Origin of the sequence: Phaeobacter piscinae (genome assembly GCF_002407245.1) — a bacterium.
GTDB lineage: Bacteria > Pseudomonadota > Alphaproteobacteria > Rhodobacterales > Rhodobacteraceae > Phaeobacter > Phaeobacter piscinae.
The window spans coordinates 1-57,169 of sequence record NZ_CP010682.1; the positions used below are offsets into that span (position 1 = coordinate 1).

The window sequence follows — 57,169 nt, forward strand, 5'->3', positions numbered from 1 at the left end:
CTAGGATAGGATCGTCAGCTGATCCACATCTGCATCGATATCATGACAGGCGGCCAGCAGCCGCTCTTGCAGATGTGCGGTGACATAGTTGCCGTGAAACCGGCTTGGTGCGCGCAGGATCAGCCGACCCCCTGCCCTGCTCTCCCTGCTGAGTGCTTGTATCCATGCCGAATAGGTGGCCGGGTCTTCCTGATGCAAAACCGCCTTCGCCAGGCTCCACTCACTGCCATCGCTGATATCTGGCGCGGGTGCCGCTGTTCCTGTCATCAAAGGCACGACGTTTTTCTCAGGCGCGTCGCTGCCACGCATCCGGTGATCAAAATCGGGGCCAACTGCCGCCCAGCACCCGCGAGTGTCCGTCAGGATACACTCCAGATCAAACCCATATTCGGTGACCCGCCCGCGCGCCCCCTGCCGTTTGACCACCAGCCAGCCAAGGGCGCGTAACTTGGCCATCTCCCGCTTCACTGTGCGTTCATCGACGGACCACATCCGGGCAATCTCGCGTTGCCCGACCGCTAGTTCATTGCGTTGCCAATTATAGCGTGCAGTCATCAGGGTCATGAAACGCAGAACCAGACGCTGGGGCCCCTTCTCCAGCGAGAGGGCATAGGTCCCCAACGCAGTGAGGATATCATATTTTAACGCCGCGGCCTGTCGCCCGACGGGTTTACTGGCAAGCATGGCTGCCCTCTTGTCTCCATCCGTTCTTGGATGGCTGCCTCTGTCGTCTCATGTTTGCCATGAGATCCTGTTGATTGTGATCGGGGCCACGTGGTGCTGCTAGCAGCGATTATCAGTGAAGCCTGACCCGAACTCAACGTTTTTAAGTTGGTGTACCCGATTTGCGTCCAGAGATGCGATTCTGTCAAGAGCGCTGTTGTTTGCCTCTCGATCCCAATCCCATTTTTGACTCAAAAATTGGTATTCATGGTATTGGGTGACAACTTGGACGTCCCCTATTAGGGCAAAAATGTCCCCCTATATGCAGCGGTGCTCAATATCACGTCCCCCTATATCGGCGAAGGAAACGCCATTTATCGTCCATGCGCGGCACCCACTACCGAATCGCATGCGCCCTGAAAAACAAGGGGTTTGCCTATCTTTCATCGCAGGCGGTCCCCGCGGGGACAGGACGCTCATTCGGACAATAATAGCTTTTGCGTTTTTTGCAAATTCGGCGTAAACCGATTTTCAGGTAGGAAAAGCGTCCGCTAGATCAAAAAGGGCGCACTACAGAGATCGAGGAGCAGAGATGTTTACCCATCAAGACCTGGCAGACATGCAGGCACAATCGCTGAAAATGCAGAGTTGGATCCGACAGCAGACCTTCTCTCCCAAGATGGAAAAGACGCTGCGGCGGTTCTCCAGCTGGGAGGTGGCCGAGCTGATCTTTAAGGTGAACCAGTCCACCTTGCGCGGCCGTCTAGCAGCAGACCCCAGTCTGCCGCAGGGCCATGTCGAGGAAGACGGCCGCCAGCGCTGGTATTCGCTGGAGGAGATCAATGAGCTGCGCCGCCGCTTGAAGGTGAACCGCAAGTCGTTGATGCCCGAACGTCCCGCCGGAAAGCGGGCGCTGCGGGTGGCGATCTCCAACTTCAAAGGGGGCGCCGGCAAATCCACCGTAGCGCTGCATTTCGCCCATGCCGCCGCCTTGGACGGGTACCGTGTGCTCTGTGTTGATTTCGATCCGCAGGCCACGCTCTCCCATTCCATGGGGCTGAGTGATGTGACGGAGGATTATACTGTCTGGGGCATCATGGCGCGCGATCTGGTGCGTGAGACTGAGCGCATGAACGCCAGCACCCGTGGTGCGGAGTCCGGGGCTGCCCTGCCCGAACGCCGACTGCCGGAGGCCATCACCGGCATGGGGCTTCAGGATCTGCGGATCAGCGACTTTGTCAAACCCACCAGCTGGCCCACGATTGATGTGATCCCCAGCTGTGCCAATGCCGCCTTTGTGGAATTTGCCTCTGCCCAGTACCGGCACCTCAATCCTGAGTGGTCGTTTTTTGCTGCGGTGTCGCGCTACCTCGATCAGCTGCCGTCAGAAGATTATGACATGATGATCTTCGATTGCCCGCCCGCGATTGGCTACCAGTCAATGAATGCGGTTTTTGCGGCAGACATGCTCTATATCCCGTCGGGTCCTGGTTACTGGGAATATGACTCCACGACCTCCTTCATCGGTCAGCTCTCCGAGGCGCTGGAGGATCTCTCTGCGTTCAATGGCGTTGTCCCCGCGGGGACGTTCAGCCTGCCGAAGGTGTTTCAGGAGGTGCGCTTCCTGCTGACCCGCTATGAATCCGGTAATGATCTGCACCGGGCAATGCGCGACGCATTTGTAAAGGTGTTTGGCGACAGGATGACGGAGCACCCGATCGAGATGACCCGCGCGGTGGAGCAATCGGGACGCTTCCTGAGCTCAATCTATGAGATCGACTATCGGGATATGACGCGGGAAACCTGGCGGCGCGCGCGCGCCTCGTTTGATCAGGCTTACATGGAATTCAAGGATAATGCCCTGACCGCATGGGCCCAGTTGGAGGATGAGGCATGAGCAAACGCAGAATGTTCGACATCGATTTTCCGTCGGAGCCCCCAGTCGCAAAACCAGAGGCCCCCTCCCCTGCCGCATCGGCCCCACAACCAGCAACCGGTGCGCCGGAGACGAAATCCGCCTTCCGCTCAGGCGAGGCCCGGCGCGGGCCGATGGCTACAGCGATCAGCGAAAACGCCGATGCGTTGCGGACGCGGGCTGAGGTGGAGCAGAATATCCGCGCCGAGAATGACCGGCTGGCGCATGAGTTTGTGCGGCTCAAGACGCTTGGCCTTGTGGTCGACCGGATCCCACTGGAGCAGATTTCCACCAGCAAGCTGATCCGCGACCGCGCGGTCAATCGGGATCCTGATCTGCAAGAGTTGAAAGAGTCTATTCGCGATCTCGGCCTTTCCAATCCGATCCGGGTTGAGGAAGACGGCGATGGGTATCAGCTGGTTCAGGGGTTTCGCCGCCTGTCAGCCTATCGCGCGCTCTATGAGGAAACCGGGGATGAGCAGTTCAGGTTGATCCCGGCAGGCCTAGTTGCACGGGGAGAGACACTGCAAGGTCTCTACCGCCGGATGGTGGATGAAAACCTCGTGCGGCGGGATATCTCTTTTGCCGAGATGGCACAGTTGGCGCTGTCTTATGCGCAGGATCCTGAGACCGGTTCAGACTCTGTAGAAGAGTCTGTTGCGCTGCTTTATGCCTCGGCAGGGAGACAGAAGCGGAGCTATATTCGTCACTTCGCTGAGCTGCTGGAGTTGATTGGAGCAGAGCTGTCTTTTGCCGAAGCCATCCCGCGGGCGCTGGGGCTGGATCTGAAAAAACACCTCGTGGAAACCCCATCCGCCTTGCCTGCGCTCAAACAGCGCCTGCGCGAGCGGAGCTTCTCAAGTGCCGAGGAAGAACTGTCGCTGCTGCGCCAAGCGTTGAAGACACCGGCCTCCGACGTAACGGAAGCCACCACCAGCCAGCGGGCTGGCATGGCCAAAACGACGCTGCGCTGCACTGTCCCTGCGGGGACAGTGCGCTGTCTTGCGCGGGATGGCCGCATCGAAATGGCGATGGAGCGTGATTTCTCAGCGGTTGATCAGCGCCGCTTAGAGACTGCGATCAGTGCGTTTTTCGACGCTTTGGATGGTGAGAATAGTTAGGCCCACTTATTGGTAGAAGCTGCGCCCAGATAAGCGCGGAACAGAGGCTGTCCCAGTGGGGCAGCCTTTTTTCTTTTCAAGCCGTTAAGATATGAATACACATTAACCTTACCCGTTTCGCTGCCGATACGGGTCAATCATGTTGAGTGTCCCCACGGGGACAGAGAGGTCGCGATACGGGTGCCGCCGGACTATCACCGGTGGTGCATCGGGGGATGCGCTGTGTCGGGACTACCGGGCTGTCTATTGGGCGGTCCCGCTGCGCTGTGCAATTCGACTAAAAAGCAACCCTCTAAAACTGTTCTTGAGTTTGCGTTAAACTGTATGAATGGGGCATTAATGCGCGATAATTAAGGCACAATCCTGCCATCGTTCGCCCCGAGAACCAAACCCAAGGCAACGCCGCCACACGCGGCACGAAGGTTTGGAGTGATCGATATGGCATCAACCGATAGCGCGCAGGCAGACGTGACCCCAACGGTGGATCTGCGGGTTCCGGGTCAGGTCCGCGATGACGACGACTGGCTGGTGTCGACCTGGAACGCAGGACAATCACGGGACACCAAGTGGTCGCAGGACAATGTGCAGATCAATGCTGAGGGCGCGGTTGAGCTGCATCTGACATCTGAGAATGGCGCGGATGAGCGGACCTTCACCGGTGGGGAGATGCAATCCGAGGCCGCCCATGAGACCGGCACCTGGAGCTGGACAGCGCAGGCGCCGCAGATGCAGGACGGTACGGTTTTTGGCATGTTCCTCTATCAGGAGGACTATCGCAATGACCGTTGGCTGGAGTTCGATTTCGAATTTGTCGGCGCTAACACCCGTCAGGCGCAACTGAGCATTCATATGGAAGCAGAGGATGGCAGCCGCGTGCGTCTCGCGGACGCCCCTGCGGGGCCACTGGTTGTCGACCTTGGGTTTGACGCGGCGGCGGGGCTGCACACCTACGAGATTGAGCTGACAGGTACAGGCGCGATTTTCCGGGTGGATGGCAAGGTTCTTGCCGATCTGAGCGGTGCCGATATGCCGGGGGGGCTGTGGTATTCCGGCGCGGTCAAGAGCTTTGCGGACCTCTGGGCTGTGTCGGAAAATCAGGCGGCATGGGCTGGGACTCCAGACCCGGACGCGCCGCCCTTGGTTGCCGTGATTACCGATGTGTCCCTGCCGGGACAGGAACGGGACGGTTCGCCCAACTTCGCAACCGAGCAGGAGGGGACCGATCAGGCAGAGGATCTGTTTGGCGGCGATGGCGCCGACCTGATCCACGGCGGCGCCGGAGCGGATCAACTGGTCGGCAACAGTGGCGCAGATCATCTCTACGGGGATAAAGGCCGTGATATTCTACGCGGCAAAGGGGGCGATGATTTCCTATTTGGGGGGCGCGGCAAGGATCGTTTGGCCGGTGGCGGTGGAGAGGATGTTCTGGATGGCGGTATCGGTCGCGATCAGCTGCGGGGCGGGGGTGGTGCTGATACTTTTATCTTCAGCCAGGGCGGCCCTGCCGATCGGGTCAATGATTTCACCCTGTCCCACGGGGACGCTCTGGATCTGACCCGGTTCAACCTTGATGGCGCAGAACAACTGCGCTGGCTGGATGGGGAACGCGGCCGTGGGACACGCGACCTTTTGCAAGTCGAAGGGGAAGATGGCTGGATCAATGTTGCGGTGATTGATGACAGGGGAGAGGCGCTAACGCTGGATCTGCTTATCTCGCAGGACGCTATTCTGTTCTGATCAAGACGTAATGGACAGGTGTGTACATTGTTCTTTAGCGTTGCAAGGCATGCCAGCTCTCCCAGGGCAGGCTGTCACGTTTCAGCAGCGCTGGGAGCTGACGCAGGTCATCTGCGAAATAGGTCCGCAGCGTGGCGATGTCGCTGTCCCGGAGGGGCGGCACCACTTCGCGCATATTCTGGCTGTTGGCGCGCAGCAGAGCCGACACCGGGCCGGTGGATTTCAGCCGTGCCAGACCATCCTCAAGCCCCGCCTTGCGCAGTTGATCCCCCCCCGCACGAAGCGCGCGGCGCAGGGTCGGCAGGCGGGGGCGGTCACTCTCGTTCCGGCGTTCGTGCAACACCGGTGAGACATGGCTGTCGTCCAGCCCGGCAAAGCGATAGACCTTCTGCGCGGCGGCAACCGGGTCCGCGCTGATCTCCTCTGCCAGCATCACCAAGACACGGTCGCGGCCAAGGGCGGCTAGCCAGCGGCCTAGATGACGGCTGTAGAGACCCTGTTCCAGATAGGCCGGATTGTTTGCCAGCCCCTCATGAAAGGGGAGGGGAGGGATGTGGCCCTTGATCACCTCATGCAGGTGATTGGAATAGGCACGGGCCACCGGGTCACGCAGCAGGCAGACAATCTTGATCTCGGGATCGAAAGCGTTCAGCCGGTCGGGGCAGCGCGGGTCGTAGAAATAGGAGGGAGAGGCCTCGAACCTGACGGGCTTGTCGGCGCCATGGGTGAAATGGCTGCGATACCATTGATAGCCACGATCAAAATAGGCGCTGAAGAAATCCAGTTCCTTCGGGTCAGACACGGCGGCGTCCGGATGGGCGCCAAGGGCGGCATGGATGAAGGTGGAGGCACATTTCTGCGCGCCAATCCCAACCAAGGTTGGACCGATCCGCGAAACTCCCGCATTTGTCTGGTGGTCGCCCTGTGGCGCTGCGGGTGTGGCGGTCATGGCGGGTCTTTCCGAAGGGGCGGCAGTTGCGCTTTGGCGTCTCTTGGCCGTCAGTCTTAGCAGTTTGAGGACACCGTGCCACGGGAAATGCCCGCCGAACCATGATCCGGGCAGGTCTGCCTTCGGATCTGGTCTCGTTGCGGCGCGGCGTGTTAGACATGTTCGGGGCAGAATGGGCAGGCTAATGCAGGAACCGGCGGGGCAGGGGCGGTTGATTTCGATCATCATGGCCAATCATCAGGGCGCGCGCTACCTGCGCGCTGCGCTGGCGTCTGTGCTGGCGCAAACGCACGATGACTGGGAGTTGATCGTGGCGGATGATGGCTCCAGCGATGGATCGGTTGAAATCCTGCAAGACGCCGCTGCGCAGGACGCCCGCGTGCGGGTGCTGCTGTGGGAGACCTCAAGCGGCCCGGCCGCTGCGCGTAATCGGGCACTGGCTGCTGCGCGCGGGGCATGGGTGGCCATCTGCGATTCCGACGACATCATGCACCCGGACCGGCTGCGGCGCCTTCTGTTGGCGGCTGAGAGGCTGGGCGCCGATGCGGTGGCCGATGATATGATCCATTTTGCAACCGAGCCGATGGCGGCGCCGCGCAGCGTTTTCGGACCGGAGCCGCAGGACCTGCCGCGCCAGATCAGCCCGGCGGATATGCTGCGGGTGCCCGAGCCGGGGGAGGCTGGCGCGCAGCTGGGCTATATCAAGCCGTTGATCCGACGCGAGACGCTGGGGACGCTGCGCTATGATGAAACGCTGACGATTGGTGAGGATCAGGATCTCTATCTGCGGCTGTTGCTGCAGGGGCGACGTCTGTGGTTGCTGCCAGAGGCGCTATATCTCTATCGGCGGCATCCGCAGTCCTTGTCTCATCGCTCCAGTCGGGCTCATGTTGAGGCGTCGCTTGCGGCGTTGGAGGGTTTGAGTGATCGATTGCAGTTCGATCAACACACTGAAATAACAAGTATTTTAAACCACCGGCGGCGGGCTTTACAGCGGCGGTTGTCCTTTGAAACGCTGGCAGAGGACCTGAGGCAACGTCGGTTGGCATCTGCTGCGGCACAGTTGTTGCGGGATCCGTCTTTGGTCTCGCAATTGGCGCGGGTGGCCTTGGCCAAGGCACGCGGTCGCAAGTCCGGCCGAAAGGTTGAGGGGGCATCTGACGCATCAGCGGAGGTGGTGCATCTGATCGGACCTGATGGGGCTGACACTACGCTGATGGGGGAGGGTGCGGGCACGCGGATCGCGGTCCCGATGCCGGAGGAACATGGCAGCCACAGCGTGCTTTGGGCTGATTTGTGCCATCGCGCATCACGGGGCGCGTTGACACTGACCTATGGCGACGCTGCGGGAGTGTCGGCGGCCTGGCGGGTTCCCGCGGCGGTGCATATCCGGGCGCGCTGTCCTGTGGTGTCTGATCTCCCGCCACCCAAGGGTCAGTGTGATGGCTGACCGGCGGCCGCAGGTTTCGGTGATCATGGCCAGCCGCAATGCTGTGGGGCATCTGCCCTTGGCCATTGGGGCGGTGTTGGCGCAGACGCTGACAGATCTGGAGCTGATTATTGTCGATGACGCCTCGGAGGATGACAGCTGGGCGCTGATCTGCGCGGCAGCGGCCACCGATCCGCGGATCCGGGCGCAGCGGCGGTCACATAGTGGCGGCCCGGCCATCGCCCGCAATGATGCGCTGGCGCTGGCGCGCGGAGACTGGGTTGCTGTTTGCGACAGCGACGACAGCCAGCACCCGCGACGGCTGGAAATGATGCTAAACGCGGCGCAGGATCTGGCGGCGGATGTGGTCGCTGACGATATGATCCTGTTTTCTGAGCAGCCTATGGCGCGGGGCGCGACGATATTGGGTCAGCACGCCCCGAAAGTGGCCCGGATGCTCAATCTGAAAGATCTGGTGTTGAGTGGCGTAGATCCTGAAGGTATCAGCCATATCGGGTATCTCAAGCCCTTGATCAGGCGCCGTTTTCTGAGCGGCCTGCGTTATGATCCACGGCTACGGATTGGAGAGGATCACGACCTCTACCTGCGGCTGTTGCTGGCGGGCGCGAAGATGTGGGTGCTGCCAATGGCGGCCTATCTCTATCGTCGCCATGCGGCCTCAACCTCCTATCGCAATGTGCCGGGGGATCTGGCGGCGCAGATTGATGTGCTGGACGATCTGGCGGCGCAGGCGGGCAACGAGGATCTGGCGACATTGGCGGATATCCGTCGGCGCGCCCTGTTGCGGCGCCATGCGCAGTTGGAGCTGGCATGGGATGTGCGGGCCGGTCACCTGATGCGGGCGCTGAGGCGTGTTGTGATGCGCCCTGATCACCTGCCTTGGCTGGCATCGGTAGTGCGCAATCGGGTGGAGCTGAAAATGCAGGCTGCTGCCTCGCGCCTGTGGCGACGCCCACAGTACTGGCGCCTTGGGCGCAGCAGCAATGGAGCAGGGGATCTGACATTGCCCATTGATGCGGACGGCGCACTGGATCTCAGCACCGCTGCGGCACCGGTTTGGGCGCGGATGTGTTGTGAGGCCTCCCGCAGGCCGGTGGAGGCCGAGGCGACGGATGCGCTGAGACAATCGGCGCTCTGGATGGTGCCAACTGTCCGGGCACTGGCAGCAGAGGCATCCGATGTTGCCAATGGGACGCGGGCGCAGGGCTCGGCATGTGCTATGGCTGGATTGGCAGACCGGGAGCGGGTAGCGGTGGAAAGCAGCGGACATCAACAGCACAGCGCAGGACCAGATGACACTGACGGTTGAGCCTCATCAGGACCCCCAGCGGCAGTCCGGGCCGGTGTCGGCATCTGTGCTGCGGCGCGGGGCAGGGCGCTGGTGGCTGACGCGGGGCCATCTGCATATGGCCTATCTGATCCTTGCGGCCATGTCTGGCACCGGGGTGGTCTATCGGCTGGGGTTTCAGTCGCCGGGCTGGATGGCGCTCTATGCGCTGACGATCCTGTGGTACCTGCGCGACTGGCGGCAGAGTGCTGCGATCCTGTGGCAGGCCTGGCCGGTGCTGATGCCCTGTGTCATCGCCATGGCTTCCACCCTGTGGAGCGTCAACCCGCCGGTCACGGCCTATCGCAGTTTTCAGCTGACGATGACCACACTGATCGCTGTGCGCATTGCCTCCGCCATCCCAGCCCATCACACGATGATTGTGGTCAGCCTGACCTCTGCGATTGGGGTGGCCTTGTCCTATCTGAATTCCATCGTGACGTTTCTGTCGCCAGCGTTTCATCCCAATGGGGCGTTGAAGGGCATTTATATGCACAAAAATTCCCTCGCCAAGGCGACGGTGAATGCGGCGCATGGGCTGGTGACGCTGGGGTTCTATTGGCGGCTGTCTATATTGGGCATGCTGGCGGCGGCCCTGATGATCCCGGTGCTGGGCATGGCACAATCCGCTGGCGCTTATGTGACCTTTGCCATTCTGGCGATCTATGTGCCGGTTTTGTGGATCCGCCGTTGGGGCGGGACCGTGCGGCGGGTTGCGCTGCTGTTTTCGCTGATGGTGCTGTTTCTGGTGCCGCTCGCGATCTATATCTCAGGCATTGATGCGCTGGGGCTGCTGCTGGAGCGGTTGGGCAAGGACAGCACCCTGACCGGGCGCACGGTGATCTGGGCCTTTGGGCTGGAGGAAATCGCCAAAGCGCCGATTGGGGGCGTTGGGTTTGGGGCTTTCTGGTCGGTGCCGTCTTATGCGCGGCTTTATATTGAGGCCTATGTCGATGAGGGGCTTTACTGGTTCCACAACAGCTATATTGAGCTGATGGTCGGCAATGGCCTGTTGGGGGCGGTGACCTTCTTCGGTTTGTTGATCGCGGTCGTGATCCGCTGTTTCCGCTGGTACCTGCAGGACGGTAGCGTGACCTCCGGGTATTACCTGTTTTACGTGCTGATCAATCTGGTCGCGGCGCTGTCGGACAATGTGATTTATAACGAACATTCGATCCGGCATATGCTGATCGCCATGGCTTGGATCTATGCCGGGCGGGCGCTGGGGCGCTGGCGGGATGTACCGCCGCGGATCTGATCAGGGGCGGGTGGCGTTGCCAGTTGGGGCGATGCTGGGTGCCTCATCAAGCGGCAGGCCCATCGCCGCCTCAAGTGCCGGATCAAGCTGAGCCCTGATCCAGGCGCGGTCATCCGGTGTGATCAGGTGGCCCGGTGTTTTTGGTTTCACATCGCGATTGGACCACGACCAGCCATAATGCCCCTGCGGGACCTCCAGCCGCGTGTTACGGGGCACCGGGCTTTCAGTAGCGATACCGGAAATGATCTCGTCTGGGTTTTGGCTGATGGCCGCATGGGTGGTGTAGAGCACGCGCGCGCCGCGCTGTGGCAGGGACAGGAGTGCCTCGGCCTTGGCCCGCCGCAAGGCCAGCAGATTGGGAAAAGGCGCGCCGGTGATCGGATGCAGATCCTGATTGAGTGGCTGGCCCTTGCAGGGGCTGGTCTTTGGTAGATCGAACCATGCAGGCACGTCGACTTCGCTGCGCCATTCGGCGCGGATGAACTCCGAGAAGGCGAGATCGCGCAGCTCAGGCACGCTGTGCCAGGGCTTGCCGTACATGCTTTCGAGCCATTGGAACGGATCACGGAAGATCACCACATAGAGCACATCGGCAGGCAGCGCGATGAGGTTGGGGAACGCGTGTTTCCACATGTCATAGCGTGGGCGGGCTGCTGCGAAATTCTGCTGGATCAGTTGGTCAAGGAAATTGGTGCCGGAGCAGCGTTCGCCCAGAACCTGATAGTTCAGGACCGGTTGGCCAAGGCCGCGGCGACTGGCGATGCGGGCCTTGCGCAGGAGGGAGGTGAGCTGCATCCAGTCCTTACCCGTGATAATAGCGGTCGCGGGACCGTTTGGTCGCCCCGTAGAGCGGTTTTGCGGCGGCTTTCACCTTGGTCAGTACAATGCCGTCGGGGCTACGTCCGCCCTGTTCCAGCGCGCGCAGCGCATCGATAAAGACTGCCTGCCGGGTGGTGTTCCACTGCGCCAGAAGGATCAACAGATCCGCGTGCTGGCCGATGATCCGCGCATCCGGCACCACAGAAATCGGCGGGGTGTCGAAGATGATGATATCCCAGTGGCTGCGGGCGACTGACAGCAGCTCGGTCAGGCCGCCTTGGCTGAGCAGATCTGCCGCACTGCCGGAGACGCTGCCGGCAGGCAGGATATCAGCCTGTCCCAGCACACCCGGCAACACGGCTTCTGCCAAGTCACAGCGCCCGGACAGCACGTCAAACAAGCCCGGTTTGCTGTTGCCATCCGCCAATGGGTCCGAGAGGTAATGACGGCGCAGGTCGCCGTCGACCAGCAGCACGGATTTGCCGATCTGCGCCATATTATGCGCCATCGCAGCAGACAACGTGGATTTGCCGTCGCCGCTCTCGGCAGAGGTGAAGACAACCACTTGCGGCGGGACATCGCCCCGCGCCATCAGCAGCGTGGTGCGCAGATTGCGGATGGCCTCGCCATCGCGGGTCTGAGGGCCAAGCGCGCTGGCTTGTTCGGGGCGGATTTTCTGTGAAAACTGATCCAGCACGGCGATCACTGGCACCGATGTAAGCCCTGCGATCTGCGCTGCGGAATACAAGCGCGCGCGGGAGAGTTGCAGGACCACCACCAGCACTGTGCCGAGAAACCCGCCGAGAAAGACTGACAAAATCAGAATTTGGCCCTTGTTCGGCAGGGCGGGGCGGTCGGGGGGGAACGCGCGGGAGATCACCCGGCTGTCGGCCCGCTGCAGGCCGATTTGCATTGAGGTTTCGCGCAGCCGGTTCTGAAAATTCTCAAACAAGAGGCGGCTTGCTTCGGCGTCGCGTTCGGCCTGCACGACCTCAGTCAGCGCATCACTCTGGGTGGCGATTGTGATTTCCAGATCGGCCATGGACCGGCGGATCGCCTGCTCCTTGGCTTCTGCCTCGCGCAGGTCACGGGTGAGTTGTGCCAGAACGCTCCGCCAGCCGTCCTGCGGATTATCCGCCCGCGCCAGAATGGCACCATAGCCATTGCGCCGGGCCGCCAAACGCTGGTCCTCCACTGTCTGCAAAGTGGTGAATTCGGTCTGTCGGGCCTGTTGCTCTGCTACCTCTGCGGCCCGTTCAGCGAGGGCGCTGCGGAGCGATATCAGGCGGTTTTCCAGACCGATCAGCTGCGCCGGGCTGGTGACGTCGGCCTGCGCACGAATATCGGCGACCCGGCGCTCGTTCGCCTCCAGCTGGCTGCGCAGTTCCGTCACCCGCTCCGCCAGCCAACCTGTAGCCTGTTCGGTGACATTCAGTTTCACCGCCACCTGATTTTCGACATAGGTATCGGCAAAGGCATTGGCGATATCCGCCGCCTTGAAGGGGTTCTCGCTCAGCACCCAGATTGAAAAGATATAGGTGTCCGGGATGTTGACGACCCGCGTATTGGCCAGAAGTGTCTGGATGACTTTCTCACGGACGAAGGCAGGATCGGGGGTAAGCGTGGTATCATAGACCTGCATCCCGAGGATGCGTTTGATCATGTCCTTGAGCGCTTGCACCGGATTGAAGCCGGGATCGCGCAGCATCATGTTGAATTCCGGGTCAGAGATCAGATTGAGCCGATCAACAACCTGTCCGGCCAGCTCACGCCCGCCAAGGATATGGACTTCGGTACGGATCACCTCATCCGTGGCGGAGAGGCTGCTCACCACGCTTTCGATATCCACCACTTTCTCATCGCGGGTGTCGAGCACCAGCTGCACCTCAGCCCCATACAGAGGTGTGGCGGCGATATAGGCGCGCCAGATGCCAATGATCAGACCGATCAGCACACAGGCTGCGATTACCCAGCGTCCGCGCCAGATGATTGCAAAAATGGCACCGAGATCGAGCACCTCCTGACCGTCATCAGCGGCAAAGGACGTCTTAGGCGTGGACACGTTGGTTGACCCCATCGTTATTGGTTTGCCCACGGCCGTCCCTGCGCTGCGCGACGCCGCAGAGGTGGCAAGTAGGTGGCAGGTCCAAGTTCATTAGACTGCGCGCAAAAATCAATCTGTCGCAGCATAATCAGATCCGCTAGACAGGTCCATAACACGGAATGGAACAAACACCATGGGCAGCAGCGGGCAGAACGGCAAAGAGGGCGCCATGAGCACCAGCACTGTGTCTGCGCCGGAAGATGCGCGTATTCTGGTTGTGATCCCAACCCTGAACGAAGCAAGGGCCATTCTGCCCTGTTTTGAAAGCCTGCTGCGTGACCCACTGCTGTGCGATCCTGCACGCGCCACTTTGGTGGTGGCGGATGGCGGCAGTACCGATGGGACACAGGACATCGTTCGGCGCTACGCTGAGACCAGCCCGATCAGGATACATCTGCTGCATAATCCCGACCGGATCCAATCGGCGGGGATCAATAGCGCGGTGGCAGAGCATGGCGATGGCGTTGACCTGCTGCTGCGGTGTGATGCCCATGCGATCTACCCGGCGGATTACGCGACCGCTTTGCTTGCGGCATTTCGGTCTGCGGAGGATGCGGTGTCGGTTGTGGTCGCAATGGATTCCCAAGGGACCAGCAGCTTTGGCAGGGCGGCGGCCTGGGTGGTGGATACGCCGCTCGGGTCCGGCGGGGCAGCCCATCGTGGTGGGCGGGCCTCAGCCTATGTTGACCATGGTCATCACGCGCTGATGGATTTGACCTGGTTTCGCAAGGTGGGCGGGTATGATGCCGCCTTCAGCCACAATGAGGATGCGGAGCTGGACTGGCGATTGCGCGCTGCAGGCGGTCGGATCTGGCTGGCGGGTGATGTGCGGCTTGGCTATGTGATGCGCAGCACGCCCGCAGCCCTGTGGCGTCAATATCAGAATTACGGTGCCGGCCGCGCGGCGACGCTGATCAAGCATGGGATGCGACCACGGTTGCGGCAGATGGTGCCGGTGCTGAACCTCATTCTTTGCGCCATGGCGTTGGCGATCGCCCCTGTCTGGCCAGTCGCGCTGCTATGGCCCTTGGTCTATTTGGCAGCGGTTCTGGCGGTGACTGCGGTGGCCTGTCTTCGACTGGGGGCCATCGGGGTTTGGTCCGGGGTGGCCCTCGTGGTGATGCATATGGCCTGGGCGCTTGGGCTGTTGCGGAGGATGATTGGGTTTGGCCTTCGAACTGCCTTTGGTCGGATGCGCCGGATGCAGCGGGATGGAGGATGAGCGAATGACCAAGCGGATCTCAGTCCTGCTGTGTACATATCGGCGCCGCAGCGTTGTGGCGACGCTGGAGAGCCTGGCCGCGCTGCGCGCTCCGACGGGATACACGATTGGTATAATCGTTGCCGATAATGACGAGGCCCCCTCCTCGGAACATTGGGTGCGGGGGACGACTTCCTCCTGGCCGGTCAGTTATCTCCATGCGCCTGCGCGCAATATCTCGGTTGCGCGCAACGCATGTCTGGCGGCGGCGCGCAAACGGCAATCTGAGTGGATTGCCTTTGTCGATGACGATGAGGTGGTACCTGCCGATTGGATCGAACAGCTGATGCGCCGGGCGGCGGACACCGGTGCAGATGTGATCTCAGGCCCGGCAATCGCGCGCTACCCTGAGGATGCGCCGGATTGGATGGTGGATCAGGACTGGCACAGCAATTGGCCAGAGCTGCGCAGCCCCAAGCAGACCGGAGCAGAGCAACCGCAGACCGCCCATAGCTGCAATGCGCTGATGCGATTTGCAGGTCAGCCCTGGGAGGGGCAGGTGTTCGATCTGGATCGCGGGACAAGCGGCGGCGAAGATACAGCCTATTTCTTTGCGTTGTCGCATATGGGCGCCCGGTTTGCGGTCTGCGCTGAGGCCCCGGTTTTTGAAGAGGTGGCACCAGAGCGGTTGCGTCTGGGGTGGCTGACCAAACGGCGGTTTCGCATGGGGCAGAGCTATGCGAGCGTCGCGCCCGGATCACTGGCGCGGATACGGCTGGCAGGTGTTGCGCTGGCGAAGGTGGTCTATTGCACCGGTGCCGCGTTGCCAGCCTTGCCATCTGAAGCACGCCGCAATTTCTGGCTGTTGCGCGGATTGCTGCATCTGGGGGTGCTTGCGGGATGCCTGGCCCTGCCACAACCCAAGATCTACGGCGCCCGCGCGGATCATGATGCTGCGTCCGAGCGGGTGCAGGGCTGAGCCATGGCACGACTGGTCTGCTTTGCCTCTGATTTGACCGATGTGGCCCAGCTGCGGCGGCTGGCGTCATTTCAGGCGCTGGGGCATGAGGTGATCTCGGTCGCGTCGCGCAAGGGACCCTTGCCGGAGGTGAATTGGCAAAATATTGATCTGGGCGAAATTGGCCAGCATGGGCTGTTGCGACGCGGACGGCTGGCGCTGTCCACGGCACTGCGCGATCCACGGCTGTCACCACTGGTGCGGCAGGCCGATCTGCTGGTGGCGCGCAATGTCGATATGCTGGCGCTGGCCGCCGCCCTGCGGCTGCGCAGCGGCGCTACCGCACCCATCGCCTATGAGGTGCTGGATATCCATTCGCTGTTTGAGGGCGCGCGCCTCAAATCCCGAGTAGCTCGCTGGGGCGAGCGGCGCCTGTTGGCAGGGGCGGAGGTTCTGTGGCTGTCATCGCCCGGATTTCACACCGGGTATTTTGCGCCTGTTCAGGGCTATGCGGGCCCCTGGCATCTGGTCGAAAACAAAGTGGTTGTGCCCGACGACATGCCGCGCCCTGTGCCAACCAACCGGGTGCGCAGCGGTGAGGCGCTGCGGTTGGGCTGGATCGGTGCCATCCGCTGTCGCCCGAGTTTTGAGCTGCTGCTGCGCGTGGCAAAACAGATGGGTCCTGCAATTGAGGTGCATATTCACGGCAAGATCCACGACCATGTGCTTCCGGATTTTCACGCCCGGATCGCTGGCCTTGGCAATGTGATGTTCCACGGGGCCTATGCCTACCCCCATGGTCTCGCCGCCTGTTATGACACTTGTGATGTCGTCTGGGCGCAAGATCTCTGGCAGATGGGCGACCCCTCGCGGAGCGGCAATTCCGATTTGCTGCTGCCCAACCGGATCTATGAGGCGGGCTGGCATGGTTGCCCGGTCATCGCGGTTTCGGGGACAGAAACTGGCCGCAAGATTGAGGAGAGTGGGCAGGGCTGGACTCTGCGGACCGCGAATGCACAGGCGCTGATCGGGCTGTTACAGGATCTGACCCCGCCGAAGATTGCCGCCGTTCGCCAACGGATTGGGGAGCTGCCGGAGAAAGTGTTCCGTCAAACCCCGGCAGATGTGGTGGCGCTTTTGGCCTCGGCGGGGGTAGAGCCATGCAGCGCCGGTGCGCCGCCGTCGAAAAGCGGCGCATAAAGCGACATGAACCGCTCGCCGCCGCAGCGCAGGGACAGGGTGTCGAGCACATAGTCGCGGGGCCGGTAGTCTGGCAGAGCGGTCCAGAAACGGTCGAATTGTTCTTCGATATTGTTGATCTGAAACCGCCGCCCGCAGCGGTCGTCGAAATAGGGCACCGAACTTGGGGTCACATCACCCTGTACGAGCGCGCGCTGAGATGGATCGACCAGCTCCCCCTGATCCCAGGCAAAAACCGGCAGATTGGCCGACATAGCCTCCTGATAGGCCAACCCCTGTGTCTCATGCTCGGTGCAAAACAATAGCGCACGGCTGCGACTGACCAGGTCACGGTATTGCGCGGGGGTGTGGTTTCCGTAGTCCAGCTCCCGCCAGCTGAGGCCGCGGGTGCTTAGAATATCGCGCAATGGCTGGATCAGGTCGGTTTCACGAGCCGTTTTCCGGTGCCAGCGCACCTTGTTGTAAAACAGCACATCAATGGATTTGGTCGCGCCGGACATATCGGGCCAGGCATCTGTATCGATCCCGACGAACATCGGCGCAAACTGGGCGCGGGTCTCTATCGGATTGAGCTGGATGGGCCAGCTTGATGGATAGGTCACCACCTTCAGGTTCAGCTGGCTGCGAATCGCGGCAAGCTCCTTTGGGTCGGGAACACGCCCGGGGCCGTAAATAGCGGGGTTTTGTAGTCCAAATCGAGCCAGTGGCGGCAGGTAGCCGCTCAACCCTATCGGGTGATCCGGGTGCCTGCGCGCAAAGCCAAAGTCATTTATGACCACGTCGTGGCCCAGCATTTGCAAGCTTTTGACGAGGTTCGTGAAGGCAACATAAAACCCTGTGCGGGGCTGCGCGCCCTTCATCAGGCGATAACCATAGCGCAGACGTTCGCGCAGCTGCGACAGGTTCTGCCCGCCCGGAAAATCATAGGCCTTGAGGTCATAGCCATCAAAAAACAAAGGAATTTTCACGATGGCGGGTCCTGCGTTCTAACCGAGAGTAAAGCGCAATCAAACTAGCAGCGGTCTCAGGCGACGTCGATGGTTTATGCGCGCGGCGAGGGGGCCGCTGCTTCTGAGAGATCGTTAAAATGCGCGGCGTATTGTCTTGGGCTTTCTTCTGGCGGCGGGACGCTTTGTTAACGGCTTGGCGACAGGCTGCTGCGATGTATTGGAAGGTGGAGTAAACGATGTTGCTAAGAAAACTAACAACCGCGGCTGTTCTGGCTCTGGCGGTCCCGACGCTTGGACTGGCTGAGCAGGGTGTCTCTTCGACCGAGGTGCGCTTTGCGCAGGTTGCCGCGCTTGATGGGCCGGCTGCAGCACTGGGCCAGGGAATGCAGCTGGGGCTGAAGGCGGCTTTTGCCGAAGCAAATGCCGCAGGCGGTATCCACGGGCGCAGCATCGTTTTGGAGAGCATGGACGACAGCTACGAACCGGACAAATCTGTGGCGCTGGTCAAACAGGTGATTGAGGGTGATCAGCATATCGGCCTGATTGGCGCTGTCGGCACGCCGACCGCTTCGGCGACACAGCCGATTGCGACCGAGGCGGGACTGCCCTTCATCGGACCCTTCACTGGTGCTGGGTTCCTACGCGATGCCAGCCATGGAAATATCCTCAATGTGCGGGCCACATATGCGGCGGAAACCGAGGCTTGGATTGCCCATCTTGTTGATGAGCGGAACATGAAATCAATCGCGCTCCTGTATCAGGATGATGGGTTTGGCCGTGTTGGTCTGGCGGGTGTGACCGCCGCCCTGGAAAAGCGCGGCATGGCGCTGGTGGCCGAGGGGACCTATACGCGCAACACCACCGCCGTGAAAAAGGCGCTGCTGACCATTCGTAAGGCGAAACCCGATGCGGTGGTGATGGTCGGAGCCTACAAACCGGTTGCTGAGTTCATCAAGCTGTCACGCAAGCTGAAGTTCAACCCGACCTTTGTGAACATTTCTTTCGTCGGTTCCGATGCTTTGGCAAAGGAATTGGGGGACGCGGGCGAGGGTGTCATCATCAGCCAGGTCGTGCCGTTCCCATGGGATCAGTCGCTGCCTGTTGTGGCGCAATACCAGGCAGCGCTGAAAACGGTCGATGCTGACGCAGAGCCGGGGTTTGTGACGCTGGAGGGGTATCTGACCGGCCGTCTGGCGATCCGTGCTTTGGAGGACGCCGGGGCGGATCTGACCCGTGGCAGTTATCTCGCAGCCATGGCGGGACTGCGCGATGTGGATTTTGGCGGTGTTACCATGCGCTTTGGCCCGGATGACAATCAGGGCATGGACGATGTGTTCCTGACCCATATCACCAAAGAGGGTGGGTTTCAGCCCGTCGTCGCGGGTGGTGAATCCTAACGCAGCAATTGGTCGAGGCACACTTGGTGTCTCGACTGCCCGGCACCTGTCCGATTTCTCGGACAGAGCCTAGTAGTTTTAATGACTTACGGAATTAATCATGACAACGCAGACACGTAAACGCGCGACACGACGGTGGAACCCGTTGTCTAGTATTCGCGCCAAGATGTTTCTTATCCTGCTGGCTATGGCAGGCACTTCGGCAGCGATTGGATATGCCGTGACACAAGCGTTTGAGCACGTGTCTGCGGATGTTCATGTCCTGACCGAGGACAAGCTGCCGGAACTGGAACTTAGCGGTCAGATGACCGCAGCTGCTGCCCGGACAAAAGACGCAATGGTCGCGGTTATGCTGGCGGACACGCCGGGCGCGCTTGACTTCGCAAAAAGCGATGTTACCGCAGCGGTTCGGGCGCTGGATGGCGTGGTGGAGCAGCTGCCGCAGGTGCTGCGCGATGAATTCAAACCCGATGTGGTCATGGTTGAAGAGGCGCTGGAAGCCTCGATTACGGCGCGCACCGTCGCGTTCAAGAATGCCGCAGCGGTGATCGCTATGATGGAACAGCTTCAGGGCCTAAGCAGCGCCATGCAGGTCACGCTCGCTGAGATGGCGGATGACGCCTATTCGAACCTCTCAAAAGGCGGCGAACAGACGATGTCGGCGGTTGACGCAACATTGGTTGATCTGGTCGAAGTCAAATTCGCCACTCTGCAATCCCTGTTGCAGGCACGGGCAGAGATCAACCTGATCTCCGGGATTGCTCTGGCGATTGGCGAAACCGAGGATCGCGCGATGCAGTCGATCCTGACGGATTTGGCAAAGGCATCGGATGGGCGCCTGAACGATGTCATTGATACGCTGGAGGTGGAGGCGCCCGGTGTGGTGCCGATCTTTGCCATTCGGGATGCCGCCGCTGTATTGCAGAAGGCGGTGTCGCGTGGACGTCTTCAGTCCAATGCCCTCCGCCAGGAGGTGCTGAGCGCGCGCCTGTCCAGTGATACGGAATTGTCGACGGCGGTTGATGATATGGTGTTTGAGGTGACATTGGCAGCTGAAGATGCCAGCGACGACAGCAAGAAGGCTATTCAGGGGTTGCTGACCAATGAAGTTGGCTTCCTCAATACTCTGCTGGAGATCAACACTTGGATCAGTAATTTTCAGGTCGCCGCACTGGATGTGGTGACTGCGCGGAGCATCGCGCAGACCCGGGCGGCAGCGGAACCCATGGAACAAGCGGCGGCGGCTCTGGCCGAGTATAGAACGTTTGACAATGGGCGGCTTGCAACCCAGCTCGACGAGATCATCACGATGGCGGAGCCGGATCAGGGGTTGGCGATTTTCCGTATTGCGTCGCTCACGGCGGATGCGGATGCCACCAAGGAGGCCAATGCAACCGCGAATGCAGTCTTGCAAATTGCGAGCCGTGCGTCCCTTTTGGGGTCAGGCAGCCGGGGCGAGATTGCTTATATGGCGGCGGATATTGCGACCACGGTCGATGAGGCCCGCGCCAATATCGAACGTTTGCTGATAATGGTCGCAGGTTTGTTGGTGATGGCATTGCTGCTGACCCATTGGCTGGTTCAACGCCCCCTGAATGCGATCAGCCGAACCACTGAACGGCTCGCCGATGGTGATCTGAGCCCGATCAATGGATTTGATCGTACCAGTGATGAAATCTTCCGGATTGCACAGGCTCTCACGGTGTTTCGCGATGGTCTGGTTGAAAAAGAGGCGCTGTCCAAAGCCACAGAAGAGGAGCGGGCCGCTCACCAAGCCCAGCAGACCGCTGCCGTCACGGCTATCGGCAACGGTCTGGCGCGGCTGGCGCAGGGCGATCTCTCTGCCCGGATCACCGAAGAGCTGACAGAAGGCTATGCGCAGCTGCAGACGGATTTCAACCTGACGGTCGAAACACTGAGCAGCACTGTGGTGGATATGGTGGATGTGGCTTCGTCCATACGCAACGGTGCGGATGAGATCAGCCAGGCTTCTGACGATCTGTCGCGGCGCACGGAAAGCCAGGCTGCAACGTTGGAAGAAACCGCCGCCGCCTTGGATGAGTTGACCGCCAGCGTGAAATCTGCGGCCGATGGTGCGCGCTCTGTTGAGGCGACCACCCAAGATGCAAAGAGCGAAGCCGTAAAGAACGGCAGCGTCGTCAACAGCGCGGTTTCTGCCATGACAGATATCGAGGAGAGCTCCAAACATATCGCGCAGATCATCGGCGTGATTGACGATATCGCGTTCCAGACCAATCTTCTGGCGCTGAACGCGGGGGTTGAGGCGGCACGTGCCGGCGATGCCGGTCGCGGCTTTGCGGTTGTGGCCTCCGAAGTGCGGGGGCTGTCGCAACGCACCTCCGAGGCGGCGATGGAGATCAAGACGCTGATCAGCGAAAGCTCGAAAAAGGTCGATTATGGTGTCGAATTGGTGGGCAAGGCAGGCACTGCGCTGAGTGATATCGTGTTCCAGGTCGGGCAAATTTCGCAGCAGGTCTCTGAGATTGCCGATGGTGCTGCCTCACAGTCCACCGGTCTGCATGAGATCAATATCGGTATGTCGCAGCTGGATCAGGTGACCCAGCAGAACGCAGCGATGGTTGAGGAATCCACAGCGGCCAGCCATATGCTGCGCGGCGATGCAACCAAGCTGGCGGAACTGGTGTCAAACTTCACCGTGGCAGATGGCAATGCTTCGGCTGCTGCTGTGGAGACTCAGCAGGATGGATGGGATGAGGATCCCGACGCCTGGCAGATGACCGGGTGACGATCTTGATCGTCAGCCTGTTCGGTCTTTTGACACCCGCAGCGGCTGATATCGCTGCGGGTGTTTGCTGTTGAACGGAGGCGGTCCACATCATAACAGCGCAGCGTGGGAGAGGGCCACATAGGCTGTGACGCCTACTATCATGGTCCAGATGACGTTGTTTGTTAGTGCGGCAGTTCCCAGAGCAATGGCCGCCGCGATCCAAGTCTGGGGCGGTTGGTTTGCCAAGGACGTCGCAACCAGCGAGATCACGATCAGACCCGGCAGGCGGCCCAGCAAGGGGGCAAAGCGGGATTGCTGCACCCGATTGCCTGCGACCAGCCCAAGAACCCGGATCCCGAACGCCATCGCTGCGAGGCTCAGGATCAATCCCCATTCATTCAATGTCATTGCGCGGGTACCTTTCTGCGTGGATTAAGGACAAGGACTGAAACGCCGGTCAGCGTACCGAGTAAAATGGCGTAGGCCGTTGGCATCTGTGCGGTGACCAAGGCGAAACTTGCAACGAAGCTTGTTGTCCAAGGCGCGAGATCGCCGGTGCCTTTCCACAGACCTCGGGCCATCGCGATGAAGGCAGCCGTAAAGGCAAAGCCGAGACCAAAGCGCTCCAAATCGCCGAAACTTGACCCGACCAGCGCGCCGAGGGCCGTTGATAGGGTCCAGACCGAAATCATCACGCAGCCGGATCCGATCAGGAAACCGGCGCCGATCTGGGGATCTTTGGCCCTTTCCGTCATTGTCAGCGCCCAGTTTTCATCACCAGTCATGTGGATCGTCAGCAGCTTTGTCCAGAGTGGCAGCCCGTGCAAAAGCGGTATCAGCGAGGCCACGATCCCGATGTAGCGCAGGTTCAGTGCGGCACCGGCCAGCACCGCGCCGAAAAGAGCCGAGCCGCTGGAGAATTGTTCAACCGCAACAATCTGCGAGGAACCGGCATGCACCAGACCACTCATCGTGACGATCCCCCACCACGGAAAACCGATCTGGGCTGCCAAAACGCCAAAGGCAAAGCCATAAAGCGCTGCGCCCAGTGCCAAGGGCAGGATTGCCAGCGCGCCTTGGGCCAGTGCTGCGGTCGGTATGTGCGGTGTGTGATGTGTCATCACATTGTTTTATCAGCGGTGCGTGATGTTCCCTATCGCCCATTTTTGTGAATAGTGATCATGTCTGATCACATTGGCGGGAAATATGATGCAGGAAAGTCAGGTAGATGCCGCGGACCGTATGCTGTTGACGCAGCTGCAGCGGGACGCGCGCACAACGGTGCAGCAGATGGCGGAGAAAAGCGGTCTGTCCACCGCCTCAGTGCAGCGCCGCCTGCGGCGGTTGCGCGAAGCAGGTGTTCTGCAAAAGGAAGTTGCGCTGGTTGATCAGAAAAAGGTGGGGTTAGGCGTTACCGCGATTGTTTCGGTGGAGCTGGAACGGGACCGGCTTGAGCAGATTGACGCGTTTAAGCGAAAGGCGCGGATTGATCCGCAGGTACTGCATTTTTATTGCATCGCGGGTGACGCAGATTTTGTGATGGTTGTGGTGGCCCCGGACATTGCGGGCTACGAATCTTTTACCCACCGGTTTTTCTTTGCCGACAGCAATGTGCGCAAATTCCGCACCTCAATTGTGGTGTCGACTGAGAAAAGCACACAGGAGTTGCCGTTGGATATCTAGGGTCCAGACCCCAGCGCCATCACGTGCGAGGGTGCAGATCGTCAACTACGACTGGGTGCCGGTGGTGCGGCCCATGGCCATAGGCCGCCAGATGTGGGTGGTCGGCGGGCAGGTCGGGGTGATCATGCGTCGCCGCCTCAGTCTGATGGGCGAGACCGGCATCGCCGCGCCAGAGCCGTGCGGCCAGCAGCAACCCGCCGCCAGCAAGGATTCCCAGCAGCAGGAACGTGGCATCGAACCCGGCGCGCGCGCCAATCTGCCCGGCGAGCGGGTAGGTCAGCAGCCAACAGGCGTGGCTAAGCGCAAATTGGGCCGCGAACAGGGCGGGGCGATCTTCGGGCAGGGCGGACCGGCGCAGCAGTCGGCCGGTTGGGGTCTGGGCCAGGCTGAAACCAAAGCCGAGCAGGGCCCAAAGCGCCACAAGAAGGCTGAAGCTGTCGGCCCATGGGCCGATCCACAGACCAATGGTCAACAGCGCGCCGCCTGCCAGCATCGGAGGGCGATCCGGCATATGGTCCAGCACCCGCGGCAGCAGCAGGGCGGCCACCATCGAGCCGCCGCCAAAGGCCGCCAGCGCGATGGCAACTTGGGGTTCATTGAGAGCAAAGTGACCTTTTACCAGCACGACAGTGTTGACGATGACCATCGCGGAGGCCGCTGCGACCACCAGGTTCAATGCCAATAGACCGCGCAGTCTTGGGGTGGCGAAATAGAGCTGGATACCGCGTGTTGTCCGGGTCCAGATGCTGCGTGGTGCGCTGGGTTGCGGCGACGGGATCGGTACGGAGACCACCAGAAGCGCGGAGGCAAGAAACCCGATCACGGTTCCGGCAAACAGCACCTGGAAACTGACGATGGTGAGAAGCGCTGCTGCAAGCATTGGCGACAGCAGGCTTTCCAGATCATAGGCCAGCCGCGACAGCGAGAGCGCCCTGGTATATTCGGCTTCGTCAGGCAGCACATCTGGAATGGTGGCTTGAAAGGTCGGCGTGAACCCGGCCGAGGCCGCCTGCATGAGAAAGATCAGGCTGTAAATTTGCCAGATCTCGGTGACGAAGGGCAGAGCGAGCGCAACAGCCGCGCGGATGAGATCAAGCATGACCAACATGACGCGCCGCGGCAGCTGGTATGCGAGGGCGGAGGCGATAGGCGCCAACCCGACATAGGCCAGCATCTTGATCGCAAGGGCTGTGCCAAGGACGACGCCTGCCTGCTCTCCCGCAATCTGCCAGGCCAGCAGGCCAAGCGCGACTGTTGCCAGCCCGGTTCCCAGCAGCGCGATGATCTGGGCCGCGAGAAGATGGCGGTAGGTTCGATTTGCGAGAACAGAGAGCATGCCGACCCAAGGTGCGTTATTGTCAGGATATGAGTCGGTTTGCCTATCTAGCCCGCTCGTCGCTGACCCTAGCTGCCCGCCGGTGCAGAGGCAATCGCGGCACTGATGCGGGCCTGAGATTGCAGCCAGCCAACAAGTGTTCGGACCTCCGGGCGGTGGCTGTTGCGATCAGATGGCAGGACCAGATGGTGACCATGTTGGGTCGAAAGTTCCGTGAGGCTGGCGCGCAGCAGCGTGCCACGCTCCAGATAGGGGCGGGCAAACACATCAGCGACCAGTGCAACCCCCAGACCCCGATCTGCAAGTTCAAGGGCGATCAGCGACTGATCGACCTTGTAGGCGGGTTCGGGAATTGCGGCCTCCGGGGTGTGGCGCGCAAAGAAATGGCGCCAAGTGTCGACGACACCGGTCATTTCGATCAGCGGTAGCTTGTGCAAATCGGGATAGGGTGCGCTGCCAAGCAGGCTGGGCGCGGCAACCGCGATCACCTTGTTCTGCATCAAGGGTAGGACGCCTCCATCGCGCCAGCTGCCATCACCATAACGAATGTCGATATCGATGGCTTCCCCTTGGGACAATTCGCTCCACGAGGAGGACAGCACCCGCAGCCGACTGTCAGGGTAACGTGTTTTGTAGTCCTCAAGCAGAGGCATCAGCCACAGAAGGTTCAGCGAGGTCAGACAGCGGAGCGTCACCTCCTGCTGGATCCCGTTGCCAAAGAGATTCCAGGTGGTAGCGTCGATATCCGCAAATGCTTTGGCCACGATTGGCAGATAGGCATGTCCCAGACGGGTCAGGTTGAGCAGTTTATGGTCGCGGTGAAACAGCTTGTGCCCCAACTGCGCCTCCAGCCCGCGCACCTGATAGCTGACCGCAGAGGGGGTGAGGCCCAGCTCCTCCGCAGCCTGTGTGAAACTGCCGTGGCGGGCGCTGGCATCAAAGGCGCGAAGCCAGGTCATCGGGGGGAGATCGCGATACATGCGGCCAGAATACCTTTGCTGCGAATTTTTTTAAGGTGCTGACGAATTATTTTTCGTTTCTGAATTTGTCACGTGCTTTGTAACGATCTGACGGCAGGAGATATGCGGGCGATCAGACAAGTGACGGGATTTGATTACATTATTGTTGGTGCGGGATCTGCGGGGTGTGTGCTGGCGGATCGGCTGAGCCGATCCGGGCGGCATAAGGTGCTGATCCTGGAGGCCGGTGGGCGCGGACGTTCCCCCTGGATCGCCCTGCCGCTGGGGTATGGCAAGACGTTCTTCGATCCGGCGGTGAACTGGAAATATGAGAGCGAGCGCGAGGAAGCGCTGGCCGGGCGCGCGGTGTATTGGCCGCGTGGCAAGGGGGTTGGCGGCTCCGGTGCGATCAATGCGCTGGTCTATGCGCGGGGAGTGCCCCAGGATTTTGACGATTGGGAGGCCGCTGGCGCCACAGGCTGGGGCTGGACGTCCGTCCAGCAGAGCTACGAGGCGATGGAAACCCTGGTAGCGCCGGATGGGCAACGTCACGGAACCGGCCCGCTGCATGTGCAGGATGTGTCCGATCAGATCCACCCGGCGAACCGGCATTTCTTTGCGGCGGCGGCTGAACTGGGCCTGCCCAGCACCGATAATATCAATGATGCAAGCGGTGAAGGCGCGACGACCTATCGGATCAATACCAGTGGCGGGCGGCGCATGCATTCCGCGCGGGCGTTTCTGGCCCCCGCGTTGAAGCGCAAAAACGTCACCTTGATGACTGACGCTCTGGTAGAACGGATCACCTTTGACGGGCGCCGCGCTGTTTCGGTGCAAGTGCGCCGGCGGGGGAGGTCCATGTCGATAGCGGCGGGACGGGAGATTATTCTCTCTGCCGGTGCGGTTGCCTCGCCCGGGCTGTTGCAGAGATCCGGCATTGGCCCTGCAGAGTTGTTGCGTCGGCATGGAATTGAGATCGTTGATGACCAGCCGCAGGTCGGTGGCAATCTGCAGGACCATCTGGGGATCAACTACTATTTCCGCGCCACTGAGCCAACATTGAACAATGTCCTGTCACCGCTGACGGGCAAGATCCGCGCGGCGCTGCACTATGCCCTGTGGCGACGTGGGCCGCTGGCGCTGTCGGTGAACCAATGTGGCGGCTATTTCCGCAGTGGGCAATCGCTGACGCGGCCTGATCAGCAACTCTACTTCAACCCGGTGACCTATACGACGACACCGGAGGGCAGGCGCGAGGTGATCCGTCCCGATCCCTTTGCCGGGTTTATTCTCGGCTTCCAGCCAAGCCGTCCCACAAGCCGAGGGCGGATCGATATTTGTAGCGCTGATATTTCCGCAGCACCGCTGATCCGGCCCAATTCGCTCGCAACCGAGGAAGATCGCGCGCAGGTCATTGCCGGTGGGCGGCTCTGTCAACGGCTGGCCACGACCGCGGCGCTGGACGGGCTGATCGAGGCGGCGATGGGGGCGGATCTGCGACAGATGAAGGATGCGGATATCCTGGCTGATTTCCGCGAACGCTGTGGCACGGTGTTTCATCCCATCGGCACCTGCCGCATGGGCACAGATGCCGGCACAAGCGTTGTCTGTCCGAAGCTGAAACTACATGGGTTCGATGGTGTTCGGGTGGTGGACGCCTCGGTCTTTCCCAATATCACATCGGGCAATACCAATGCCCCAACCATGATGCTGGCCCATCGGGCCGCTGAACTTATTCTGGAGGCCGCATGAGCACGCCCTATTCAGCATCTGGCGCCGTCCCCGTTGGGGTCGATCGTGGCAAAGACGACTACGGCCCCCGGATACATCGTATTGAAACCTTCTGCAGCCCCCTTGTCGGCTTTGTCCGAGTGACATCTGAGAACGGGCAGCAGGGCTGGGGGCAGGTTTCGACCTACAACAGCGATCTGACCTGTGAGATCCTCCATCGGCAAGTGGCGCCCTGGGCTTTGGGCCGGGGTATGGATGCGATGGAAGCGGTGATCGCGGAGATCCCGCTGCGAGAGCACAAATATCCCGGCACTTATTTGCGGCGCGCAATGGCGGGGCTTGATACCGCGGTTTGGGATTGGCGGGGCCGGGTGGCGGAGAAGCCTGTTGCGGAATTGCTGGGTGGATCAGCTGGTCCAATCCGTGCTTATGCGTCGTCGATGCGTCGCGACATCACGCCTGAAGATGAGGCGGAGCGGCTGAAAGCGCTACGCGATGATCTCGGGTTTGATGCCTTCAAGGTGCGGGTTGGCGCCGAATGCGGCGAAGACCGCGACGAATGGCCGGGGCGGACAGAGGCAATTATTCCCCAGATCCGCGCCGCACTGGGGGACGGGGTGGCGCTCTTGGTTGATGGCAACTCCGGGTTCTCGCCCAACCGCGCGATTGAGGTGGGGCAGCTGCTGCAGGATCACGGATATGAGCATTTTGAGGAACCCTGCCCCTATTGGATGCTGGAGCAGACCGCAGAGGTGACCCGTGCGCTGGATTTAGATGTGGCAGGCGGTGAGCAGGATTGGGATTTGCAGACCTGGCACCGCATGATCGAGATACGCGCGGTCGATATCATTCAGCCTGATATTCTCTATCTCGGGGGGATGACGCGGAGCATGGAGGTGGCCCGGCTTGGCGCTGCCGCCGGGCTTCCCTGCACGCCTCATTGCGCAAACCTGTCGATGGTGACGCTGTTCACGATGCATATGCTGCGCGCCGTTGATCTGCCCGGGCGTTATCTGGAGTTTTCAATTGAGGGCGCGGAGTATTACCCCTGGCAGCGCGATCTCTTTGTCACCGACCCGTTTGTGATCAGTGATGGGCAGGCCGTGGTCCGCGATGTGCCCGGATGGGGTGTCGAGATCAATCCTGAGTGGCTGGCCACGTCGAAATACACCTGTAGTGAGGATACCCCATGAGCGTTGATCAGTTGAGTGCAGCCTATTTCGAGACCGGAACGCTGCCCGATCTGCCGCGTGATCACTTCATTGATGGGCGCGCTGTTGCACCCGGGGTCGGCGGGCGGATGGAGAGTTTTGACCCCGGGCGGGGTATGGCCTTTGCTGATTTTGCTGCGGGCGATGCGGCGGATGTTGATCATGCGGTCACCAGCGCCGTAGCCGGGTTTGAGGTCTGGAGTGCCACACCGCCTGCGCAGCGATGCGCCATCCTGAACGAAGCGGCCCGGCTGATGCGGCAGGAGGCGGAGCGTTTTGCCGGTGTTGAATGCGTCGATAGCGGCAAGACCCTGGCAGAGGCACGTGGTGATATCGCGGGGTCTGCCCGGCTGCTGGAGTATTACGCCGGCGCTGCGGACAAATTGGACGGGCGCAGCGTGAACCTTGGCAATGACAATGCTGCGTTCACCCTGCGCGAACCGGTGGGTGTGACCGCCCATATCGTGCCATGGAACTATCCGACCTCAACCTTGGTTCGTGGTATTGCGCCGGCGCTGGCGGCGGGGTGTTCCGCGGTTGTTAAACCGGCGGAGACAACGCCGTTCACGGCCCTGATGATTGCCGATCTGCTGATCCGCGCGGGGCTGCCTGCGGGCGTGGTCAATGTGGTGACGGGCACCGGAATTGCTGCAGGCGCGCCACTGGTTCGGGATCCGCGTGTGCGGCATGTTACCTTCACTGGATCGGTGGCCACCGGCGTTGGCGTGATGCAGAGCGTCGCCCCCAATGTGACCGGGCTGACATTGGAGCTGGGAGGTAAGTCCCCTCTTGTTGCCTTTGGTGACGCGGATGTGGATGCCGTGGTTGAGGGCGCGCTCTGGGCAATTTTCTCAAACGCGGGGCAGATCTGTTCCGCTGGGTCGCGGTTGGTGATCCAGCGCAGTCTTCATGCCGAGGTGCGTGACAAACTGGTGGCGCGGGCGCAGATGTTGCGGATGGGCCATGGGTTGCGCGGGCCGGATATCGGTGCGGTAAACTCCGCCCGGCATTTGGCGCAGATAGCCGATCATGTCAGCCGCGCCCGGGCCCGCGGTGTCGAGATTGTCACCGGTGGTAAGGTTCTCTCCGATGTTGAGAGTGGCGCGGGCTGGTTTTATGCGCCGACCATCCTGGATAACCTTGCGGTCACTGATGATGCCGTCCTGCAGGAGATTTTTGGCCCTGTGTTGGCAATTCAGGTTTTTGACGACGAGGCTGAAGCGCTGGCATTGGCCAATGGCACCGAATTTGCGCTGGCGGCGGGTATCTATACCAAGGATATCGCAACCGCGCTGCGTATGGCGCGGGGGGTTGATGCCGGGCAGGTGACCGTCAATGACTATTGGGCAGGCGGGATTGAGCTGCCGTTTGGCGGCAACCGTAAATCGGGGTTCGGGCGAGAGAAGGGGCTGGAAGGTCTGGATGCCTATACCAGAAGCAAGGCGATTACGTTGGCCGTCTGACCAATTGCGCTACGGTTGGGAGCAGAATTTCTTAAAATCGACAAAAACACTCGTCTTTATGGTTGCAGCGGCATCGGAGTCATCCCATGTGTGGGCTGAGATGCCCGGTAACGCATAAGGTCTGATATGCCCAAGACGCCCAGCCCCTGTATTGATGTCTGCAAATTCAAACGTGAGGGTCACTGCATCGGCTGTTCGATGACCAAAGCGCAAAAGTCACTCTTCAAGGGCTTGAAGAAGGACAGCCATCGGCGGGCCTTTGTCACTATGCTGACCTCGCAGCAGGGGCAGTTGGGCAAATACACCCATTGGGATATAGCCTACCGCAAAAAGCTGGGGAAACGAAAAATCGCGGCCGAGGAAATCCTCTGACCGCGATCTATCCTGTGTCGCCACACCTGATCTGGTGAGGCTTCGTATTGCCAGGCTGGTAGCTTAGCCAGCAAGATGCGAGCGCAGGAACCAGGCGAATTTCTCATGTGTCTGACCGCGCGCGATGCAAAGATCCTCGGTCAGCGTGTCCCCATGATCAGCGGCCAAGGCACCGCAGCCCGCGAGAGTTGAGGCCAACGTCTCCTGTGCTTCCATCATAATGCGGATCATTTCCTGATCTGTGGCATGGCCGTCATGCTCGGCCACTTTGGAGCGTTTCAGCATCCCGGCCAAGGTCCCTTCGGCGTGGTCGTCCAGCGCGCGCACACGCTCCGCCAGATCATCTTGTCCGAGAAAGTGATCTTCGTAGATCTTCTGAAACAGATCATGCAGAGGGCCAAATGCCATGCCTTTAACGTTCCAGTGAAAATTCTGGGCCAGCATCGTGGTGACAGCGGTTTCTGCCACGGATTGGTTCAGCGCGTCGGCGATTGCGGTTTTTGCATCGGTCGAAAGTGCAGCAGCGGTCTGTGTCATCGTGTTCCCCATTATTCCGTAATAAAATAGCTGGCTGGCAGAAGCTGGCTTGCTGTAAGCCATATAATACCTGACACGGGGTATAGATCAAGAGTTTTTAGAATGATTCTAAGTCTGAGGAAATTGCTCGGAAATACGCCCCAGCAAAAACCCGATGTACCGGCGGCGGGCAGGGTCGATTTGCGACCTTAGCAAAAAGCAGAGGCTGTCGTAATCCTGCGCGGAAACACGCGACAGGCAGCGCAACACCCATGCTTCGTCGAATGAGATCTCCGTGGTACCGGGGCGAAACCATTTGATTCGGCGCGGCAGCGCCTCGGGGAGGCATTTAACAAATGTGTCGATATACGTGCGTCTGGCGTCCTCTCCATCAACGCAGAGCAGGGCGCAGGCCTCGAACAGGTCAGTACGCGCGGCAGCTCGGCACCCCATCGCGGCAAGACGCAAGGTGTTGAGAATGCTATATTCATGTTCGTTGAATGCGGGCGCTTGGCGCAAGTCATCAGGGGCCTGCGCTTGCGGCAGGGGCAACGTCTGCACTGGCATCATAGGTGGTGGATCCGTCTGCTGTAACCCGCGTTTGGGCGCTCTGAATAATTCCTGACTAAATATATTGGTTTTAAGCGTGCTCACAAGAGGGGAAGATCCGCTTCCTGCGGAATTCACGCAGTGCCCACTGTTCGGTGACGATGGCAGTACCGGGGTTAGGCGCGGTTTTCGGCGACCAATGTCAGCAGCTCTTCTTTGGTGCGGGAAATATGCCGGGTCAGGGCGGCGCAGGCGGCATTGACATCGCGCGCCTCGGCCAGGGCCAGCAGCTCGCGATGCTCTGCCCTGGCGGGTTCGCGCTGTTTCATCACGCTTAGATGCATGCGGATGAACCGGTCGGAGTGGAGGCTGAGGCCCTGCAGCATCTCATTGGTCAGTTTGCGTTCAGCCGCAGCATAAAGTGCGGAATGATAGCGGTGGTTCAACGCGCCCCATGTCGCGACATCGTCGGCGTCGTAGGAGGCATCCATCTCGTCCAGGATCTGACTGCATCGGGCAAAATCCGTGGTCGTCATCGCCGGAATTGAGCGACGGAACAGATCGACCTCGACCAGAATGCGCAGATCAAAGATCTCAGCGATTTCGCGCAGCGAGTGTTTGGTTACGGTGGCCCCGCGATTGTTTGTGAACAGCACCAAACCTTCGGCGTCCAAGCGCTTCAGTGCCTCGCGCACCGGCATGCGCGACACGTCATATTCTTCGGCCAAAGCCTCCTGACGGATCGGTTCCCCCTCCGCCAGTTCGCCGCTCAGGATGCGTTCGCGCAGATCAGCGGCGATGACGTCGGGGAGAGTGTTGCGGGAGATGGCACGCCTGGCTGCCATTGAGACCTCATCAGTGGTGGTTGCGTCTGGTGCCTTTCGGCAGGGGTGGGCCGGGTGTGCCCTTTTGTGGTCGACCGATCAAGAGGATCCGCATCACGCCCCCCAGGTGTCACTCAGGCGATAGCCTGTTGGCCAAGGATCGTCAGGGTCGAGCATGTGTTGATGGGTGCCGGTGATCCACCCCCGCCCACTGATTTCGGGTATGATTGCGGCGAGGTCACCCACGGTGGTTTGCGCCGCGATGCGGCCCTTAAAGCTTGAGCCGATGATGGAGATTGCCTCGAAGTCCTGTTCTGCGGTCATCTGCCCCTTGGCCAGCATAAGAGCCATCCGCGCTGATACAGCGGTACCGGTCGGAGAACGATCAACCTTACCGGGTTGGATCGTCACGGCCGAGCGACTGCGCAGGCCGGTTGCTGTCGGTGTGAGTGGTCCGCAGAATGCGCAGAAAGAAATATGTGCCCACTCCGGGTTGGTGGGATGGGCAAACCCCAGCTGCTCATTGGCTGCCGCAAGGATGCGGCTGCCGGTCTGGGCCAGCGTTTTGGCGTTTGTCTCGCAGATCTCAAGCTCCAGATCCGCAGCCTGAACCACCACAAAACTGTCGCCGCCATAGGCGGTATCTACATGCAGCGTTCCGATCCCGGGTACATTCAACGGAACGCCGATTTCGCCAGCAAAGCTGGGGACATTTTGAACATAGATGCGCTGCGCCTTGCCGTCCCTGCATTCGGCGCGGACGCGGACCAACCCACCGGGCGCCTCCAGCGTGAGATGGGTCTCCGGCTCCTGCATTGGCAGGATGCCACTGTCCAGCAGGACGGTGGCAACGCAGATCGAATTTGACCCCGACATGGGCGGCGTGAACTCGGGTTCCATGATGATGAAACCCATATCGGCATCCGGATGTTTCGGTGGCACGAGAAGGTTCACATGCCGAAACACACCGCCGCGCGGTTCATTGAGCACGAAATTCCGCAAGGTCTGATCCTCTGCGATGAAAGAGCGCTGCTCCCAGAGGGTGGCGCCGGGCGGCGGGGCAACTCCGCCAACGATGACATCGCCCACTTCCCCCTCGGCATGAGCTGAAATTACATGTACGGTCTTGGTGCTGCGCATCGGGCCTCTCTGAGGTTGGAAACAAGCGAAACGCCTCGCGAGGTCAATCGCAGGCTGTTTCTGATGTAGCACTTCAACAAATTTTAGTATACGTTTTCCTAGCACTCGCGGCTCCACTATCCGCAGGCCACCCCGAATGACCGGTTTGATGTCTTTGGATGGTATGATGCGAGGCTCGCCGAAATTTTCAGGATATCGACATGGACGTCTCAGGCACGCGCAAATCAGGCACCAACAAAAGAAGCCGGAAGAAAGACAACCCTGAACAGTTGGGCCATGCCATCCGCCGTCGTCGCAAGGCGATGGGAATGACAATGGTGCAGGTTGCCGAGGAAACCGAGCTGACGCCCGGCTTCATCTCACAGGTGGAACGTGGCATCAGCACGCCGTCGTTGTCGTCTCTGTTGTCGATTGCCGCCTCTCTGCAGACCACTGTGGAGCAACTGCTGAGTGTTGAGGAAGAATTCCGCGAATATATTCATAAGGATAATCGGCAAACCTACGCGTTGGGCGTGAACGGCAGGCTTTACGAGAAACTGGGGCCGGGGTTCTCAGGCGCGCTGTGCTATCCTTCGATCATTCATCGACCTCCCGGCCATGTGTCAGAAAAAATGTGCCATGAGGGGGAGGTGTTCTGCTATCTGATTTCGGGACAGCTCGAATATCATCTGGGCGACGCCGTGCATATCATGTCACCGGGGGATACTGTCCATCATGATTGCTCAAAACCACATTATTCGATTGTGTTGAGCGAGGAAGAGGCTGTCGAACTCTGGGTCAGCACCATGCCGATGAAAAGCGCGTCGCCCTGACGGATTGTTCGGATCTGGTTTCCTCGGCGAAAGGAGCACGCTAATACCCTCATGACGCGTTTTGCTAAAAATAATTTTAGTAATTTTAAAACTCGCGCTATGCTCCCTCCCATGAGACGGAGAATCGATCTGGGAGGATCTCACAAATGACAAGAAAACTGGTGGCGGCTGCGGCCGCCCTAACCACAGTGTTGACCACGCCAGCCCTGGCGCAGGATCGCGGCGGCGTACTGAATTTCGCCCGCTATGATGGCTCCACGCTGATTGATCCGATCTATGCTGATCGAAACCCAGATATCTGGATGGTTGGCAGCCTGTTTGATACCTTGCTGCGCCCCAGTCAGGACGGGAACTCCGTCGTGCCTGGCCTCGCCGAGGCCTATGCTGTGTCAGAAGAAGGCACCACCGTGACGCTGACCCTGCGCGAGGGCATCAAATTTTCCGACGGAACACCGCTCACTGGAGAAGATGTGGTGTTTTCGCTGAATCGCGCGCGTGATGCTGATCTGAGCCCTTGGGCGGGTCTTCTCGGTACATTGGATACAGTTGCCAATAATGGAAATGAGGTCACGCTGACGCTTTCGGCGCCCGACCCCACGATCCTGTCGATGCTCGCCACCTTCACGACCGGCATTGTGTCCAAGGCGAGGTTCGAGGCCGCCGATGGCGCGACCGATCAGGAGAAATCCGCTGCTATATTTGCCGCGAAAAATGCTGGCGTCGGTACTGGGCCCTTTTACCTCTGCGGGTTTGAACAAGGGACCTCGATGGATTTCTGCGCCAATGAACACTACTGGCGCGCAGGTGCGGATGGCAAACCGCTGCCCTATCTGGAGGGTGTGCATTTTGAAATCATTCCGGATGATGCCACCCGCATCCTGAAGCTGCAGGCGGGCGAGATGGACGCGGCAGAGTTTATCCCGTTTTCACGCGTGGCTGAGCTGGAAGCAGATCAGAAGATTGATATGAATCTGTTCCCGTCAACCCGGATCATTTATTCGCCGATCAATACGCGTCCGACGCGGGCGGATGGGTCGCCCAACCCGCTGGCCGATGCGCGCGTGCGCCAGGCGCTGAATTATGCCACCAACAAGAAGGCGCTGATTGGCCTTGTGCTGCAGGGCGCTGGCAAGCCGATGACCTCGCCGTTGATGGCGGCTGCGACGCAGTTGGCCACTGAAACCGATCCGCTCTACGGCTATGACATGGACAAGGCAAAGGCGTTGATTGCCGAGGCCGGTCTGGCACCGGGCACTGAGATCACCTTTACCACTTTGGCCGGTTCCGCTGATGACAGCACCATCTTTGCAGCGCTGCAGCAGATGTGGGCGCCTCTGGGCATCCAGCTGAAGGTGGAGCAGGTGGACAATGCCACCCGTGGTGCCAAAAACCGGACGGGTGAGTTCGACATCCACACCTATGGCTGGGTCAATGACGTGAATGATCCAAGTCAGGTCACCGGTTGGCTGGGCTATTTCCCGACAGCGAAGGCGGTTGGCACGGGTTGGGAGAACGAGAAGTTCAACAGCCTGTTCGAAGCCTCGGCGACGGAAATGGATGCAGAGTCCCGCGCTGGCCAATATGCCGAGATGCAATCGATCTATGCAGAGGCGGCGCCATTGCTGTTCATGTATGAGACGCCGTTTGCCGTGGCCGTGGCCAAGAGTGTCAGCGGATATGTGCAGACGCCGTTGGGCAACAACCTGTTCGAGGAGGCGTCGATCAACCGTTGATCGATTGCTTTGGACAACCAAGCGCCGTCAGCCCAGCTGGTTGACGGCGCCTACGAACGGATGCCGAAATGGCCACTATTCAGTATATTCTCAAGCGCCTGGCACTGATGGCGGTGACCTTCTTTTTGGTCATGATCATCATCTTTTTGCTGGTGCGCCTGTTGCCGGGGGATCCGGCTATCGCCATTGCAGGGGATCGTGCGTCCGACGCTGATCTGGCTGCCATTCGCGAACGATTGGGGCTGAACCAACCCTTGGTGGTCCAGTTCTGGCAGTTCCTGTCCAACACCGTTCAGGGGGATCTGGGACGGTCGATCCTGATGCGCGCACCGGTGCTGGATGTGATTGCCAGTCGCCTGCCAACGACGCTGTTTCTGACCACCTATGCGGTGGCCTTGTCCGTGCTGATCGCGGGGCCGCTTGCTTTTGTTGCGGCACTCAACCGGGGGCGCTGGCCAGATGCGGTGATCCGAACCGTCTTTCAGGTCGGTCTGTCGATGCCGGTGTTTTATATTGGACTGATATTGCTCACGTTTCTGGCGGCACAGCTGCGCTGGTTCCCGGTGGGCGGATATGGCGACAGTTTTGCGGAACGGCTCTACCACCTGTTTCTGCCGTCGGTGGCGGTGGCGCTCTACACCTCTGCGATCATCATGCGGAACCTGCGGTCGGCCATCGTTGAGGTGGTGGATGCGGAATATGTTGAATTTGCCCGAGCCAAAGGGCTGTCGGCCTGGCAGATCCTTGGGCGGCACGTGCTGCGAAATGCGCTGATTTCCACAGTCACGCTGCTGGGTTTGTCCATTGGCAACCTAATGAGCGGCACTTTGGTTACCGAGACGGTATTCGCCGTTCCGGGGGTGGGCCGGTTGATGCTGGAGGCGATTTTTGCCCGTGACTATCCGCTGATCCAGGGGCTGACCCTGACCTTTGCCGTGCTGGTGTCGATCGTGTTCCTGCTGACCGATCTGATCCAAAGCGCCCTAGACCCGAGGATGCGCCTGACATGACTGATGCCACACTCCAGTCGCCCGAGGCGACACACCCGCAGCAGAGCCGGTGGCAGATTGCCCTGCGCAAACCCGGCTTCATGATTGGTGTCGCGATTATCGCAGTCTCGACGCTGCTGGCCATCGCGCCGGGGCTGTTCGCCCCATATGACCCCAACTTCATTGACTATAACGCGGTGCGCCAGCCGCCGAGCTGGGCGCATCCCTTTGGCACCGACATGCTGGGCCGGGACAGTTTAAGCCGGGTGATCTCGGCCTATTCGGTGAATATGCAGATGGCAGTTCTGGCCACGGTTTTTGCGATGCTGATTGGCGTCACCATTGGCGCATTGGTCGGATATTATCGTGGTATTGCGGACATGATCTTTGGCCGGGTGGTGGACGCGGTCATCACCTTTCCGTTTCTGGTTCTGGTGATTGCGGTTGTTGCCGTACTGGGGCCGGGACTGGTCAATATGTATATCGCCATCACAGTGGTTGGCTGGGTGTATTACGCACGCCTGATGCGCGCCGAGGTGATCACCCAGATGGGCAACGATTATGCCTCAGCAGGGGTGGTGATGGGGTATTCAGACCGGCGGGTTATTTTTCGCCACCTTCTGCCCAATGCGATCACGCCGGTGATTGTCTACTGGATGACGGATATGTCGCTGGCAATCCTTCTGGGATCATCACTGGGATACCTCGGTCTTGGCGCGCAGCCACCGCAGGCGGAATGGGGTGTGCTGATCGCTGAGGGGCGCAATTTCATCACCACTGCCTGGTGGCTGAGCCTGATGCCGGGCATCGCCATCGTATTAACGGGTATCGGATTTTCATTGATCGGTGACGGGCTGGCTGATCTGCTCCGGCCCCGTGGTTGACCCGTGACAAAGGCGGGGGAAGGACCAATGACCATGCAAGAGACACATCCAGTTCTGGAGGTTCGCAACCTCTGTACCACCTTCCGGCGTGGTGGTGTGCTGCTGCCAGCGGTGCGTGATGTTAGTTTTGACCTGCGCCAGGGGGAGGTTCTTGGCCTGGTTGGGGAGAGCGGATCGGGCAAAAGCGTTACCCTGCGGTCGATCCTTGGGCTGACCCGGCGCCACGGCGAGGTCACGGGGGAGGTGCGCTGGAACGGGCGCGATATCTCCCGGCTGACGGATCGCCAGCTGCGCGGGGTACGCGGCGGTGAGATTGCGATGATTTTTCAGGAGCCCATGACCTCGCTTAACCCGCTGTTGACCGTGGGTTTGCAACTGACCGAAACGCTGAAGGCCCATACCGATCTGTCTCGCGCGGCGCGCCGGGACCGGGCCATTGAAATGCTGGATCACGTCGGGATCCCCGCTGCGGCCTCCCGGTTACAGGACTATCCGCATCAGTTTTCCGGAGGCATGCGCCAGCGGGTGATGATCGCCATCGCGCTGGCGGCGGAACCGAAGCTTCTGCTGGCGGATGAGCCGACCACCGCGCTGGATGTCACCATTCAGGCACAGATTCTGGACCTGATCCTGCGTCTGTCGCAGGAGATGAACATGGGGGTTATTCTGGTCACCCATGATTTGGGGGTGGTGGCGCAAACCTGTGAGAGCGTTGCGGTGATGTACGCCGGTCGCATCGTGGAACAGGGTGCGGTGCGACAGGTGTTGCGCGCGCCAAGGCATCCTTACACTGCCGGGCTGATGCGGTCGGTGCCCCAGGATATTGCGCCGCGCATGCCGCTCTATTCCGTGCCGGGCACACCGCCGAGCCTTGAGATGCTGCCGCGGGGCTGCGCCTATGCGCCGCGTTGTGAGGGGCGGACGGAAGCCTGCCTCCGCACGCGTCCACCGCTGGAAACCATCAGTGCCGGGCGGCGCGCGGCCTGTTTCCATCCGGTGCCTTCCGTTCAGGGAGAAGTGGCATGACGCATCCGGTGATGGAGATTGATGACCTCAGCCTGACCTTTCAGCTGCCGCGCAGCCTGGTCGATGTGATACGCAACAGGCCCGGGCGCGCTGTGCGGGCGCTGAATGGCGTCAGCCTGGCGCTGCAAAAGGGCGAAACCCTTGGCGTTGTTGGTGAATCCGGATGTGGAAAATCCACGTTGGCGCGCTGTATCGTGCGTCTCTATCAGCCGCAGAATGGCAGCATTCGCCACCACGGGCAGGATATTTTTGCTGAAGGGGCACGCAGCGATCGCAGCTATAATCGGCGCGTGCAGATGATGTTTCAGGACCCCTATTCCTCGCTCAATCCGCGTATGACCTGTGGTCAGATCCTGAGCGAAGCTTTGCACGTGCATAAGATGCGTCCGGCGGATGACATTCCGGCGCGGGTGGAGGAGCTGTTGGAGCTGGTCCGGCTGCCCGCTGATGCGGCTCAGAAACTGCCGCATGAATTTTCCGGTGGCCAACGCCAGAGAATTGCGATTGCGCGCGCGCTGGCGGTGGAGCCAGAGGTGCTGATTGCTGATGAACTGGTGTCGGCGCTGGATGTCTCAGTTCAGGCGCAGGTGGTGAACCTGCTCCTGGAATTGCAGGAGCAACTGGATCTGACCATCCTGTTTGTCGCCCATGACCTGCGGCTGGTGCGTCATGTCTCGCACCGGGTGGCGGTGATCTATCTGGGCCGCATCGTTGAAATCGGCGACAGTGAGACCCTGTTTGCCAACCCTGCTCATCCCTATTCACAAGCCTTGCTGAGTGCGGCGCCCTCGCTTGACCCGGATGATACGGGCGATGCGATCCGGCTGGAGGGCGAGTTGCCCTCGCCGTTGAATGTACCGCCGGGCTGCCCGTTTCATGTGCGCTGTGCTCATGCCGCCGATGTCTGCAGGCGGGATGTTCCGCGCCTGCGCCCCCTTGGCGACCGGGGTGAGGTCGCCTGCCATCTTGCTGAAGAGATCTCTCAAAATGCCTGACACACTGCGCACGCCGCCGACGGCGGCCCGTATCGCTGATCTGCGTTTGGAACTGACCGCCCGCAATCTTGATGCCTTCATCCTGCCCCGGTTTGATGCCCATCAGGGGGAGTATGTCGCCCCGCATGACGAACGTTTGGCCTATGTCACTGGGTTCACCGGTTCCGCCGGAATGGCGATCGTGACGGCAGAGACCGTCGCGGTGTTCGTCGATGGCCGCTACAGGGTGCAGGTTGCACATGAATGTGCAGGCCCCGTGTTTTCGCGGCTGCACATCTTTGATCAGCCGCCGGAACACTGGCTGGCCTCGGTCGCGCGGAACGGCTGGCAGATAGGGTTTGACCCGATGCACCTGCCGCCAGGCTGGTATGACCGGTTTGCTGCGGCTTGCGCGCAGGCAGGCGCCGCAATGCAGCCGCAGCAGGACAATCCGGTGGATGCCATTTGGCAGGATCAGCCGTCCCCGCCATCGGGCAAAATTACGGTGTTCCCTGTGCAATTGTCAGGGCGCAGTTGTGCCGAGAAATGCTTGGATTTGGGTGCGCATCTAAACGAGAAAGGCGCGGAATGTCTGGTCGAGACGCAGCCAGACAACATCGCGTGGTTGCTGAACGTGCGCGGTGACGATGTCGCGTTTAATCCAATGCCACAGTCTTTTCTCATCGTCGACCGGAGCGGCGCGATTGCATGGTTTGTAGATTCAGCCAAGCTGAATGACGAGGTGAAGGACCATCTTCCAGCCGCCGTGACGGCCTATCCAATGTCAGAATTTCTAAGCACTCTGCGCCGTCTATGTGTCGCGGGCGCGGGGGTGCTGTTCGACCCTGATTTCTCACCCGTTGCTGTCCGCGAGACGATTGCAGAAGCAGGGGCCACGCCGGTCCCGATGGCCAGCGCGTTGACCCGGGCGAAAGCGATCAAGAATCCGGTGGAGCTGGCGGGGCTGCACAACTGTCATGTTCAGGATGGTGTTGCCTGGGCGGAGTTTTCATGCTGGCTCGCTGAAGCCGTCCCGGCCCGTGCCGCCCTTGGCCATCCGGTGACCGAACGCGAAGCCGAAGCGAAAATCCTCTCCTTTCGACAAGACCGCCCCGGTTTCTTGACCGAGAGTTTCCAGACAATCTCCGCCGCTGGGGGAAATGCTGCCATGTGCCATTACGCAGCCACCAACGGTCGGAATGCGCCGATACTGCCAGAACACCCCTATCTGTTGGACAGCGGCGGCCAGTATGAGACAGGGACCACCGATGCCACCCGCAGCTATGCGTTTGACCTGCGCCCCGGAGGATACGACCGGGCCTATACGGCCGTGTTCAAAGCTTTCCATGCGCTTGCCACGCTGCGGTTTCCGCGCGGTACCCAAGGGCATCATATAGATGCGATCTGCCGACGCCCGCTCTGGGATCTGGGTCTTGATTACGATCATGGCACTGGTCATGGGATCGGGCACCGGCTGTCGGTTCACGAGCATCCCCAACGCATCGGTAAGCCCTTTAATCCGGTGGATCTGACTGCTGGCATGGTGGTGTCGATTGAGCCGGGCTACTATGAGGCTGACCAGTTTGGTATCCGCATCGAGAATATCTTTGAAATCATTGAGGAACAGAATGGTTTCTTGGCGTTCCGGAATATGACGTGGGCACCGATACAGACTGATATGCTGATCCCTGATGCATTGACTGCGGCTGAACGGTTGTGGCTGAACAGCTATCATCGACAGGTGTCACAACGGCTGGCTCCGTTGCTAGGTGAGGCTGCACAGGCTTGGCTGTCTGCGGTGACTGCGGAGATCTGATAGGGCCGCACTCACGTTGGAGCGATGAACACAGTGGCGTAAAAATTATCTCCAATCTGATTGAAATATGCTGGGTAAACCGGATTGGACCTACGCATTGAATACATGGGTCAACACTTTGTTCAGGCAAATGTGGGAGGGATCGTTAACGACGAGCCTTCCAAGTGGAGATTTCAATGCCAGCTCTGTTCAATACAATTTCAGGCAAGCTTCTTGCCGCGACCACGGTTGCCATCACCGGTTTGATGCTGTGCTTCAGCGTGTTCACGGCTCTCAATGAGTCCCAACAGGTTCGAGAGCGGGTCCTGGAAGGCGCATCCCAACGCGCTTCGGACATTGCCCAGAGCCTGTCTTCGCAGCTGGTTGAGGCGACCTCGGCCGCATCTGCTCTTGGTGGAGCCTTGTCCGGCTACATTGAGGATGGCGAAGCGACCACCGCCGATCTGATCAAAATAATGGAAGGTGTACCAGGCCGTTACGATCTTGTGTTTTCCTCCTGGATGTCCGCAATCCCTGATGGCGCCACCGAGGATTTCATTACTGGATCCGAAGGCCGCAATGCGGATGGGATCTTCGCCGCCTATTGGACCAAATCGGATGCGGGCGGGTTGAACTTCGAGACCTTCGAAGTTGATCCGAATGATACGTCCGAGTGGTATCGCCTGCCCATCGACAGCGGTGAGAGTGTGATCACTGAGCCATATCTTTCCAATGAGAACAGGCTGCTGACATCGGTGTCGGTCCCGGTCAACGCCAAAGGGCAGATCGTCGGTGTCGCGGGCGTAGATATCGTCCTCGACAATCTGGGCGACTTCGTTCGCGGGCTCTCCGTCTATGAGGGCGGCAGTGTGATGTTGTTGGGGCAGGGGGGCAAATGGCTCTCTCACCCGGACCCGGAGATGCTGGTCCAAGCCTTTGAAGGTGAGGAAGTCGCTGAATTTCAGGCTGCTGTTGAAACGGGTGAGGTGCAGATTGTCTCAGATCGCGCGGATGGATCTACACGTCTGTTCTACCCGTTTACCGCCTATGGCATGAACAAGACCTGGGTTGTGGTTCTGGATGTCCCACGCCACGTATTCGTCAACCCCGTCAAGGCCAGCATTTATGAGCAGCTGATTACAAACGTGCTGTTGTTGGGTCTGACTCTGGCCACTATCCTTTTTTCGGTTCGTTCGCTCGTGCGGCGTCCTCTGGGCAGGATGCTCCGGGTCATGAAGGACCTGACCGAGGGCAAAGTCCATGAACCTGTTGATATTCCGAAACGAAAAGACGAGATAGCGGCGATGGCTGTTTCCATCGAGACGCTGCGTCAGGGCCTAGCCTCCAAGGAAGAGCTGGAGGCAACTCAGTTGCGCGAGAAACAACAACAGGAAGAGGTTGTCAAAACGCTTGCACTACAACTCCAGCAATTGGCCGCTGGGCGGCTGGATGTCAAAATCCATGACGAGATGCCGCGCCAATATGAGGCGCTGCGCCAGGACTTCAACAACACGGTTGAACAACTGAGCAAGCTGATCACATCGGTCAATGACTCCGCTGACTCCATCGATACTGGGCTGACGGAAATTGCGTCTGCAACCAATGATCTGTCCCAGCGGACTGAGCAATCAGCGCTGCAGCTGGAAGAGACAGCCGCCTCCCTGAGCGAGCTTACACAGAATGTGCAACATGTCGCCGGCGGCGCGCGCGAAACCGAGGCTCTGGTCACCTCAGTGAGTCAGAATGCAACCAACAGCTCAGCGGTTGCGCGTGAGACAGTGGATGCAATGGACTCTATTGCCGCGACGTCCGAGCAGATCACGCGGATCACCGGCATGATTGATGACATCGCGTTCCAGACTAACCTTCTTGCTCTGAACGCCGGTGTAGAGGCCGCGCGCGCGGGTGAGGCAGGTCGCGGGTTTTCGGTTGTAGCAGCTGAAGTCCGCAGCCTCGCTCTGCGGTCATCGGAATCCGCCCTCGAAATCAAGAAGTTGATTGCTGCCTCTGAAGCGCAGGTGGCCCATGGTGTCGATCTTGTAGGCCGGACAAACGACTCACTCACCACGATCATGAATGCCATTGGCAGCATTTCTGAACATGTCGGCGATATTGCCAAGCAGGCGGACGAGCAATCTAGAGGGATTTCCGAGTTGAACGGGGCCATGAGCACGCTAGAGGCTGCGCAACAACAGAACGCTGCCATGTGCGAAGAAACCGCTGCAGCCTGTAGCTCTCTGGATCATGAGACGACGAACCTGTCTCGCCTGGTGACATCCTTTCAGACCGGTGATCGCATAGAGGGTGAACGGAATTCGCACCGCTATGTCGCAGCCGCCTAGATCAGGAATGGCTCTCTGATCAACAGTTATCACTGCATCAGCACTACACTCGGTAGCCAAGATCTGTCTGGCGAGATGTTCCGAACAACATGACACTCCTTCCTGAAGGGCTTACAGGCAGATCGTCTGGGGGCTTCAGGTTGAGGGCTACTTGGGCCACCGCAGCTTGCTAGAGGCGGTGGCCCCTTGTTGCATATTGGCATCGGCGATGTGTATCGGCTCCGCTCAGCAACAGTTCGACGCATTGACTGGTGTTTCGGAAATGGATCGGCAACCAACTCTTGCAGACTCCTGCTATATGTCTGGCACAGTCCCCCGGTCGGGTGGCGTTGGCACCTATTTCCATAGGACGAGGTTCGTAGCGTTGAAAGAAGACGGGGGCTTGGTCTTTGAATTGCCCCGCTCTCCAGGCTGGCTTTTGAACTGCGCACTGTCATCTTGGCGCATGGTTGGGGCTCGTGATATCCAACGGTGAGATATTTCTTGGTGGCACTTGCCGTTCTCTAATTCCGCATCGCTGACAGCACAGATTAGGTCGATTAGCCGCAAGATGACACAAAGGGCTCGAAGTTGCGACGAGCTTCAGCTTTCTCTCCGGACGCCTACATGGGGTAGCCGTCGATGCGGTAAGGATCGGATGGAAAGCTCGTTGCGGGGTGCAGCTTGGTCAATACCGAGAGCCGCGCAGAGAGCGGTGAAACGGCTTCACCGTGTTCAGTGAATTTCTACGTCAGGAACATGCAGCCCAGCATACGGCGGTGTTGAAGCCAGGCGTAAGGCTTGCTCCTCCAGACTGACCGGGGGTTGTCCGCGTTATTGCGCGCAATTGTTCCTGTTGCTTCGGATCTTGCTGACAATCTGATGGAGCCGGTCCCCCCCAACCAGAAGGATCATAGCAACATAGGTGGGGATAGCCACGGCAAACTGCGCCAACAGTTGCGAGGTCCCATACATCGGAGGTCCCAATTCGCGCAGCGTAAATAGGGCGATGGCCATCATGGATACAGATATCAGGGCCGGTCGCAGGGAATCGAATATATAGGTTGCCACCGACATATCGAGTATCCTCAGGGTTTTGCGTGTCGCAATTGGCCACAGCAGGAAGGAGATGCCCACGAGCGCGGACATGATCCGGTTCAGGCCTTCAGGTGCCAGCAGCAGAATTGCTGCAAATCCCGACAGGCTGACCACACATTCGAAGCCGAACCACCATCTTGCATGGCCTGAGAACCGAACCAGAGAAGCCTGCATGACGCCGATGCTCATCATCAGGCTCAGCATGGCAAAGCATTGCAGCGGATAGATTGCCGCCAGCCATTTGCTGCCAAAGACAAAGGGGATGGCTGTTGGTGCCACGATGATAAAGCCGATGAACAACGGAAAGGCAGCTGTTGCTGCGGCAAAGCTGCTGAGGATAAACGCCTCGCGGCGCTGATCTTTTTCCGCTTGGAGGCTGGCGAACAGGACTCTGGTGACTGGCAGCAGGGTCCCAATGGTCAGCTCCTGCAGGATCTCGCAGATCCTTCGGGCGAAGAAGAAAATGCCGAGCACAGCCGGCCCTGCAACAATCCCCAGAAGAATCTGGTTGATCTTGGTCGGTTCGATCATCCGCCCGCCCATGGTGAACAGGGTAAAACCGCGCAAATCTCTCAGCGCCGCACGGGAAAGCTGAAATCCCGGACGCCAATCCGCAGTCCAATAGGACACAATGCAGCCAACTACTGCTGTGATGACCTGTGCCATGATCAGCGCCCAGATGGCATAGCCTTGTAGGACAAGCAGCAGGCAACCCGCCGCACCCAACCCGTTGGCCAGCGTTGTGCGCAGGGCGATATGGCGAAACTCCATGCGCCGGTTCACCAAGGCGGCGGGGATATTTCCAAGCGATACGAAGAGGATGCGCAGGGACAAGACCGGCAGAATGACTGCCAGCACATCGAGACTGGTCCAGCTTGCGATCAGCGGGGCTGTGAAAACCAAGACCGCGATCGCGGCCAAGGCAATGGCCATGGTCAGCCAGAATGCGCTGTCCAGATGCGCCTGCCTCAGATCGCTGCGTTGAATAATGGCGTCGCCCAGGGGGAGGGGCACCAAGGTCATCACCCAGATCACAATTGATGTCGCAAGGGCCACCGCGCCAAAATCGGCAGGCTCCAGCAGCAGCGAGGTGACGAGGAAAACAACAACGGTGAGACCATTGCTGACCATGATGTTGACGAAAGACCAGAACACCCCGAGCAACGCGAGGCGGCCGCGGCCTCTTGATACATGGCTCAGTGTTGATGCGTCGGTATTGCTGTCGTGCATTCTGGTCGTCCCGCTATTGCAGTGAGGGAAGCTGATGCCGCGCGGCTCTCCGCCGCTGACACAGGCTGTGATCCCTTTTGCCTTCGTCCGGACAGTATCGCATAGGGCTTAATGGCGTCTTTACCGTCCGGTCCGGGCGATAACCGACAGGCCCGTCAACAGGATCAGTTTGATATCAAAGCTGAATGTCCGGCGTGCGAGGTAATCAATATCAAAAGAGACGCGATCCTCATAGCTGACATCATTGCGCCCGGATACCTGCCACAAGCCAGTGATTCCCGGTTTCTGGCTAAGGTAGATTGGCGCAGCGGAGCCATATTTGCTCAACTCGCACCGCACGATTGGCCGTGGCCCGACAAAGCTCATATCGCCGCGCAGCACATTCCAGATCTGCGGCAGCTCGTCCAGGCTGCTGCGGCGCAGGAACAGGCCCAGGCCGGTGATCCGCGGGTCCCGGCTCAGCTTACGGTCGCGCGCCCATTCTTGAGCTGCCTTGGCGTCGGTTTTCAGATGTTCGGCCAAAACGTCCTCGGCACCGTGGATCATGGTGCGGATTTTCCAGCAGGTGAAGGGGGTGCCGTCCTTCCCGATGCGCGCGTGGCCGAAGAAGCCCGGCCCCCCGTCGCGTCGGCTGATCACCCACAGAAGGGCAATCACCGGCGTAAGTACCGGAAACAGTATCAGGGCCAAGAGGATATCCAGAAGGCGTTTTCCAATCATGGCGTACAGGCCAATACGCCGTGGATCGGCCTGCTCGCAGCCAACTGGTGAGCGCAGGTTGTCGAAATTTGTGATGTCGCTCATGTCTTACCCCGATCTCCAACCTCGCGGTGTCAACGTGAATGTCGACAGGGTCGCTATTTGCTCTTGGTGGCTGCGACCTCATCCGCCTTTCCTAAGATTTGATTCAAATTCGTGGCAAGAATTTGTCTTAAACAGAGTATTGCTTGGGCGCTGTCTGATTGCCGGGGCTGCGTCGGAGGCCGGCGCGGCCGATGGAACGTGTGGCTGACTCCGACGCCGACATCTCTGATGCCCGCTGCTCAGCCACCTGTGTCGGCTGAATTGACAGCTCTGGTGTAACCTATTAATTTGATATTCGAAATAAATAGCCCACATCAGGACTGGTCGGGGTTCTGTAGCCAAGGACACCCATTTATGCCATCAGCCAGCCAGTCATCTATTGGAGCATCCTCTCCGCCGCACGCGCATCTGCCGGAGACTGCCGCTGATCATCTGCGATGGCTGGATCTGGAGACTGATCATCTGCGACTTCGGGTCCTCAACTTCGGCGCGGTCACGGCACGGCTGGACCTGCGCGTCGGCGACGTTTGGGTGCCGATGGTTCTGGGCTATCATGATATGGTCTCCTATCTGGGGGACCCTTTCTATCTGGGCGCTATTGTTGGCCGGGTGGCCAATCGCGTTGGCGGCGCGGGTTTCGATCTGGCGGGGCGGCTGGTTGCACTGGATGCCAATGAGGGGGGCAATCAGCTGCATGGTGGGACGGCGGGTCTCGGGCGGGTGTTTTGGGAAATCCAGCAGGTGGCCGATGATGCGGCGGAGCTGAGATATACCTCAGCTGATGGTGAGAATGGCTATCCCGGGTGCGCTGAATTCCTGCTGCGGATCACAGTGTCCGGCGCCAGTGTCAGCTATGATATGAGTGCCAGCGTTGATCAGACGACACCAATCAATCTGGCGCAGCACAATTACTATACGCTGGGTGTCACCGGCGACATTTGGGGGCATCGCCTCCGCTGTCCTGCGACCGCCTATCTTCCGCTTCGCCCGGACGGGGTGCCAACAGGCGCGATTGCGCCTGTCGCGGGGACCTCGTTGGATTTTACCCTTGGGCAGTCTTTTGCAGAGCTGGATCCACAGCGGCGCGGGACCGACACTCATGTCATCTTTGCCAAGGGTGCCGATAGCCATATGCCGGAGGTTGCGACGTTGACTGCTCCAAACGGGGTCGCCATGCGGGTTTTTTCGGATCAGCCGGGTGCGCAGATCTATACCGCAACACATCTGAACAGCGCGGTGGCGGCACAGGGCGGGCAGCAGCTAGCACCCTTTGCCGCTGTCTGTATTGAGCCGCAGGGGTTCCCGGATGCGGTCAATCAACCTGATTTTCCAAGTGTTATGGTGCACCCAGGGCGGCCGTATCATCAGAGATTATCATTGAATTTCTCAACAAATGAGGCGGATCAGGATGACTGAGTATTGGCGTCGGAACGGTCTTCTGGGGTGTGTTATCGCTGGTCTGAGCCTTGTGGCCTATACCAACGCTGTCATCGCGGAGACCAAGCATCAGCCCTTGGATCTTGGACAACGTCCGAGTTTCGCGCTGATGGATCAGGCACAGGTCGAGTTGGGGCAGTTGTTGTTCTACGATCCGATCCTGTCAGGCAATCGCAACATCAGCTGCGCCAGCTGTCATCATCCGCGGTTTGGCACTGGTGATGGTGTGTCGCTGTCGTTGGGTGAAGGCGCCAACGGGCTGGGCCCCAAACGACAGGTGGATCCCGAAAACCTGCCGGAGCAACGCATCCCGCGCAATGCGCCCGCACTTTGGAACCTTGGCGCGCGCGGGATGGATGTGATGTTTCATGACGGTCGTCTGGAGGCAGATCCCGCCTACGGGTCAGGTATTCGGACGCCGTTGGAGGGCGATATGCTGTCTGGGTTTGACTCGGCGCTGTCTGCCCAGGCGATGTTTCCGGTGCTTTCAGCAGATGAGATGGCGGGCCACTACGGCGAAAACGAGGTGTCCCGCGCGGTGCGTCTGGGTCAGTTGAGTCATCCGGGGGGCGCCTGGGATCTGGTCGCAGGTCGGGTGGCGGATATTCCGGAATACAGGCAGCGGTTTGATCGCGTGCTAGGCGCTGGGGCTCCCATTCGGTTCACGGATATCGGCAATATGCTTGCCGCCTTTATCCGGTTTGAGTGGCGGGCCGATGACAGCCCGTTTGATCGTGCGCAGATGGAGGGAGAGCCGCTGCCACCCGTTGCGGCGCGGGGGCAGGGCTTGTTTTATGGCGCAGCAGGCTGCAGCCAATGCCATTCCGGCTGGTTGCAGACGGACAATGGGTTTCACGCAATCGCAATGCCACAACTCGGACCGGGAAAGGCGGCGCGGTTTGAAGCGCATGCCCGCGATGAAGGTCGGCTACGTGTCACCGGAACCCCTGATGATGCGTATAGGTTTCGCACCCCCTCGCTGCGGAATGTGGCGCTGACGGCCCCCTATGGGCACAGCGGCGCCTATGCCACGCTGGAGGCGGTTGTGCGTCATCATCTGGACCCGCTGGACGCGTTGATGGCATATGACCGCAGTCAGGTGGTTCTGCCTGCACTTCCGGGCGTGGTAGATTGGGCCGCATTGGATGATCCTGCGGAGGTGCAGCGTATCGCATCCGCCAATGATTTGGCGCCTGTTGCGCTGAGTGACGGTGAGATCGCCGATCTTGTTGCCTTTCTTGAGGCTCTGACCGATAGCACTGCGGCGGCGGGGCGGCTTGGCGTACCTGATACCGTGCCCTCAGGCCTGCCCGTGGAGCAGTAGGCCCGGGCGGGGCTACTGGATCACTGTAATATGCTGGTTGGGTGGCACCGCCTGCCACTCGGTTGTCTCTCCATCCGGCCAGATCACACGCAATCGCAGGCCCTGCGCCTCTCCCAGGCCAAAATGTAGATCGCCGAAGGAACCGCCCGCGTGACCTCCACCAACCGTGATTTCGCGGGTATGGATCCGGGTTCCGGTGTCCAGCTCGACAAAGGCACCGATGGCTTGGGTGTTCGGCGCAGCGCCCCGCAACGACAGGGAGAGCCAGTTACCTGTGGCTTGAGTGGCGTTCTGATAGAGCTCCATCGGCGCGCGACGGTTGACCACGGCGAGGTCAAGGCGACCATCCAGATTGAAGTCACGCAGAACGGCGCCACGAGACCGGGCCATGCTGGCGATTTGTGCCGCTGCGGCGGCATCCGTAAATCGCCCGTCAACACCTTGGATCAAAAGCGTATTTGGGTCACGCATGGCGGCGTCTGGCATCTGTTCCACATTGCCTTTGGTCACGAAGATATCGTCACGTCCGTCGTTGTTCACATCACCGAAATCCGCATGCCATCCGGTGGAGGGTCGCCCGTCGCCGCCGCTGGTTGGACGGTGGGCGGTTGTTCCGTAGTCGTAGGTCACATCGCGGTAGGACGGGCCGATACCGGCCGGATCAAACAGCTGAAGTTTCTGATCCCCCATTGAGGTGAGATAGACATCAGAGAACCCATCGCCATTGAGATCGCGCGACGCGATACCCATGCCCCAGAGGTGATAGGGGGCCCAGCCGTCATCCTGCTGGTATAGCACGGGCGGCGTGGTCATCTTCCACATCTGTTCCTGCCCGTCGCGGACGTAATAGTGCCGATCATTGCTGATGCGCAGGTCGGCGCGCCCCTGCGCAGGCCCGTCCGCGCGTCGGTGCCAGTTGGTGAACAGCATGGATAGGGCACAATAGCCGGGTTTGAGCCTGTTTGGCGGGCCATATCTGCTCCCCTCGGGGCGATAAAGCAGCGTGTCATCGCAGGCCTCAAAAGGACCATCCGGGTTGCTCCGGTCTACGTAGGTGCCGAAGGCCAGAGTGGGGAGTTGCGCCCCATTTTCCCATGTCGCGGAGAAGGCAGTGGTCCAGTGATCACCACTGGAAAATCCAAGATCATCAAATGGTTCGAACTGGCAGTCTCCGGTGCCACGCAGCAATTGGTCGGCGCCGACACGCAACAGGGCGAGATCCAGAATCCCGTCACCGTCAATATCCAGCGGATAGATGCCGGTGACCCCCGTTTGCGCCAAGGCTTCTGGCGTATCGGCGGTAAACTGCACATTTGCACCGGGGGTCTTGGTCCGATTCATCATCAACTGAACCGGGTTGCTGCCACCTGCGGCCACCAGATCGGGAAACCTGTCGCCGTTGCAATCCAGCGAAGCCAGCCCGCCGCCCACGAAATGCTCCCAGCCGCCATCATAGATATGCGCGGCGATCGGGCGTGGGGTGAAGACGGGCGGCTCAGATCCGTTGGCAAATGCAATCTGCGGCAGAAGGCACAGTGGCGCCAGAAGTAGACGGACCCTAACTGGCATGGCTTGCAACCTCGCGGATGGTGAGGGCCGAGACTTCTTCAATCGCATAGGCTGCGGCGCCTTTCGCCCACATCTGATTGCCCCAGCCATGCACGCGCACCTCTGGTAAGGGGCCATCCACCTGCACCACCCAGCGGCGCATTTCTTCGACCACTTTGTCGGAGGACAGGTATCCAAAGGCCAACTGCGCGCCGGCCAGGACGATCATCTGAGGGTCGAAGATATTGACAATGTTTGCCAGACCCATGGCAAACATCCGTCCGGCGCGGTCGAGGATGGATTGTGCCATCATGTCGCCATCAGCCACCGCTGCATAAAGCGAAGCAAGATCTTTGTGCCGCTCGACTCCACTGGTGATATTTGCCTCGCGCAGCAGAGCATAGTCGCCAACATAGGCCTCCAGGCAGCCACGTTGCCCGCATTGGCAGAGCGCGCCTTCCAGCTGCACCTTGATATGGCCGAACTCCGCACCGCAGCCACGCGCGCCGCGATAGATCTGGTTGTCAATAACGATGCCCATGCCGACCCCGTGCTCGACGGTGACAACGACAAAGTTGCTGCGGGTGTCGCCTTCGCCGAACAGATGCTCTGCTTTGGCGACCAGGTTGGCGTCATTGTCGATGAACACCGGCATGCTGAGGTGCGACTTTAGCGCACTTCCGAGGTCAATGTTGCGCACATTGAGCGATGAGGACCAATAGATGAAGTTTCGCTCCGCATCCATGACACCTGCCATGCCGATGCCGACGCCGGAGATCTGCGCGCGGGTCAGCCCACCTTTGGCGCAGCTTTGATCCAGCGCCTCGACAATTTTCTCGCACAGGGCATCCGGGGACATCTGACCGCCACGCAGGGGCATTTCGTGGCTGATCAATTCGGTGCCTTCGAAATCGGTGATCAGCGTGGTGATGGCGTGATGGGACAGTTTTAACCCGGCGATATGATGTGCGCTGCCCCGAATTTTGAGGGCAACCCGTGGGCGGCCCCGTTTGGCACCGCGTGCGGTGTCGGGGCTGACCTCCTCGATCAATCCGGCAGCCAGCAGCTCAGCAGTGATTGCGGTGACAGTGGCCGGGCTGATCCGGGTGATCTGGGCAATATCGATTCGGGCGATCTGCCCGGCGGCGCGTATGGTATCAAATACCTGTAGGCGGCTGCTTTCGCGCAACTCGCCGGAATGTGAAAGCCTGTCCGATTTGACCACCGTATTTCCCCCTTATTGTCGGGCGGGTTATCGCAGGAAACGACCGACCGACAAGATATCCGAGCTCATGATACATTATTTAATTTGAGTTTCAAAAAAAATAATGTTAGGGATATCAGGACGGGCATGTAGCGAGGGGGGACCTGACTGCTGCACGGGCCCGCAACGACCCGAGGGAGGAAAACAATGAAATTCTTGAGTGGCGTATCCGCACTAGCTTTTGCCGCAACCGCGAGCATGGCCCTTGCCGAAGATGTGACCGTTGGCGTCAGCTGGTCGAACTTTCAGGAAGAACGCTGGAAAACCGACGAAGCCGCGATCAAGGCCGCACTGGAAGCAAAAGGTGCAACCTATGTGTCTGCAGATGCGCAGTCATCTTCGGCAAAGCAGCTTTCTGACATCGAAAGCCTGATCGCACAGGGCGTTGATGCGCTGATCGTACTGGCCCAGGATGCCCAGGCCATCGGCCCGGCCGTGCAGGCCGCCGCAGACGAGGGCATTCCTGTTGTTGCCTATGACCGCCTGATCGAAGACGGCCGTGCGTTCTACCTGACCTTTGACAACGTCGAAGTGGGCCGGATGCAAGCGCGCGCCGTGCTGGAAGCGCAACCCAGCGGCAACTATGTGATGATCAAGGGCTCGCCCACCGATCCAAACGCCGACTTCCTGCGCGGTGGACAGCAGGAGATTATTCAGGCGGCAATTGACAGCGGTGATATCAAAATCGTTGGTGAGGCCTATACCGATGGTTGGCTGCCGGCCAATGCACAGCGGAACATGGAGCAGATCCTGACCGCTAATGACAACAAGGTTGATGCGGTTGTCGCCTCCAATGATGGCACCGCCGGTGGTGTTGTCGCCGCGCTGACCGCGCAGGGCATGGAAGGCATCGCGGTTTCCGGTCAGGATGGGGATCACGCTGCACTCAACCGTGTTGCTAAGGGCACGCAGACTGTATCTGTCTGGAAAGACGCCCGTGATCTGGGCAAGGCTGCGGCAAACATCGCGGTTGAAATGGCCGAAGGTGCTGCCATGGGTGATGTTGCGGGCGGCGCTGCCTGGACCTCCCCTGCGGGCACTGAGCTGACCGCTCGCTTCCTGGAACCGATCCCGGTAACCGCCGACAACCTGTCGGTTGTTGTGGATGCTGGATGGATCACCAAAGAAGCGCTGTGCCAAGGTGTGACCAACGGCCCCGCGCCCTGCAACTAAGCTGCGGCTGAGAACGCTCGGCTGCTGCGTTTCAAACCGGCGCGCGCCCACAATACGGTCCTGATCGGATCGGGCGCGCGTCCCTCCTTTAAATACCGCTGATCACTGGAGTTCGGATATGACCGAAACCACGTCTCAGCCGATCCCCGAACACAGCAAGCGTGGCCTGTTCCAGCAATTGGAACTGGACGTCCGCCTATTGGGAATGATCGGTGCCTTTGTCATCTTGTGCATTGGATTCAACATCCTGACGGATGGGCGTTTCCTGACGCCGCGCAATATCTTTAACCTGACCATTCAGACCGTGTCGGTGGCGATCATGGCCACGGGCATGGTGTTTGTGATCGTGACCCGTCACATTGACCTGAGTGTCGGCGCGCTGCTGGCGACCTGCTCGGCGGTGATGGCCGTGGTGCAGACGGATGTGCTGCCGGATATGTTGGGTCTTGGCCTCAACCATCCTGCCACCTGGATCATCACCGTCGCCGTGGGCCTCACCATTGGTACGCTGATCGGTGCCTTTCAGGGGTGGATGGTGGGCTTTCTGACCATTCCGGCCTTTATTGTGACGCTGGGCGGATTTCTGGTCTGGCGCAATGTGGCCTGGTACCTGACCGATGGTCAGACGATTGGCCCGCTCGACAGCACCTTTCTGGTCTTTGGCGGCACCTCCGGCACATTGGGCACCACGCTGAGCTGGGCGGTTGGGATCGTTGCGACCGTTCTGGCGCTGGCCGCATTGTGGAACAGCCGCCGGGCCAAGCAAGGACATGGCTTCCCGGTGAAGCCAGCCTGGGCGGAAGCGGTGATCGCCGGTACTGTTGCCGCGTCCATCCTTGGTTTTGTTGCCGTCCTCAATGCCTATCAAATCCCCGCCCGCCGTCTGAAGCGGATGATGGAGGCGCAGGGAGAAACCATGCCCGAGGGGCTGGTCGTTGGCTATGGTCTGCCGATTTCGGTATTGATCCTGATTGCTACCGCTGTGGTGATGACAATTATCGCCCGCCGGACGCGTCTGGGGCGGTATATCTTTGCGACTGGCGGCAACCCTGATGCGGCTGAGCTGTCTGGCATCAACACGCGGCTTCTGACGGTGAAGATTTTCGCCCTCATGGGGTTCCTCTGTGCGCTATCTGCTGTTGTGGCGTCGGCGCGACTGGCGAACCACTCAAATGATATCGGCACCTTGGATGAACTGCGCGTCATTGCGGCGGCAGTCATCGGCGGCACGGCCCTGTCTGGCGGCTTTGGCACGATTTACGGTGCGATCCTTGGCGCGTTGATCATGCAGAGTCTGCAATCGGGTATGGCCATGGTTGGTGTCGATGCACCGTTTCAGAATATCGTTGTCGGCACAGTGCTGGTCGCGGCAGTCTGGATTGATATCTTGTACCGTAAACGTGTGGGGGCCCGGATATGAGCACCGCAAAAGAGCTGCGCGCCGCAGGCGCCACCCCGCTGGTCGAGATGAAGGATATTTCGATCTCCTTCGGCGGCATCAAAGCCGTGGACCACGTCAGCGTCGACCTTTACCCGGGTGAGGTTGTCGGATTGCTGGGCCACAACGGTGCCGGGAAATCCACCCTGATCAAGGTGTTGTCCGGCGCTTACCAGATGGACGCCGGTGAAATCCGGGTCAATGGCGACAGGGTTGAGATCACCAATCCGCGGGATGCGCGGTCGCATAATATCGAGACGATCTATCAGACGCTGGCGCTGGCGGATAACCTTGATGCGGCCTCAAACCTGTTTCTGGGGCGTGAGCTGGTGACTCCGTTTGGATTGGTCGACGACTCCGCAATGGAGGCCGAGTGCCGCAAAATCATGAACCGGTTGAACCCGAATTTCCAGAAGTTCTCAGAACCGGTGTCGGCGCTTTCCGGTGGCCAACGCCAGTCGGTGGCCATTGCAAGGGCGGTGTATTTCAACGCCAAAATCCTGATCATGGATGAGCCGACCGCAGCCCTTGGTCCACATGAGACGCAGATGGTGGCAGAGCTGATCCAGCAGCTGAAGGCACAGGGGATCGGGATTTTCCTGATCGACCATGACGTCAATGCGGTGATGGAGCTGTGTGACCGTGCCTCTGTCATGAAGAATGGTCAGCTGGTCGGCACCGTTGATATTGACGATGTCACCGATGACGACCTGCTGAGTATGATTATTCTGGGTAAGCGGCCGGGAGAAGCGGCTGCCTGAGGCAACAAGGTTTTGACAAAAGGGGCTGCCATTGGCGGCCCCTTTTTGCGGTTTCCCTGGCTTGCGGGGCGGCAGGTTGAATTCTACAGTCTATGTAGATTTTTATGGGCGCTGGGGGAAACAGCATGCTGACGATTGGGACATTGGCCAAACGCACCGGGACAAAGGTGCAGACCATTCGCTACTATGAACAAATCGGTTTAATGCCGGAACCGGGCCGAACCGCGGGCGGGCAACGTCGGTATGGCCATACCGAGCTGGATAGATTGGCCTTTATCCGCCATGCCCGGCAACTGGGGTTTCCGTTGGAGGCCATTCGCGAATTGCTGGATCTGGCGGATCATCCCGGTCAATCATGTTCCAATGCGGATTCCATTGCGCAACGGCAGCTGAAGCAAGTGGCGGACCGGATCGCTCGACTCGAAGCCCTGCAGACTGAGTTGCAGCGAATGATCTGCGATTGTGCTGGCGGTACGGTCGCCGAATGTCGCGTTCTGGAGGTGTTGCGGGATCATTCCGAATGCCTGACCAATCATGATGAAATCGGGGCCTGATCAGATTTTTGGTCACGCCTCATCATGGCCAAGCGCACGCAACAGCATTCGGCGCTGGTGATCTTGCCCACCGAAGAACACCGCCAGCACGCGCAGCTGTTGGCCTGTCTCGTTGAGATCAAAATAGAAGATGGCACGCCCCTTTGTGACGCTGCGCAGGCCCGGCGCAATGTCGGTGCGCAGCGTGCCTTGGTGGGGCGCTTGCCCCAATGCCTCAACCGCGTCGTCAATCTCTGTCAGACGTGTCGCGGCGCGTTCAAACGCGGTCTCTGTGTCCTCACCAAAGCTGATGGCGGCTTCAAAGAGAAAGTCGAAAATAGCCTCCAGGTCTCGGTCGATCGCTTCGGCGCGATCAACCCGGTAGATCATGCTGCATCCGTTTCCGTTTCAGAAGATCAGCTGTGCGTTGACGGCCATCTGAT

The 57,169-nt window shown here is 59.8% G+C and carries 49 protein-coding genes (1 of these 49 cut by a window edge); 30 read left to right on the top strand and 19 right to left on the bottom strand.

The annotated features are described in order from the left end of the window. The gene (locus tag phaeop14_RS17150) at nucleotides 1–684 is read right to left on the bottom strand and encodes a DnaA N-terminal domain-containing protein (protein ID WP_040169699.1); all 684 of its coding nucleotides are present in this window, start codon (nucleotides 682–684) and stop codon (nucleotides 1–3) included. A 571-nt stretch (nucleotides 685–1,255) separates the two neighbouring features. Between phaeop14_RS17150 and phaeop14_RS17160 the strand changes: the two genes are divergently transcribed. The 3 genes from phaeop14_RS17160 to phaeop14_RS17170 all read left to right on the top strand — a co-directional run bounded on the left by phaeop14_RS17160 (nucleotide 1,256) and on the right by phaeop14_RS17170 (nucleotide 5,436). Beyond that, nucleotides 1,256–2,560 carry an AAA family ATPase gene (locus phaeop14_RS17160; RefSeq protein ID WP_040169701.1) on the top strand — a complete coding sequence of 435 codons (1,305 nt, stop codon included), beginning with the start codon at nucleotides 1,256–1,258 and terminating at the stop codon, nucleotides 2,558–2,560. Then, nucleotides 2,557–3,699: a ParB/RepB/Spo0J family partition protein gene (locus phaeop14_RS17165; RefSeq protein WP_096790353.1), complete on the top strand. Its 1,143-nt coding sequence runs from the start codon at nucleotides 2,557–2,559 to the stop codon at nucleotides 3,697–3,699. The genes phaeop14_RS17160 and phaeop14_RS17165 overlap by 4 nt, the downstream gene beginning before the upstream one ends. 438 nt (nucleotides 3,700–4,137) lie before the next feature. Continuing rightward, a complete protein-coding gene (locus phaeop14_RS17170) occupies nucleotides 4,138–5,436 on the top strand; it encodes a family 16 glycosylhydrolase (protein ID WP_096790480.1) in 1,299 nt (432 codons plus the stop codon). Between the two features lie 34 nt (nucleotides 5,437–5,470). Here the strand turns inward: phaeop14_RS17170 and phaeop14_RS17175 are convergent, their stop codons facing one another. After that, nucleotides 5,471–6,385 carry a sulfotransferase gene (locus tag phaeop14_RS17175; protein ID WP_096790354.1) on the bottom strand — a complete coding sequence of 305 codons (915 nt, stop codon included), beginning with the start codon at nucleotides 6,383–6,385 and terminating at the stop codon, nucleotides 5,471–5,473. Nucleotides 6,386–6,569: 184 nt separating this feature from the next. Between phaeop14_RS17175 and phaeop14_RS17180 the strand changes: the two genes are divergently transcribed. From phaeop14_RS17180 to phaeop14_RS17190, 3 genes are read left to right on the top strand one after another with little or no spacing between them, the layout of a single operon-like run. Then, complete coding sequence (locus tag phaeop14_RS17180) at nucleotides 6,570–7,835, top strand: glycosyltransferase family 2 protein (protein WP_244905847.1); 1,266 nt, start codon at nucleotides 6,570–6,572, stop codon at nucleotides 7,833–7,835. Continuing rightward, the gene (locus phaeop14_RS17185) at nucleotides 7,828–9,144 is read left to right on the top strand and encodes a glycosyltransferase family 2 protein (protein WP_096790356.1); all 1,317 of its coding nucleotides are present in this window, start codon (nucleotides 7,828–7,830) and stop codon (nucleotides 9,142–9,144) included. The genes phaeop14_RS17180 and phaeop14_RS17185 overlap by 8 nt, the downstream gene beginning before the upstream one ends. Next, nucleotides 9,128–10,420 carry an O-antigen ligase family protein gene (locus tag phaeop14_RS17190; protein ID WP_096790357.1) on the top strand — a complete coding sequence of 431 codons (1,293 nt, stop codon included), beginning with the start codon at nucleotides 9,128–9,130 and terminating at the stop codon, nucleotides 10,418–10,420. The genes phaeop14_RS17185 and phaeop14_RS17190 overlap by 17 nt, the downstream gene beginning before the upstream one ends. On the opposite strand, the gene phaeop14_RS17195 is transcribed toward phaeop14_RS17190, so the two are convergent. Together phaeop14_RS17195 and phaeop14_RS17200 are read right to left on the bottom strand one after the other, a co-directional pair. Beyond that, nucleotides 10,421–11,215 (bottom strand): hypothetical protein, encoded by a 795-nt coding sequence (locus phaeop14_RS17195; RefSeq protein ID WP_096790358.1) that lies wholly within the window; start codon nucleotides 11,213–11,215, stop codon nucleotides 10,421–10,423. It lies immediately after the preceding gene. Nucleotides 11,216–11,222: 7 nt separating this feature from the next. Beyond that, complete coding sequence (locus phaeop14_RS17200) at nucleotides 11,223–13,301, bottom strand: GumC family protein (protein WP_244905848.1); 2,079 nt, start codon at nucleotides 13,299–13,301, stop codon at nucleotides 11,223–11,225. A 211-nt stretch (nucleotides 13,302–13,512) separates the two neighbouring features. Between phaeop14_RS17200 and phaeop14_RS17205 the strand changes: the two genes are divergently transcribed. The 3 genes from phaeop14_RS17205 to phaeop14_RS17215 are packed head-to-tail and all read left to right on the top strand — an operon-like array spanning nucleotide 13,513 to nucleotide 16,702. Next, nucleotides 13,513–14,565, top strand: coding sequence for a glycosyltransferase family 2 protein (locus phaeop14_RS17205; protein ID WP_244905849.1), 1,053 nt, complete (start codon nucleotides 13,513–13,515; stop codon nucleotides 14,563–14,565). Nucleotides 14,566–14,569: 4 nt separating this feature from the next. Then, nucleotides 14,570–15,523, top strand: coding sequence for a glycosyltransferase family 2 protein (locus tag phaeop14_RS17210; RefSeq protein ID WP_096790361.1), 954 nt, complete (start codon nucleotides 14,570–14,572; stop codon nucleotides 15,521–15,523). Nucleotides 15,524–15,526: 3 nt separating this feature from the next. Further along, the gene (locus tag phaeop14_RS17215; RefSeq protein ID WP_040182343.1) at nucleotides 15,527–16,702 is read left to right on the top strand and encodes a glycosyltransferase family protein; all 1,176 of its coding nucleotides are present in this window, start codon (nucleotides 15,527–15,529) and stop codon (nucleotides 16,700–16,702) included. On the opposite strand, the gene phaeop14_RS17220 is transcribed toward phaeop14_RS17215, so the two are convergent. After that, a complete protein-coding gene (locus phaeop14_RS17220; RefSeq protein WP_096790362.1) occupies nucleotides 16,612–17,670 on the bottom strand; it encodes a glycosyltransferase in 1,059 nt (352 codons plus the stop codon). The two genes, phaeop14_RS17215 and phaeop14_RS17220, sit on opposite strands and share 91 nt — an antisense overlap. Nucleotides 17,671–17,888: 218 nt before the next feature. Here phaeop14_RS17220 and phaeop14_RS17225 point away from each other — a divergent pair, with 218 nt between their 5' ends. Together phaeop14_RS17225 and phaeop14_RS17230 are read left to right on the top strand one after the other, a co-directional pair. Next, a complete protein-coding gene (locus phaeop14_RS17225) occupies nucleotides 17,889–19,049 on the top strand; it encodes an ABC transporter substrate-binding protein (RefSeq protein WP_096790363.1) in 1,161 nt (386 codons plus the stop codon). Between the two features lie 100 nt (nucleotides 19,050–19,149). Next, entirely contained in the window at nucleotides 19,150–21,816 is a 2,667-nt protein-coding gene (locus tag phaeop14_RS17230; RefSeq protein WP_096790364.1) for a methyl-accepting chemotaxis protein, read from the top strand. Between the two features lie 90 nt (nucleotides 21,817–21,906). On the opposite strand, the gene phaeop14_RS17235 is transcribed toward phaeop14_RS17230, so the two are convergent. Together phaeop14_RS17235 and phaeop14_RS17240 are read right to left on the bottom strand one after the other, a co-directional pair. After that, on the bottom strand, nucleotides 21,907–22,206 hold the full coding sequence (locus tag phaeop14_RS17235; RefSeq protein WP_096790365.1) for an AzlD domain-containing protein: 300 nt from the start codon (nucleotides 22,204–22,206) through the stop codon (nucleotides 21,907–21,909). Further along, nucleotides 22,203–22,919, bottom strand: a complete 717-nt coding sequence (locus phaeop14_RS17240) for an AzlC family ABC transporter permease (RefSeq protein ID WP_096790366.1) — start codon at nucleotides 22,917–22,919, stop codon at nucleotides 22,203–22,205. Before phaeop14_RS17240 ends, phaeop14_RS17235 begins: the two co-directional genes overlap by 4 nt. Nucleotides 22,920–23,004: 85 nt before the next feature. Between phaeop14_RS17240 and phaeop14_RS17245 the strand changes: the two genes are divergently transcribed. Beyond that, nucleotides 23,005–23,481 carry an Lrp/AsnC family transcriptional regulator gene (locus tag phaeop14_RS17245; RefSeq protein ID WP_392342192.1) on the top strand — a complete coding sequence of 159 codons (477 nt, stop codon included), beginning with the start codon at nucleotides 23,005–23,007 and terminating at the stop codon, nucleotides 23,479–23,481. Nucleotides 23,482–23,500: 19 nt separating this feature from the next. On the opposite strand, the gene phaeop14_RS17250 is transcribed toward phaeop14_RS17245, so the two are convergent. Together phaeop14_RS17250 and phaeop14_RS17255 are read right to left on the bottom strand one after the other, a co-directional pair. After that, entirely contained in the window at nucleotides 23,501–24,817 is a 1,317-nt protein-coding gene (locus phaeop14_RS17250; RefSeq protein ID WP_096790367.1) for an MFS transporter, read from the bottom strand. A gap of 68 nt (nucleotides 24,818–24,885) precedes the next feature. After that, nucleotides 24,886–25,797, bottom strand: a complete 912-nt coding sequence (locus tag phaeop14_RS17255; RefSeq protein ID WP_096790368.1) for a LysR substrate-binding domain-containing protein — start codon at nucleotides 25,795–25,797, stop codon at nucleotides 24,886–24,888. A gap of 120 nt (nucleotides 25,798–25,917) precedes the next feature. Between phaeop14_RS17255 and phaeop14_RS17260 the strand changes: the two genes are divergently transcribed. The 4 genes from phaeop14_RS17260 (at nucleotide 25,918) to phaeop14_RS17275 (ending at nucleotide 30,553) form a co-directional block, all read left to right on the top strand. Beyond that, a complete protein-coding gene (locus phaeop14_RS17260) occupies nucleotides 25,918–27,528 on the top strand; it encodes a GMC family oxidoreductase (RefSeq protein ID WP_096790481.1) in 1,611 nt (536 codons plus the stop codon). After that, nucleotides 27,525–28,700, top strand: a complete 1,176-nt coding sequence (locus phaeop14_RS17265) for a mandelate racemase/muconate lactonizing enzyme family protein (protein WP_096790369.1) — start codon at nucleotides 27,525–27,527, stop codon at nucleotides 28,698–28,700. The genes phaeop14_RS17260 and phaeop14_RS17265 overlap by 4 nt, the downstream gene beginning before the upstream one ends. Next, a complete protein-coding gene (locus tag phaeop14_RS17270; protein ID WP_096790370.1) occupies nucleotides 28,697–30,181 on the top strand; it encodes an aldehyde dehydrogenase family protein in 1,485 nt (494 codons plus the stop codon). The genes phaeop14_RS17265 and phaeop14_RS17270 overlap by 4 nt, the downstream gene beginning before the upstream one ends. 126 nt (nucleotides 30,182–30,307) lie before the next feature. Continuing rightward, complete coding sequence (locus phaeop14_RS17275) at nucleotides 30,308–30,553, top strand: DUF1289 domain-containing protein (protein ID WP_040182367.1); 246 nt, start codon at nucleotides 30,308–30,310, stop codon at nucleotides 30,551–30,553. Between the two features lie 63 nt (nucleotides 30,554–30,616). Here phaeop14_RS17275 and phaeop14_RS17280 read toward each other — a convergent pair whose 3' ends face one another. From phaeop14_RS17280 to phaeop14_RS17295, 4 genes are all read right to left on the bottom strand, one after another. Then, entirely contained in the window at nucleotides 30,617–31,090 is a 474-nt protein-coding gene (locus phaeop14_RS17280; protein ID WP_096790371.1) for a Dps family protein, read from the bottom strand. 108 nt (nucleotides 31,091–31,198) lie between these two features. Next, complete coding sequence (locus phaeop14_RS17285) at nucleotides 31,199–31,639, bottom strand: hypothetical protein (protein WP_096790372.1); 441 nt, start codon at nucleotides 31,637–31,639, stop codon at nucleotides 31,199–31,201. A gap of 155 nt (nucleotides 31,640–31,794) precedes the next feature. Then, nucleotides 31,795–32,463 carry a GntR family transcriptional regulator gene (locus phaeop14_RS17290; RefSeq protein ID WP_096790373.1) on the bottom strand — a complete coding sequence of 223 codons (669 nt, stop codon included), beginning with the start codon at nucleotides 32,461–32,463 and terminating at the stop codon, nucleotides 31,795–31,797. A gap of 93 nt (nucleotides 32,464–32,556) precedes the next feature. After that, nucleotides 32,557–33,582 carry a trans-3-hydroxy-L-proline dehydratase gene (locus tag phaeop14_RS17295; protein WP_096790374.1) on the bottom strand — a complete coding sequence of 342 codons (1,026 nt, stop codon included), beginning with the start codon at nucleotides 33,580–33,582 and terminating at the stop codon, nucleotides 32,557–32,559. 200 nt (nucleotides 33,583–33,782) lie between these two features. On the opposite strand from phaeop14_RS17295, the gene phaeop14_RS17300 reads away from it, so the two are divergent. From phaeop14_RS17300 to phaeop14_RS17335, 8 genes are all read left to right on the top strand, one after another. Continuing rightward, a complete protein-coding gene (locus phaeop14_RS17300; protein ID WP_040169746.1) occupies nucleotides 33,783–34,394 on the top strand; it encodes a helix-turn-helix domain-containing protein in 612 nt (203 codons plus the stop codon). A 146-nt stretch (nucleotides 34,395–34,540) separates the two neighbouring features. Next, a complete protein-coding gene (locus tag phaeop14_RS17305; RefSeq protein WP_096790375.1) occupies nucleotides 34,541–36,127 on the top strand; it encodes an ABC transporter substrate-binding protein in 1,587 nt (528 codons plus the stop codon). 68 nt (nucleotides 36,128–36,195) lie between these two features. Continuing rightward, the gene (locus phaeop14_RS17310) at nucleotides 36,196–37,137 is read left to right on the top strand and encodes an ABC transporter permease (protein WP_096790376.1); all 942 of its coding nucleotides are present in this window, start codon (nucleotides 36,196–36,198) and stop codon (nucleotides 37,135–37,137) included. Next, on the top strand, nucleotides 37,134–38,000 hold the full coding sequence (locus phaeop14_RS17315) for an ABC transporter permease (RefSeq protein WP_096790377.1): 867 nt from the start codon (nucleotides 37,134–37,136) through the stop codon (nucleotides 37,998–38,000). The genes phaeop14_RS17310 and phaeop14_RS17315 overlap by 4 nt, the downstream gene beginning before the upstream one ends. A 27-nt stretch (nucleotides 38,001–38,027) precedes the next feature. Next, nucleotides 38,028–39,026 (top strand): ABC transporter ATP-binding protein, encoded by a 999-nt coding sequence (locus phaeop14_RS17320; protein ID WP_096790378.1) that lies wholly within the window; start codon nucleotides 38,028–38,030, stop codon nucleotides 39,024–39,026. Beyond that, complete coding sequence (locus phaeop14_RS17325) at nucleotides 39,023–40,021, top strand: ABC transporter ATP-binding protein (protein WP_096790379.1); 999 nt, start codon at nucleotides 39,023–39,025, stop codon at nucleotides 40,019–40,021. The genes phaeop14_RS17320 and phaeop14_RS17325 overlap by 4 nt, the downstream gene beginning before the upstream one ends. After that, a complete protein-coding gene (locus tag phaeop14_RS17330) occupies nucleotides 40,014–41,816 on the top strand; it encodes a M24 family metallopeptidase (protein WP_096790380.1) in 1,803 nt (600 codons plus the stop codon). Before phaeop14_RS17325 ends, phaeop14_RS17330 begins: the two co-directional genes overlap by 8 nt. A 176-nt stretch (nucleotides 41,817–41,992) precedes the next feature. Further along, entirely contained in the window at nucleotides 41,993–44,137 is a 2,145-nt protein-coding gene (locus tag phaeop14_RS17335) for a methyl-accepting chemotaxis protein (protein ID WP_040169757.1), read from the top strand. An 813-nt stretch (nucleotides 44,138–44,950) separates the two neighbouring features. On the opposite strand, the gene phaeop14_RS17340 is transcribed toward phaeop14_RS17335, so the two are convergent. Both phaeop14_RS17340 and phaeop14_RS17345 read right to left on the bottom strand, forming a co-directional pair. Further along, on the bottom strand, nucleotides 44,951–46,444 hold the full coding sequence (locus phaeop14_RS17340; protein ID WP_096790381.1) for an oligosaccharide flippase family protein: 1,494 nt from the start codon (nucleotides 46,442–46,444) through the stop codon (nucleotides 44,951–44,953). Nucleotides 46,445–46,564: 120 nt separating this feature from the next. Beyond that, nucleotides 46,565–47,248: a sugar transferase gene (locus tag phaeop14_RS17345; protein WP_096790382.1), complete on the bottom strand. Its 684-nt coding sequence runs from the start codon at nucleotides 47,246–47,248 to the stop codon at nucleotides 46,565–46,567. Nucleotides 47,249–47,602: 354 nt separating this feature from the next. Between phaeop14_RS17345 and phaeop14_RS17350 the strand changes: the two genes are divergently transcribed. Both phaeop14_RS17350 and phaeop14_RS17355 read left to right on the top strand, forming a co-directional pair. Beyond that, complete coding sequence (locus phaeop14_RS17350; protein ID WP_096790383.1) at nucleotides 47,603–48,664, top strand: aldose epimerase family protein; 1,062 nt, start codon at nucleotides 47,603–47,605, stop codon at nucleotides 48,662–48,664. Then, nucleotides 48,657–50,009 (top strand): cytochrome-c peroxidase, encoded by a 1,353-nt coding sequence (locus tag phaeop14_RS17355; RefSeq protein WP_096790384.1) that lies wholly within the window; start codon nucleotides 48,657–48,659, stop codon nucleotides 50,007–50,009. Before phaeop14_RS17350 ends, phaeop14_RS17355 begins: the two co-directional genes overlap by 8 nt. A gap of 12 nt (nucleotides 50,010–50,021) precedes the next feature. Here phaeop14_RS17355 and phaeop14_RS17360 read toward each other — a convergent pair whose 3' ends face one another. Then, nucleotides 50,022–51,578 carry a CRTAC1 family protein gene (locus tag phaeop14_RS17360; protein WP_096790385.1) on the bottom strand — a complete coding sequence of 519 codons (1,557 nt, stop codon included), beginning with the start codon at nucleotides 51,576–51,578 and terminating at the stop codon, nucleotides 50,022–50,024. Continuing rightward, nucleotides 51,568–52,782 (bottom strand): ROK family transcriptional regulator, encoded by a 1,215-nt coding sequence (locus phaeop14_RS17365; RefSeq protein WP_096790386.1) that lies wholly within the window; start codon nucleotides 52,780–52,782, stop codon nucleotides 51,568–51,570. Before phaeop14_RS17365 ends, phaeop14_RS17360 begins: the two co-directional genes overlap by 11 nt. Nucleotides 52,783–52,968: 186 nt before the next feature. On the opposite strand from phaeop14_RS17365, the gene xylF reads away from it, so the two are divergent. The 4 genes from xylF to phaeop14_RS17385 all read left to right on the top strand — a co-directional run bounded on the left by xylF (nucleotide 52,969) and on the right by phaeop14_RS17385 (nucleotide 56,747). Beyond that, nucleotides 52,969–53,994, top strand: coding sequence for a D-xylose ABC transporter substrate-binding protein (gene xylF, locus phaeop14_RS17370; protein ID WP_014889239.1), 1,026 nt, complete (start codon nucleotides 52,969–52,971; stop codon nucleotides 53,992–53,994). A 118-nt stretch (nucleotides 53,995–54,112) separates the two neighbouring features. After that, a complete protein-coding gene (locus tag phaeop14_RS17375; RefSeq protein WP_096790387.1) occupies nucleotides 54,113–55,414 on the top strand; it encodes a sugar ABC transporter permease in 1,302 nt (433 codons plus the stop codon). Next, entirely contained in the window at nucleotides 55,411–56,193 is a 783-nt protein-coding gene (locus phaeop14_RS17380; protein ID WP_040169773.1) for an ATP-binding cassette domain-containing protein, read from the top strand. The genes phaeop14_RS17375 and phaeop14_RS17380 overlap by 4 nt, the downstream gene beginning before the upstream one ends. A 125-nt stretch (nucleotides 56,194–56,318) precedes the next feature. Then, a complete protein-coding gene (locus tag phaeop14_RS17385; protein ID WP_040169775.1) occupies nucleotides 56,319–56,747 on the top strand; it encodes a MerR family transcriptional regulator in 429 nt (142 codons plus the stop codon). Between the two features lie 12 nt (nucleotides 56,748–56,759). Here the strand turns inward: phaeop14_RS17385 and phaeop14_RS17390 are convergent, their stop codons facing one another. Further along, nucleotides 56,760–57,116, bottom strand: a complete 357-nt coding sequence (locus phaeop14_RS17390; RefSeq protein WP_096790388.1) for a type II toxin-antitoxin system RelE/ParE family toxin — start codon at nucleotides 57,114–57,116, stop codon at nucleotides 56,760–56,762. Beyond that, a protein-coding gene (locus phaeop14_RS17395) for a type II toxin-antitoxin system ParD family antitoxin (protein WP_040169778.1) crosses the window boundary here: on the bottom strand, nucleotides 57,100–57,169 show its 3' portion. Its footprint extends 206 nt past the window's final position; 70 of the gene's 276 nt are visible here — the last part of the coding sequence; the start codon falls outside the window, past its right edge; the stop codon is at nucleotides 57,100–57,102. The genes phaeop14_RS17390 and phaeop14_RS17395 overlap by 17 nt, the downstream gene beginning before the upstream one ends.

Bases quoted from the DNA above. Each gene is read 5' to 3' on its own strand.
- phaeop14_RS17150 (WP_040169699.1), bottom strand. From the start codon at position 684: ATGCTTGCCAGTAAACCCGTCGGGCGACAGGCCGCGGCGTTAAAATAT.
- phaeop14_RS17160 (WP_040169701.1), top strand. From the start codon at position 1,256: ATGTTTACCCATCAAGACCTGGCAGACATGCAGGCACAATCGCTGAAA.
- phaeop14_RS17165 (WP_096790353.1), top strand. From the start codon at position 2,557: ATGAGCAAACGCAGAATGTTCGACATCGATTTTCCGTCGGAGCCCCCA.
- phaeop14_RS17170 (WP_096790480.1), top strand. From the start codon at position 4,138: ATGGCATCAACCGATAGCGCGCAGGCAGACGTGACCCCAACGGTGGAT.
- phaeop14_RS17175 (WP_096790354.1), bottom strand. From the start codon at position 6,385: ATGACCGCCACACCCGCAGCGCCACAGGGCGACCACCAGACAAATGCG.
- phaeop14_RS17180 (WP_244905847.1), top strand. From the start codon at position 6,570: ATGCAGGAACCGGCGGGGCAGGGGCGGTTGATTTCGATCATCATGGCC.
- phaeop14_RS17185 (WP_096790356.1), top strand. From the start codon at position 7,828: ATGGCTGACCGGCGGCCGCAGGTTTCGGTGATCATGGCCAGCCGCAAT.
- phaeop14_RS17190 (WP_096790357.1), top strand. From the start codon at position 9,128: ATGACACTGACGGTTGAGCCTCATCAGGACCCCCAGCGGCAGTCCGGG.
- phaeop14_RS17195 (WP_096790358.1), bottom strand. From the start codon at position 11,215: ATGCAGCTCACCTCCCTCCTGCGCAAGGCCCGCATCGCCAGTCGCCGC.
- phaeop14_RS17205 (WP_244905849.1), top strand. From the start codon at position 13,513: ATGAGCACCAGCACTGTGTCTGCGCCGGAAGATGCGCGTATTCTGGTT.
- phaeop14_RS17210 (WP_096790361.1), top strand. From the start codon at position 14,570: ATGACCAAGCGGATCTCAGTCCTGCTGTGTACATATCGGCGCCGCAGC.
- phaeop14_RS17215 (WP_040182343.1), top strand. From the start codon at position 15,527: ATGGCACGACTGGTCTGCTTTGCCTCTGATTTGACCGATGTGGCCCAG.
- phaeop14_RS17225 (WP_096790363.1), top strand. From the start codon at position 17,889: ATGTTGCTAAGAAAACTAACAACCGCGGCTGTTCTGGCTCTGGCGGTC.
- phaeop14_RS17230 (WP_096790364.1), top strand. From the start codon at position 19,150: ATGACAACGCAGACACGTAAACGCGCGACACGACGGTGGAACCCGTTG.
- phaeop14_RS17235 (WP_096790365.1), bottom strand. From the start codon at position 22,206: ATGACATTGAATGAATGGGGATTGATCCTGAGCCTCGCAGCGATGGCG.
- phaeop14_RS17240 (WP_096790366.1), bottom strand. From the start codon at position 22,919: ATGACACATCACACACCGCACATACCGACCGCAGCACTGGCCCAAGGC.
- phaeop14_RS17245 (WP_392342192.1), top strand. From the start codon at position 23,005: ATGATGCAGGAAAGTCAGGTAGATGCCGCGGACCGTATGCTGTTGACG.
- phaeop14_RS17250 (WP_096790367.1), bottom strand. From the start codon at position 24,817: ATGCTCTCTGTTCTCGCAAATCGAACCTACCGCCATCTTCTCGCGGCC.
- phaeop14_RS17255 (WP_096790368.1), bottom strand. From the start codon at position 25,797: ATGTATCGCGATCTCCCCCCGATGACCTGGCTTCGCGCCTTTGATGCC.
- phaeop14_RS17265 (WP_096790369.1), top strand. From the start codon at position 27,525: ATGAGCACGCCCTATTCAGCATCTGGCGCCGTCCCCGTTGGGGTCGAT.
- phaeop14_RS17270 (WP_096790370.1), top strand. From the start codon at position 28,697: ATGAGCGTTGATCAGTTGAGTGCAGCCTATTTCGAGACCGGAACGCTG.
- phaeop14_RS17275 (WP_040182367.1), top strand. From the start codon at position 30,308: ATGCCCAAGACGCCCAGCCCCTGTATTGATGTCTGCAAATTCAAACGT.
- phaeop14_RS17280 (WP_096790371.1), bottom strand. From the start codon at position 31,090: ATGACACAGACCGCTGCTGCACTTTCGACCGATGCAAAAACCGCAATC.
- phaeop14_RS17285 (WP_096790372.1), bottom strand. From the start codon at position 31,639: ATGATGCCAGTGCAGACGTTGCCCCTGCCGCAAGCGCAGGCCCCTGAT.
- phaeop14_RS17290 (WP_096790373.1), bottom strand. From the start codon at position 32,463: ATGGCAGCCAGGCGTGCCATCTCCCGCAACACTCTCCCCGACGTCATC.
- phaeop14_RS17295 (WP_096790374.1), bottom strand. From the start codon at position 33,582: ATGCGCAGCACCAAGACCGTACATGTAATTTCAGCTCATGCCGAGGGG.
- phaeop14_RS17300 (WP_040169746.1), top strand. From the start codon at position 33,783: ATGGACGTCTCAGGCACGCGCAAATCAGGCACCAACAAAAGAAGCCGG.
- phaeop14_RS17305 (WP_096790375.1), top strand. From the start codon at position 34,541: ATGACAAGAAAACTGGTGGCGGCTGCGGCCGCCCTAACCACAGTGTTG.
- phaeop14_RS17310 (WP_096790376.1), top strand. From the start codon at position 36,196: ATGGCCACTATTCAGTATATTCTCAAGCGCCTGGCACTGATGGCGGTG.
- phaeop14_RS17315 (WP_096790377.1), top strand. From the start codon at position 37,134: ATGACTGATGCCACACTCCAGTCGCCCGAGGCGACACACCCGCAGCAG.
- phaeop14_RS17320 (WP_096790378.1), top strand. From the start codon at position 38,028: ATGACCATGCAAGAGACACATCCAGTTCTGGAGGTTCGCAACCTCTGT.
- phaeop14_RS17325 (WP_096790379.1), top strand. From the start codon at position 39,023: ATGACGCATCCGGTGATGGAGATTGATGACCTCAGCCTGACCTTTCAG.
- phaeop14_RS17330 (WP_096790380.1), top strand. From the start codon at position 40,014: ATGCCTGACACACTGCGCACGCCGCCGACGGCGGCCCGTATCGCTGAT.
- phaeop14_RS17335 (WP_040169757.1), top strand. From the start codon at position 41,993: ATGCCAGCTCTGTTCAATACAATTTCAGGCAAGCTTCTTGCCGCGACC.
- phaeop14_RS17340 (WP_096790381.1), bottom strand. From the start codon at position 46,444: ATGCACGACAGCAATACCGACGCATCAACACTGAGCCATGTATCAAGA.
- phaeop14_RS17345 (WP_096790382.1), bottom strand. From the start codon at position 47,248: ATGAGCGACATCACAAATTTCGACAACCTGCGCTCACCAGTTGGCTGC.
- phaeop14_RS17350 (WP_096790383.1), top strand. From the start codon at position 47,603: ATGCCATCAGCCAGCCAGTCATCTATTGGAGCATCCTCTCCGCCGCAC.
- phaeop14_RS17355 (WP_096790384.1), top strand. From the start codon at position 48,657: ATGACTGAGTATTGGCGTCGGAACGGTCTTCTGGGGTGTGTTATCGCT.
- phaeop14_RS17360 (WP_096790385.1), bottom strand. From the start codon at position 51,578: ATGCCAGTTAGGGTCCGTCTACTTCTGGCGCCACTGTGCCTTCTGCCG.
- xylF (WP_014889239.1), top strand. From the start codon at position 52,969: ATGAAATTCTTGAGTGGCGTATCCGCACTAGCTTTTGCCGCAACCGCG.
- phaeop14_RS17375 (WP_096790387.1), top strand. From the start codon at position 54,113: ATGACCGAAACCACGTCTCAGCCGATCCCCGAACACAGCAAGCGTGGC.
- phaeop14_RS17380 (WP_040169773.1), top strand. From the start codon at position 55,411: ATGAGCACCGCAAAAGAGCTGCGCGCCGCAGGCGCCACCCCGCTGGTC.
- phaeop14_RS17385 (WP_040169775.1), top strand. From the start codon at position 56,319: ATGCTGACGATTGGGACATTGGCCAAACGCACCGGGACAAAGGTGCAG.
- phaeop14_RS17390 (WP_096790388.1), bottom strand. From the start codon at position 57,116: ATGATCTACCGGGTTGATCGCGCCGAAGCGATCGACCGAGACCTGGAG.